At 55.0% G+C, this 57,671-nt stretch carries 49 protein-coding genes (1 of these 49 running past the window's edge); 16 read left to right on the forward strand and 33 right to left on the reverse strand.

Features of this window, described 5'->3' with window-relative positions; translation table 11 throughout:
* Positions 1 to 180: 180 nt before the first annotated feature.
* On the reverse strand, positions 181 to 1,038 hold the full coding sequence (pssA, locus tag ACT3RQ_RS08815) for a CDP-diacylglycerol--serine O-phosphatidyltransferase (protein WP_087107270.1): 858 nt from the start codon (positions 1,036 to 1,038) through the stop codon (positions 181 to 183).
* Between the two features lie 508 nt (positions 1,039 to 1,546).
* Here pssA and ilvY point away from each other — a divergent pair.
* Positions 1,547 to 2,434 carry an HTH-type transcriptional activator IlvY gene (gene ilvY / locus ACT3RQ_RS08820; protein ID WP_444640896.1) on the forward strand — a complete coding sequence of 296 codons (888 nt, stop codon included), beginning with the start codon at positions 1,547 to 1,549 and terminating at the stop codon, positions 2,432 to 2,434.
* Positions 2,435 to 2,518: 84 nt separating this feature from the next.
* On the opposite strand, the gene ilvN is transcribed toward ilvY, so the two are convergent.
* From ilvN to rluD, 5 genes are all read right to left on the reverse strand, one after another.
* On the reverse strand, positions 2,519 to 3,010 hold the full coding sequence (gene ilvN, locus ACT3RQ_RS08825; protein ID WP_172118949.1) for an acetolactate synthase small subunit: 492 nt from the start codon (positions 3,008 to 3,010) through the stop codon (positions 2,519 to 2,521).
* Entirely contained in the window at positions 3,010 to 4,734 is a 1,725-nt protein-coding gene (locus ACT3RQ_RS08830) for an acetolactate synthase 3 large subunit (protein WP_172118948.1), read from the reverse strand. The genes ilvN and ACT3RQ_RS08830 overlap by 1 nt, the downstream gene beginning before the upstream one ends.
* A gap of 472 nt (positions 4,735 to 5,206) precedes the next feature.
* Complete coding sequence (gene clpB / locus ACT3RQ_RS08835) at positions 5,207 to 7,804, reverse strand: ATP-dependent chaperone ClpB (RefSeq protein WP_444680347.1); 2,598 nt, start codon at positions 7,802 to 7,804, stop codon at positions 5,207 to 5,209.
* Between the two features lie 141 nt (positions 7,805 to 7,945).
* Positions 7,946 to 8,704, reverse strand: coding sequence for a peptidoglycan editing factor PgeF (gene pgeF, locus ACT3RQ_RS08840; RefSeq protein ID WP_444622203.1), 759 nt, complete (start codon positions 8,702 to 8,704; stop codon positions 7,946 to 7,948).
* Complete coding sequence (gene rluD / locus ACT3RQ_RS08845; RefSeq protein WP_441679376.1) at positions 8,701 to 9,660, reverse strand: 23S rRNA pseudouridine(1911/1915/1917) synthase RluD; 960 nt, start codon at positions 9,658 to 9,660, stop codon at positions 8,701 to 8,703. Before rluD ends, pgeF begins: the two co-directional genes overlap by 4 nt.
* A 158-nt stretch (positions 9,661 to 9,818) precedes the next feature.
* Here rluD and ACT3RQ_RS08850 point away from each other — a divergent pair, with 158 nt between their 5' ends.
* The gene (locus tag ACT3RQ_RS08850) at positions 9,819 to 10,619 is read left to right on the forward strand and encodes an outer membrane protein assembly factor BamD (RefSeq protein WP_172118945.1); all 801 of its coding nucleotides are present in this window, start codon (positions 9,819 to 9,821) and stop codon (positions 10,617 to 10,619) included.
* A gap of 94 nt (positions 10,620 to 10,713) precedes the next feature.
* Here ACT3RQ_RS08850 and ACT3RQ_RS08855 read toward each other — a convergent pair whose 3' ends face one another.
* Positions 10,714 to 12,348, reverse strand: coding sequence for an NAD+ synthase (locus ACT3RQ_RS08855; RefSeq protein ID WP_444622205.1), 1,635 nt, complete (start codon positions 12,346 to 12,348; stop codon positions 10,714 to 10,716).
* Positions 12,349 to 12,481: 133 nt separating this feature from the next.
* Between ACT3RQ_RS08855 and ACT3RQ_RS08860 the strand changes: the two genes are divergently transcribed.
* On the forward strand, positions 12,482 to 12,754 hold the full coding sequence (locus ACT3RQ_RS08860) for a PP0621 family protein (RefSeq protein WP_444640892.1): 273 nt from the start codon (positions 12,482 to 12,484) through the stop codon (positions 12,752 to 12,754).
* Here ACT3RQ_RS08860 and thiO read toward each other — a convergent pair.
* Positions 12,751 to 13,851 (reverse strand): glycine oxidase ThiO, encoded by a 1,101-nt coding sequence (gene thiO, locus ACT3RQ_RS08865; protein ID WP_444640890.1) that lies wholly within the window; start codon positions 13,849 to 13,851, stop codon positions 12,751 to 12,753. The two genes, ACT3RQ_RS08860 and thiO, sit on opposite strands and share 4 nt — an antisense overlap.
* 101 nt (positions 13,852 to 13,952) lie before the next feature.
* Between thiO and ACT3RQ_RS08870 the strand changes: the two genes are divergently transcribed.
* A complete protein-coding gene (locus ACT3RQ_RS08870) occupies positions 13,953 to 14,483 on the forward strand; it encodes a GspH/FimT family pseudopilin (protein WP_444640888.1) in 531 nt (176 codons plus the stop codon).
* A 33-nt stretch (positions 14,484 to 14,516) separates the two neighbouring features.
* On the opposite strand, the gene trxB is transcribed toward ACT3RQ_RS08870, so the two are convergent.
* Positions 14,517 to 15,467 (reverse strand): thioredoxin-disulfide reductase, encoded by a 951-nt coding sequence (gene trxB, locus ACT3RQ_RS08875; RefSeq protein ID WP_444640886.1) that lies wholly within the window; start codon positions 15,465 to 15,467, stop codon positions 14,517 to 14,519.
* A gap of 225 nt (positions 15,468 to 15,692) precedes the next feature.
* On the opposite strand from trxB, the gene acnA reads away from it, so the two are divergent.
* Entirely contained in the window at positions 15,693 to 18,440 is a 2,748-nt protein-coding gene (acnA, locus tag ACT3RQ_RS08880; protein WP_444622209.1) for an aconitate hydratase AcnA, read from the forward strand.
* A gap of 60 nt (positions 18,441 to 18,500) precedes the next feature.
* Here acnA and ACT3RQ_RS08885 read toward each other — a convergent pair whose 3' ends face one another.
* From ACT3RQ_RS08885 to ACT3RQ_RS08895, 3 genes are all read right to left on the reverse strand, one after another.
* On the reverse strand, positions 18,501 to 20,177 hold the full coding sequence (locus tag ACT3RQ_RS08885) for an NAD-dependent malic enzyme (protein WP_444622210.1): 1,677 nt from the start codon (positions 20,175 to 20,177) through the stop codon (positions 18,501 to 18,503).
* A gap of 168 nt (positions 20,178 to 20,345) precedes the next feature.
* Positions 20,346 to 21,557, reverse strand: coding sequence for a YeeE/YedE family protein (locus ACT3RQ_RS08890; RefSeq protein ID WP_444640884.1), 1,212 nt, complete (start codon positions 21,555 to 21,557; stop codon positions 20,346 to 20,348).
* A gap of 139 nt (positions 21,558 to 21,696) precedes the next feature.
* Positions 21,697 to 22,599: an AI-2E family transporter gene (locus tag ACT3RQ_RS08895; protein ID WP_444680348.1), complete on the reverse strand. Its 903-nt coding sequence runs from the start codon at positions 22,597 to 22,599 to the stop codon at positions 21,697 to 21,699.
* Between the two features lie 625 nt (positions 22,600 to 23,224).
* Here ACT3RQ_RS08895 and ACT3RQ_RS08900 point away from each other — a divergent pair.
* On the forward strand, positions 23,225 to 25,021 hold the full coding sequence (locus ACT3RQ_RS08900) for an NAD-dependent malic enzyme (protein ID WP_444639793.1): 1,797 nt from the start codon (positions 23,225 to 23,227) through the stop codon (positions 25,019 to 25,021).
* A 146-nt stretch (positions 25,022 to 25,167) separates the two neighbouring features.
* Positions 25,168 to 26,625 (forward strand): class II fumarate hydratase, encoded by a 1,458-nt coding sequence (fumC, locus tag ACT3RQ_RS08905; RefSeq protein ID WP_193054720.1) that lies wholly within the window; start codon positions 25,168 to 25,170, stop codon positions 26,623 to 26,625.
* On the opposite strand, the gene ACT3RQ_RS08910 is transcribed toward fumC, so the two are convergent.
* Positions 26,622 to 27,611, reverse strand: a complete 990-nt coding sequence (locus tag ACT3RQ_RS08910) for an IS481 family transposase (protein WP_444639792.1) — start codon at positions 27,609 to 27,611, stop codon at positions 26,622 to 26,624. The genes fumC and ACT3RQ_RS08910 overlap by 4 nt on opposite strands.
* 317 nt (positions 27,612 to 27,928) lie before the next feature.
* Between ACT3RQ_RS08910 and ACT3RQ_RS08915 the strand changes: the two genes are divergently transcribed.
* Positions 27,929 to 29,065 carry a cupin domain-containing protein gene (locus ACT3RQ_RS08915; RefSeq protein ID WP_444622215.1) on the forward strand — a complete coding sequence of 379 codons (1,137 nt, stop codon included), beginning with the start codon at positions 27,929 to 27,931 and terminating at the stop codon, positions 29,063 to 29,065.
* An 85-nt stretch (positions 29,066 to 29,150) separates the two neighbouring features.
* Here the strand turns inward: ACT3RQ_RS08915 and ACT3RQ_RS08920 are convergent, their stop codons facing one another.
* The 12 genes from ACT3RQ_RS08920 to rpsT all read right to left on the reverse strand — a co-directional run bounded on the left by ACT3RQ_RS08920 (position 29,151) and on the right by rpsT (position 40,262).
* Positions 29,151 to 30,173 carry a tryptophan--tRNA ligase gene (locus ACT3RQ_RS08920; protein WP_444639790.1) on the reverse strand — a complete coding sequence of 341 codons (1,023 nt, stop codon included), beginning with the start codon at positions 30,171 to 30,173 and terminating at the stop codon, positions 29,151 to 29,153.
* Between the two features lie 64 nt (positions 30,174 to 30,237).
* Complete coding sequence (locus ACT3RQ_RS08925) at positions 30,238 to 30,747, reverse strand: PilX N-terminal domain-containing pilus assembly protein (protein WP_444639789.1); 510 nt, start codon at positions 30,745 to 30,747, stop codon at positions 30,238 to 30,240.
* On the reverse strand, positions 30,744 to 31,220 hold the full coding sequence (locus ACT3RQ_RS08930; protein ID WP_444639787.1) for a PilW family protein: 477 nt from the start codon (positions 31,218 to 31,220) through the stop codon (positions 30,744 to 30,746). Before ACT3RQ_RS08930 ends, ACT3RQ_RS08925 begins: the two co-directional genes overlap by 4 nt.
* Entirely contained in the window at positions 31,210 to 31,656 is a 447-nt protein-coding gene (locus ACT3RQ_RS08935; RefSeq protein WP_444639786.1) for a type IV pilus modification PilV family protein, read from the reverse strand. The genes ACT3RQ_RS08930 and ACT3RQ_RS08935 overlap by 11 nt, the downstream gene beginning before the upstream one ends.
* Complete coding sequence (locus ACT3RQ_RS08940; RefSeq protein WP_444639784.1) at positions 31,657 to 32,061, reverse strand: type IV pilin protein; 405 nt, start codon at positions 32,059 to 32,061, stop codon at positions 31,657 to 31,659.
* A gap of 37 nt (positions 32,062 to 32,098) precedes the next feature.
* On the reverse strand, positions 32,099 to 33,076 hold the full coding sequence (gene ispH / locus ACT3RQ_RS08945) for a 4-hydroxy-3-methylbut-2-enyl diphosphate reductase (RefSeq protein ID WP_444639782.1): 978 nt from the start codon (positions 33,074 to 33,076) through the stop codon (positions 32,099 to 32,101).
* A 73-nt stretch (positions 33,077 to 33,149) separates the two neighbouring features.
* Entirely contained in the window at positions 33,150 to 33,596 is a 447-nt protein-coding gene (gene fkpB, locus ACT3RQ_RS08950; protein WP_172118959.1) for an FKBP-type peptidyl-prolyl cis-trans isomerase, read from the reverse strand.
* Positions 33,597 to 33,676: 80 nt separating this feature from the next.
* The gene (gene lspA / locus ACT3RQ_RS08955; protein ID WP_172118960.1) at positions 33,677 to 34,207 is read right to left on the reverse strand and encodes a signal peptidase II; all 531 of its coding nucleotides are present in this window, start codon (positions 34,205 to 34,207) and stop codon (positions 33,677 to 33,679) included.
* Positions 34,200 to 37,055: an isoleucine--tRNA ligase gene (ileS, locus tag ACT3RQ_RS08960; protein ID WP_444680349.1), complete on the reverse strand. Its 2,856-nt coding sequence runs from the start codon at positions 37,053 to 37,055 to the stop codon at positions 34,200 to 34,202. Before ileS ends, lspA begins: the two co-directional genes overlap by 8 nt.
* The gene (gene ribF, locus ACT3RQ_RS08965) at positions 37,039 to 38,136 is read right to left on the reverse strand and encodes a bifunctional riboflavin kinase/FAD synthetase (protein WP_444680350.1); all 1,098 of its coding nucleotides are present in this window, start codon (positions 38,134 to 38,136) and stop codon (positions 37,039 to 37,041) included. Before ribF ends, ileS begins: the two co-directional genes overlap by 17 nt.
* 160 nt (positions 38,137 to 38,296) lie before the next feature.
* Positions 38,297 to 39,886, reverse strand: coding sequence for a murein biosynthesis integral membrane protein MurJ (gene murJ, locus ACT3RQ_RS08970; RefSeq protein ID WP_444639779.1), 1,590 nt, complete (start codon positions 39,884 to 39,886; stop codon positions 38,297 to 38,299).
* A gap of 109 nt (positions 39,887 to 39,995) precedes the next feature.
* Positions 39,996 to 40,262: a 30S ribosomal protein S20 gene (gene rpsT / locus ACT3RQ_RS08975; protein ID WP_009097974.1), complete on the reverse strand. Its 267-nt coding sequence runs from the start codon at positions 40,260 to 40,262 to the stop codon at positions 39,996 to 39,998.
* A 517-nt stretch (positions 40,263 to 40,779) separates the two neighbouring features.
* Between rpsT and cls the strand changes: the two genes are divergently transcribed.
* Positions 40,780 to 42,234 (forward strand): cardiolipin synthase, encoded by a 1,455-nt coding sequence (gene cls / locus ACT3RQ_RS08980; RefSeq protein WP_444639777.1) that lies wholly within the window; start codon positions 40,780 to 40,782, stop codon positions 42,232 to 42,234.
* 38 nt (positions 42,235 to 42,272) lie between these two features.
* Here the strand turns inward: cls and ACT3RQ_RS08985 are convergent, their stop codons facing one another.
* The 4 genes from ACT3RQ_RS08985 to ACT3RQ_RS09000 form a co-directional block, all read right to left on the reverse strand.
* Complete coding sequence (locus ACT3RQ_RS08985) at positions 42,273 to 43,028, reverse strand: amino acid ABC transporter ATP-binding protein (protein WP_427389997.1); 756 nt, start codon at positions 43,026 to 43,028, stop codon at positions 42,273 to 42,275.
* Positions 43,025 to 43,693, reverse strand: coding sequence for an amino acid ABC transporter permease (locus tag ACT3RQ_RS08990; RefSeq protein WP_172118967.1), 669 nt, complete (start codon positions 43,691 to 43,693; stop codon positions 43,025 to 43,027). Before ACT3RQ_RS08990 ends, ACT3RQ_RS08985 begins: the two co-directional genes overlap by 4 nt.
* Positions 43,694 to 43,773: 80 nt before the next feature.
* Entirely contained in the window at positions 43,774 to 44,550 is a 777-nt protein-coding gene (locus tag ACT3RQ_RS08995) for an amino acid ABC transporter substrate-binding protein (protein ID WP_444639775.1), read from the reverse strand.
* A 603-nt stretch (positions 44,551 to 45,153) separates the two neighbouring features.
* Positions 45,154 to 46,212 (reverse strand): SDR family oxidoreductase, encoded by a 1,059-nt coding sequence (locus ACT3RQ_RS09000; protein WP_444639773.1) that lies wholly within the window; start codon positions 46,210 to 46,212, stop codon positions 45,154 to 45,156.
* A 173-nt stretch (positions 46,213 to 46,385) separates the two neighbouring features.
* Between ACT3RQ_RS09000 and ACT3RQ_RS09005 the strand changes: the two genes are divergently transcribed.
* Positions 46,386 to 47,336: a LysR substrate-binding domain-containing protein gene (locus ACT3RQ_RS09005; protein WP_444639772.1), complete on the forward strand. Its 951-nt coding sequence runs from the start codon at positions 46,386 to 46,388 to the stop codon at positions 47,334 to 47,336.
* Between the two features lie 148 nt (positions 47,337 to 47,484).
* Positions 47,485 to 48,600 (forward strand): metallophosphoesterase, encoded by a 1,116-nt coding sequence (locus ACT3RQ_RS09010; protein WP_444639771.1) that lies wholly within the window; start codon positions 47,485 to 47,487, stop codon positions 48,598 to 48,600.
* On the opposite strand, the gene ACT3RQ_RS09015 is transcribed toward ACT3RQ_RS09010, so the two are convergent.
* The 4 genes from ACT3RQ_RS09015 to ACT3RQ_RS09030 all read right to left on the reverse strand — a co-directional run bounded on the left by ACT3RQ_RS09015 (position 48,591) and on the right by ACT3RQ_RS09030 (position 52,591).
* Positions 48,591 to 50,585, reverse strand: a complete 1,995-nt coding sequence (locus tag ACT3RQ_RS09015; protein ID WP_444639769.1) for a RecQ family ATP-dependent DNA helicase — start codon at positions 50,583 to 50,585, stop codon at positions 48,591 to 48,593. The genes ACT3RQ_RS09010 and ACT3RQ_RS09015 overlap by 10 nt on opposite strands.
* Positions 50,586 to 50,666: 81 nt before the next feature.
* The gene (locus ACT3RQ_RS09020) at positions 50,667 to 50,885 is read right to left on the reverse strand and encodes a DUF1653 domain-containing protein (RefSeq protein WP_444639767.1); all 219 of its coding nucleotides are present in this window, start codon (positions 50,883 to 50,885) and stop codon (positions 50,667 to 50,669) included.
* The gene (gene tcdA / locus ACT3RQ_RS09025; RefSeq protein ID WP_444621820.1) at positions 50,882 to 51,805 is read right to left on the reverse strand and encodes a tRNA cyclic N6-threonylcarbamoyladenosine(37) synthase TcdA; all 924 of its coding nucleotides are present in this window, start codon (positions 51,803 to 51,805) and stop codon (positions 50,882 to 50,884) included. The genes ACT3RQ_RS09020 and tcdA overlap by 4 nt, the downstream gene beginning before the upstream one ends.
* Positions 51,806 to 51,817: 12 nt before the next feature.
* Entirely contained in the window at positions 51,818 to 52,591 is a 774-nt protein-coding gene (locus ACT3RQ_RS09030) for a pseudouridine synthase (RefSeq protein ID WP_444621819.1), read from the reverse strand.
* 171 nt (positions 52,592 to 52,762) lie between these two features.
* Here ACT3RQ_RS09030 and sodC point away from each other — a divergent pair, with 171 nt between their 5' ends.
* The 5 genes from sodC to ACT3RQ_RS09055 form a co-directional block, all read left to right on the forward strand.
* A complete protein-coding gene (gene sodC, locus ACT3RQ_RS09035) occupies positions 52,763 to 53,311 on the forward strand; it encodes a superoxide dismutase [Cu-Zn] SodC (protein ID WP_444621818.1) in 549 nt (182 codons plus the stop codon).
* A 201-nt stretch (positions 53,312 to 53,512) separates the two neighbouring features.
* Positions 53,513 to 54,976: a carbon starvation CstA family protein gene (locus ACT3RQ_RS09040; protein WP_444621817.1), complete on the forward strand. Its 1,464-nt coding sequence runs from the start codon at positions 53,513 to 53,515 to the stop codon at positions 54,974 to 54,976.
* A 264-nt stretch (positions 54,977 to 55,240) separates the two neighbouring features.
* Positions 55,241 to 56,071, forward strand: coding sequence for an ABC transporter ATP-binding protein (locus tag ACT3RQ_RS09045; protein ID WP_193055423.1), 831 nt, complete (start codon positions 55,241 to 55,243; stop codon positions 56,069 to 56,071).
* On the forward strand, positions 56,071 to 56,946 hold the full coding sequence (locus ACT3RQ_RS09050) for an ABC transporter ATP-binding protein (RefSeq protein ID WP_444621816.1): 876 nt from the start codon (positions 56,071 to 56,073) through the stop codon (positions 56,944 to 56,946). Before ACT3RQ_RS09045 ends, ACT3RQ_RS09050 begins: the two co-directional genes overlap by 1 nt.
* A 127-nt stretch (positions 56,947 to 57,073) precedes the next feature.
* Positions 57,074 to 57,671, forward strand: the 5' portion of a protein-coding gene (locus ACT3RQ_RS09055) for an ABC transporter substrate-binding protein (RefSeq protein ID WP_444621815.1). Its footprint extends 923 nt past the window's final position; 598 of the gene's 1,521 nt are visible here — the first part of the coding sequence; it begins with the start codon at positions 57,074 to 57,076; its stop codon lies beyond the right edge, outside the window.

A 57,671-nucleotide genomic window follows, 5' to 3' on the forward strand; every position in this document is an offset into this window, starting at 1 on the left:
TTTTCAGCGGGTGAAGCAAGCGACTTAAACCTCGCTAACCTCCTGACAAACCGAAGATTTTCACCTTCTTCACCGCTGGTAACGCTGGGCGTCCCCGGCAGCGGATGCGTACTTTACGGATTCGCTGCCGGTTTGGCAAGGCCTTTTTGAAGATAGTTTCAAAAAGCTCAGTTAAAAAGCTCAGCTTTTGGGTTTTGCCTTGCGCATAAGCGCATACGCCGGGCCTGAGAGCACATAGGCACCAAACAGCAAGAGCAGCATTACAGACGGTTCGACCGAAATCATGACAAACCCCAATACAACGGCCAGCAACACTACAAAGGGTACGGGCTTTCTAAAGTCGAGATCTTTGAAGCTGTAATAGCGGATGTTGCTGACCATCAGAATACCGGCGGCCGCCACAACAACCAACATCAGCAGCTTGAAGCCAAACGCATCCGCATCAAAGCTGTGGAAGGTCCAAACACACGCAGCCACCAGTGCTGCCGCTGATGGACTAGGAAGGCCGATAAACCACTTCTTATCAACACTTCCGTTTTGTACATTAAAGCGTGCCAAGCGAAGTGCCGCGCAGGCGACATAGAGAAACGCGACCACCCAGCCGGTCTTCCCGATATCCTGCAAAATCCAGGTGAACGCGACAAGCGCAGGCGCCATACCAAAGGAAATCATATCGGCCAGACTATCGTACTCAGCCCCAAATTCGCTTTGCGTATTGGTCATACGCGCAACGCGGCCATCCAGTCCATCCAGCACCATAGCAATGAAAATAGCGACTGCAGCCGATGTAAAATCACCGTTAATACCGGCGACAACGGCAAAGAAGCCTGAAAACAGAGCGGACGTAGTAAACAGGTTGGGCAGTAAGTAGATTCCCTTGCGGCGAACTTTCTTGCCATCCTCTACCGCATCTTCGACGATCTCTGTGTCGCGTAGAAAGGCGGCAGCTAAATCCTCATTATCGACCTTTTGAGTCTGGTCGTGGTTTTCGGGCTGGGGTGTACTGGCCTGCTCTTGATCGCGAGCGTCCTGAATCATAGGTGTCATCCGTTTAATAAAAAGCCACAAACTAGTGAACACTTTCATTCTACACGGTGAGCTTTAGTCAGCCAGTCAATTACCGCACGTAGACAAAAATGCATGGCGGCTAGCCCTATAAAACAAACGGGGTGCGCCAAAGCGCACCCCGTCACCAAGTTAATAAGCACCTACTGCTTGAAAACACTAGCCCTGAATTTGCCAACCAACTGACCGTGATCCAGAGCATCATGCAGTTTAGGGCTTATCTGGCAATTTCATCTGCAGTGACTGTTGGTCTTAAACCAGGAAAAGGTCACCATTTTTACCGTGACAACCACGTAAGCGAGGTTTCAGAAAACCATTATTAAGTCATTACGTTGTTATAGTAGCGTGTCAGCGCTGATGGCCACCGCGCCGTCTAGTGCAGCGCTGGTAAAGCGTCAAGCAACTTTACGACACACGTATCTTTGCGTAAAACGCTGTATTTGCAACAAACTATTTCACATATTGAAATGACGGTACTGGCATGGATTTTCGCTTACTGAAGCACTTTGTCACGCTTTCTGACACGCTCCATTTTGGCCGCGCCAGCGAGTTGAGCCACATAAGCCCATCGACGCTTAGCCGCTCTATTCAGCAGTTGGAGGAGGAGTTGGCCACTCGGCTATTCGAGCGTGACAACCGCCATGTCGCACTGACTCCCCAAGGGCTCAGTTTTCAGCACTACGCACGCGAAACGTTAGAACAGTGGGAAATGACCAAGCGTCGCCTGGCCAATGAAGCGACCATGCTGAGCGGTGAGATCAGCATCTACTGCTCAGTAACTGCCAGTTACAGCTTTCTGTATGAGCTATTAAGCGATGTACGAACACGTCATCCCGGCATTGAGTTAAAGCTGCATACCGGTGATCCGGCGAATGCAATGAAAAGAGTAATGGAGGGTGACGATGATATGGCGATTACGCCGCGCCCCCGCATTCCCCCTAATGCGCTGGTGTTTAAGTCATTAACACGTTCACCACTGGTATTTATCGCGCCTAACGAACCGTGTGATTGGCTACCCAGCTTCCCTGAAAGCTCAACGGCAGCACAGTGGCAGCAAGTGCCCATGATTCTTTCTGAAGCAGGCTTATCGCGGGAGTACGCCAACACCTGGTTTAAAGCGATGGGTATCACGCCTCGAATCTACGCCCAGGTGGCCGGGCACGAAGCGATTGTTAGTATGGTGGGGCTGGGCTTTGGCGTAGGCGTGGTTCCCAAAATCGTTCTGGATAACAGCCCGCTTGCCAACCGCGTTCGCATGTTAAACGTAAAACCAGAGCTGCCCCACTATGACGTGGGCCTTTGCGTCCTAAATCGGCGTTTAAAAAATCCGCTTATTGAGGCGCTTTGGTCTGCGATTAGCGAACGCTAATCGATTATAAAAAGCACCGCCTCGGCGAGACGGTGCTTTTGGGTCGAGCAATACAGCTTGGCTAAACGTGCAGTGATCAGGTAATTAAATCGATAGCACCTTGTCACCACGCGCAATACCAGAAACGCCAGTACGCGCCACTTCAAGAATCCCTACTGGCGCCATGGCCTGCAGAAAAGCGTCCAACTTGGCGGCATCACCGGTAATCTGCACGGTATATAGATTAGGTGTGACATCGACGATCTGCGCCCGAAAAATATCCACGGTACGCTTCACTTCATCGCGGGCAGCCCCCAATGCCTTTACCTTCACCATCATCAGCTCACGCTCGATATGGTTGCCTTCGGTCAAGTCAACCAGCTTCACCACATCAATCAGCTTGTTGAGGTGCTTGGTGATCTGCTCAATGACACGATCATCGCCAACCGTGGTCACCGTCAACCGCGAAAGCGACGCATCTTCCGTAGGCGCTACGTTAAGCGTTTCAATGTTGAAGTTACGCTGGGAAAACAGGCCGACCACACGTGACAGCGCACCCGGTTCGTTTTCCAACAGAATCGAGATGATATGTCGCATCAGGTACGCTCCGTTTTAGACAGCAGCATGTCGCGCATGGAGCCTAACGGCACCTGCATCGGGTAGACGTGCTCGAAAGGATCCACCTTCACGTCAAGGAACACCAGTTCGTGCTTGTCGGCAAATGCACGCTCAAGCGCCGGTTCAAGCTCATCCTGAGTAGTGACGGTAATCGCGGTAAATCCATAAGCCTCAATCAACAGATGGAAATCAGGCAGTGATTCCATATAAGAGTGCGCATGACGTGACTTGTAGTTCAGGTCCTGCCACTGACGCACCATGCCTAGCGAGGCATTGTTCAGATTGAGAATTTTGACCCCTACGCCGTACTGCTTACAGGTGGAGAGTTCCTGCATCATCATCTGGAAGCTGCCTTCCCCGGTAACACACACGACGTCGTCGTCCGGGTAGTTCTGCTTGATCCCCATGGCGGCCGGGAAGCCAAAGCCCATGGTGCCAAGACCGCCTGAGGTAATCAGCCGGTTGGGCTTATCAAACTTGTAGTACTGAGCCGCAAACATCTGGTGCTGACCTACGTCGGTCGTAACAAATGCTTCACCGCGCGTTATCCGGCACAGCGCTTCAACAACTTCCTGCGACTTTAACGCTTCACCTGGCTTGGACGGTTCGTAAAGCTTGCCTTTACGCTCGGCACGCCAGCCATCGATCTTTTCCCACCACTCAGCAAGTGCTTCAGGATGCGCAATGGGATGGCCCTGAACCAGGCTAATCATCTCATTAATAACGCTAGCGGCAGGCCCTACGATAGGCACATCAGCACGCACGGTTTTAGAGATAGAGCTAGGATCAACATCAACGTGAATAATTTTCGCCGTGGGGCAGAACTTCGACGTGTTGTTGGTAACCCGGTCATCAAAGCGTGCGCCAATAGCGATAATCAAATCAGCGTGGTGCATGGCCATGTTGGACTCATAAGAGCCGTGCATGCCCAGCCAGCCAAGGCTTTGACGATCGCTTTGCGGGTATGCGCCAATGCCCATCAGCGTGGTGGTAATGGGGAAACCCAGCTTTTTGACCAGATCGGTTAAGCCTTCACTGGCTTTACCGGTCACCACACCACCACCGGTATAAAACACCGGGCGCTTGGCTTTAAGCATTAGCTCGATGGCTTTTTTAATCTGCCCTGTATGGCCACGTGTCACCGGGTTATACGAGCGCAGCTTGACCTTTTTCGGGTAGATGTACTCGTAGCGCTCGGTCGGCGCGGTCATATCCTTGGGAATATCGACCACCACAGGGCCGGGGCGCCCGGTAGAAGCCAGATAAAAGGCTTTTTTAAGCACTTCCGGAATTTCAGACGGATGACGAATCGAAAAGCTGTGCTTCACGATAGGCCGGGTGACACCCACGATATCGGTTTCCTGGAAGGCGTCTTCGCCAATCAGATGGCTGGCCACTTGGCCGCACAGCACCACCATCGGAATGGAATCCATATAGGCGGTCGCAATACCGGTGACGGCATTGGTTGCACCAGGCCCTGATGTGACCAGCACCACACCTGGCTTACCCGAGGCGCGAGCGTAACCGTCGGCGGCATGCGTGGCCGCTTGTTCGTGACGCACAAGAATGTGCTTCACATCGTCCTGGCGGAACAGCGCATCATAAATATGCAGCGCCGCGCCGCCGGGATAACCATAAATGTACTCAACGCCCTCATCTTTCAAGAAGCGGGCGATCATATCTGCGCCGGAAAGCAGTTCCACTGTATTTCTCCCCTGGAGGTCTCGAGTGCGATCCGCAGGACATCCTGCGGTGTCGAGTGCGGCGGTATGCCGCTGCCGGCCCATGCCGGCACCTGATGCCAAACCCTGGCATACGGCCCGGTTAGGGCCTGCACTCTCTGAGAGGCACTGATCCATAACAACATACATCAGTGGCTCTCTTTCACGGCTGATTGCCGTGTCGGGGCGTTGGCCAGGCTGAGCGGTTAGCTCAAACCCGGAAGTCCTTCGGCGGGTAAAGGCTTACGCCTACCCTTCGCGCGGTGAAAAGGGGTTACCCGTAGGTCCGCGCCCGCAAATCAGGAACAGATAAGATTCCATTAGGCTCTTGGCATGTCAACCATCAATGCCCGATGAATGTGCAAAGGAGCGATTTGAGACAAAAAAAGCCCCGCCGGCAAGGCCGAGCGGGGCATATGGTTATAACCAAGAACGTCTGATTATCAGTGAGCGGTTAGCTATTAAACGCAAGCTTACCGTCCGAGGCACTCACCCGAATAACATCGCCGGGTGAAAACTTGCCTGCCAGCAAGTCTTGCGCCAGCGGATTCTCGATCCGGCTCTGAATAGCACGCTTGAGTGGCCGCGCGCCATAGACAGGGTCAAACCCAACAACCGCTAGTTGCGCCATGGCGTCATCGCTCACCTCAAGGCCTAAATCGTGCTCAGCCAAGCGGGCTCTCAAGCGCTCCAGTTGAATGCCTGCAATTGCCTGAATTTGCTCCTGACCCAAGGCATGGAAGACGACCACTTCATCAATCCGGTTGATCAACTCAGGGCGGAAGTGATTACCCACCACCTCCATGACCTTGTTTTTCATGTCCTCATAGGCGCTTTCTTTATCAGCGCTGACGTCACCGCCCATGCGCTGAATAATGTCTGAGCCCATGTTGGAGGTCATCACGATCACGGTATTGCGGAAATCCACCGTGCGGCCCTGGCCATCCGTTAACCGACCATCTTCCAATACCTGCAGCAGGATATTGAAAACATCCGGGTGAGCCTTTTCCACCTCATCCAGCAACAGCACGGAGTAAGGTTTACGGCGCACCGCCTCGGTTAAATAGCCGCCCTCTTCGTAACCTACATAGCCGGGAGGCGCACCGATCAACCGCGCCACGGAGTGCTTCTCCATGAATTCCGACATATCAATACGCACCATGGCCTCTTCGGTGTCGAACAGGAAGTTGGCCAATGACTTGCAAAGCTCGGTTTTACCCACCCCGGTAGGCCCAAGGAACAGGAACGAACCGTTCGGCCGGTTAGGGTCGGACAACCCCGCACGTGAGCGCCGCACGGCGTTGGCAACAGCTTCAACTGCCTCATCCTGGCCAATGACCCGCTCATGCAGAGCATCTTCCATCCGCAGCAATTTATCGCGCTCGCCTTCCAGCATTTTGGACACCGGAATGCCGGTCCAGCGCGATACCACCTCTGCTATTTCCTCTTCCGTCACGTTGGAGCGCAGCAGTTGGTGCTTGGTAATATCGGCTTCACTTTCACCGCTTTCGGCAATTTTCTTTTCCAGCTCAGGGATTTGCCCGTACTGAATTTCCGACATGCGCCCTAAATCGCCCTGCCGTCGTGCCTGTTCCAGGTCAAGGCGCGCCTGCTCCAGCTCTGCCTTGAACTGAGCCGAGCCTTGGATACTGGCTTTTTCTGCCTTCCAGACTTCATCCAGGTCGGCATACTCGCGCTCAAACTCATGAATCTGGTTGTTAAGCGCTTCAAGGCGTTTTTTAGTCGCCTCGTCGGTCTCTTTTTTAAGCGCTTCCCGCTCCATCTTGAGCTGGATTAAACGCCGGTCCAGGCGGTCCATTGCTTCGGGCTTGGAATCAAGCTCCATACGAATCCGCGAAGCCGCTTCATCAATCAGATCTATCGCTTTATCGGGCAACTGCCGATCAGTGATATAGCGAGTGGAAAGCTTCGCCGCAGCAATAATCGCCGAGTCGGTAATATCCACGCCGTGGTGCACTTCATAACGCTCTTTTAAGCCGCGCAGAATGGCCACGGTATCTTCTTCCGTCGGCTCATCGACCAACACTTTCTGGAACCGACGCTCAAGTGCCGCGTCCTTTTCAATATATTTGCGATACTCATCCAGCGTGGTCGCGCCCACGCAGTGCAGCTCACCCCGTGCAAGCGCAGGTTTGAGCATATTGCCCGCGTCCATCGCGCCTTCCGCCTTACCGGCACCGACCATGGTGTGCAACTCATCGATAAACAGAATGACCCGCCCCTCTTCCTGGGCAAGCTCTTTAAGAACCGACTTTAAGCGCTCTTCAAACTCACCGCGGAATTTGGCACCTGCTAACAGCGAGCCCATATCCAGCGACAGTACGCGTTTGTCTTTTAAGCCTTCCGGCACTTCACCATTAACGATACGCTGCGCCAGCCCTTCAACAATCGCCGTTTTACCGACGCCAGGCTCGCCAATCAAAACCGGGTTATTTTTGGTACGGCGCTGCAATACCTGAATGGTGCGGCGGATTTCATCATCACGACCAATCACCGGGTCAAGCTTGCCATCCAGCGCGCGCTGAGTAAGGTCAAGGGTATACTTGTTGAGCGATTCCCGCTGATCTTCAGCGTTAGGATCATCAACACTTTCCCCACCGCGCAGGCTATTAATCGCCGCCTCAAGGGACTTCCGGTTAACGCCCGCCTCTTTCATTAACTTGGCAAGCGGGCCATTCATTTCCAGCGCCGCCAGCAGCACGAGTTCGCTGGCAATGAACTGGTCGCCACGCGCTTGTGCTTCACGGTCGGTCAGGTTGAATAATTTAATGAAATCCCGTGATGGCTGCACTTCGCCATCGAACTGGCTTACTTTAGGTAAGTTATCAAGCTGCTGCACTAACCCATCACGCAGACGCGAGCTTGAGCCTCCGGATTTTTCGATCAGGGCTTTAATACCCGTATCCTTGGTATCCAGTAGCGCAAGAAGAAGATGGGAAGGGTCTAACTGGTTATGGCCGCGGCCAACGGCCAAGGATTGCGCTTCAGCAATAGCGGCCTGAAGCTTGGCAGTAAACTTATCAAAACGCATAGTGAGCCTCTTGGATTAGCCCTGCGCCCGAACGCACGGCGTTTCGGAAAAAACTGCTGTCCACTTTCCTAATAAATATTAGCTTTGTAAGTTAAATGGTGCTAGTTCCGCCGTTTTCAAGAGGAGATAATGCCAACCTGGTTATTTTTTGACCCAGATCACACTGGCCATGCGCCCCGTCGTACCGCCATCACGCCGATAAGAGTAAAAACGCGATTCGCAGGCAGTACAGAAGTGCCCACCGCTAATATGTTCAACACCGAGCGCTTCCAAGCGAAACCGCGCCAGCCGGTACAAATCGGCCATGTAGTGCCCCATTCGATAGGGACTATGGTCAAACGCTTCCGCAGTTTCTGGGTGTACGGCAACAAAGGCGCCATACACTTCCGGCCCAACTTCAAACTGAGCATTGGAAATAGCCGGGCCTAGCCATACGAGAATATCCTCGGGCTCGCTATTCATGGCGGCCACTGTCGCCTCTAAAACGCCTCCGGCCAGCCCGCGCCAACCGGCGTGAGCAACCGCCACTTGCGTTCCGGCTTGATTACAAAACATCACCGGCAGGCAGTCTGCGGTCAGCACGACACAGGCGTATTCATTGGAGGTGGCGACGGCAGCATCGGCCTCTGGCACGTCGGCCTGGTAGCCCTGCTGAACGCGCGCGCCATGCGTTTGATTTAGCCATAGCAGCGGGCGCTCATCGCCAATCTCTTTTTGCATCAAGCGGCGGCAAAGCGCCACATGCTCAGGGTTATCACCGACGTGAGAGGCGGGATTGAACGCGGCAAACGCTTCCTGGCTAGGGCCCGTTTCCCGGGTGCTCACAAAGGCCTGCACATTATCAGGCGCAGGCCAATCCGGTATTAGTAGCGTTGGCCGTAAATCGATGGCATCACTCATTGCATGGTCTCACTGTCTTCGCGCAGGTAGTCCAACAACATTAGTAGATCATCGGGCAAATCGGCGTAAAAAGTCAGTGTTTCACCACTCACCGGGTGCACAAAGCTTAGCTCGCGGGCATGCAGCGCCTGGCGCGGGAACTCACGCAGGATCTCCTTAAGCGGTCCGGCAGCACCAGGTGGCAGCTTGGCACGTCCGCTATAGAGCGGGTCGCCAATCAATGGGTAACGGGCATGGGACATATGCACGCGTATCTGATGCGTGCGCCCGGTTTCCAGCTTACAGCGAACGTGCGTATGCGCGCGAAAACGCTCCACAACGCGAAAATGGGTCACGGCAGGTTTACCAGCGTTGGTGACAGCCTGGCGTTTACGGTCTTTAGGATGGCGGCCAATAGGCGCATCAATGGTGCTGCCTGCCACGGGCTTACCGATCACCACCGCGTCATACTGGCGTGATACGCTGCGTGCCTGCAGTTGCTCAACCAGGGCCGTTTGCGCTTGAATAGTTTTAGCCACCATCATCAAGCCAGTAGTATCTTTATCCAAGCGGTGAACAATCCCCGCGCGAGGCACTTCAGCAAGTGCCGGGTGATGATAAAGCAGCGCGTTGAGCAAAGTGCCATCACGATTGCCCGCCGCAGGATGCACCACCATATTGGTGGGTTTGTTGATCACCATCACGGCATCATCTTCATAGACAATGCTCAGCGGTATGTCCTGCGCTTCAAAACGCAGATCTTCTTCAATGGTGGCCTTTAACACTAGCATTTCATCACCGTGCAGCTTCGCTTTCGGCTTGGCCTGGGCGCCATCGATGGTTAGCTCACCCGCGTTGATCCATGCTTTCAGGCGCTCGCGTGAGTAATCGCTGAATAACTCCGCCGCTGCTTGATCCAACCGTGCACCTGCAAGTGTTGCGGGCACGCGCTGCATGGCTTCAACTATCCGGGGCATGACGTTATTTCCTTTGACAACACTCGACAAAACGCCACTAAGCCTGCGTTTTGCGTCGAGGTGATTTATAGTGGGCTTACTGCGACCTATTCTACCATTTCTACTTATGGCCATCGTCGCTTTTCGGTGATTGAGGCTTGTTTGCAACGAGGATGATGATGCGCGTTTTTTCTGCTGCCAACCGCTTTGGTGCCCTTGCTTTAAGTCTTGCCTTATTGGCAGGCTGCGCCAGTAATGACACGACCCCGGAAGAAGAAGATGAGTTTTCCGGAGTGCAAGAGCGTGAGCTCTACGAACTTGCTCGCACCGCGCTGGATAGCAACCGCTACCCCATTGCGATTGAGCGGCTGGAAGCGTTGGATACACGCTACCCTTTCGGCCCCCATGCTGAACAGGCGCAATTAGAGCTGGTGTACGCCTACTATGAAAACGGTGACTGGGAAGAAGCACGCGCCGCCGCCAGTCGGTTTATTCGCCTGCACCCCGACCACCCGCAGGTTGATTATGCCTACTACCTGCGCGGACTTTCTGCCTGGCAGGCGGGTCGTTTCAGCCTTGAGCGCCTTCGCTTAATTGATATTTCCAAGCGCGACATAGGCGCCTCGCGCGATGCGTATAACGACTTCCGTGAACTGATCCAGCGCTACCCGCAAAGTGAATACGCCCCGGATGCGCAGCAGCGCATTATTTATTTGCGCGACTTGCTGGCCCAGCATGAACTGCATGTTGCCGACTATTACCTGCGCCGTGGGGCTTACCTGGCCGCTGTCGAGCGTGGGCGTTGGGTGATCGAAAACTACCCCGAATCCAATGCCACCCGCGACGCACTGGCCGTTATGATCGAGGGTTATCAGGGTTTGGGCATGAACGATCGCGCTCAAGAAGTCATCATCGTACTGCGTGAAAATGCTCCCGACCACGAGCAACTTCAAGGCGACCGCTTTGTACCCAAGCACTAAAATGAATGTAATGGACTGATGACAGTACGGTTTACCCTCCCAAAAAACCACGCCTCGGCGTGGTTTTTTTTAGTTGGCGTTACGCTAATACCTGTTAATCGCCCGGCTGCCAACCGTTAACAATCGGGTAACGGCGATCACGTCCAAAGCCGCGCGATGTGACGCGCACGCCCACCGGGGCCTGGCGACGTTTGTACTCACAACGGTCTACCAGCTTGACCACTTGATAGACATCTTCATGGTCATAACCCGCTGCGATGATCGCTTCAGCACTCATATCACCTTCGATATAGCACATGAGGATAGCGTCCAACACATCGTAATCAGGTAGCGAATCGCTATCCTGCTGGTCAGGCGCAAGCTCTGCGCTGGGCGGACGCTCAATGACGCGCTCAGGAATAGCAGGAGACTGCGTATTACGCCAGCGGGCCAGGCGGTATACCCAGGTTTTATAGACATCCTTGATGGCGTTATAGCCACCCACCATGTCGCCATACAGCGTGGCATAGCCCACCGCCATTTCACTTTTGTTGCCGGTGGTCAGTACCATCAGGCCTTTCTTATTGGAAAGTGCCATCAGCAGTACGCCCCGACAGCGCGACTGGAGGTTCTCTTCGGTGGTATCACGTTCAGTGCCCGTAAAGCTTTCCGAAAGCGTCGCCATAAAGGCATCGACCATGGACTCGATAGGCAAAATGTCGTAATGCACGCCAAGCATTTCTGCCTGAAGGGCAGCATCCTGCCGGGAGATATCCGCAGTGTAGTGGTACGGCATCATCACTGCCTGAACGCGCTGTGGGCCCAGTGCGTCTACCGCAATCGCCAAGGACAGCGCCGAGTCGATTCCGCCGGAAAGACCCAGCACCACGCCTTCAAAGCCACTTTTATTGACGTAATCACGCAGCCCCGTTACCAGCGCACAGTACAGGCTCTCTTCTGGCTCGGCATCCGGCTCAATTTCACCTGACTGCGGCTCCCAGGTAGAGGCGCTGGTTTGCAACAGTTGCACCGGCATTAAGCCTGCCTGCCAATACGGAGCAAGCACTTTTAGCTGGCCCTGTGCATCCACACAACTGGAACCGCCGTCGAACACCAACTCATCCTGGCCACCAATGGTATTCACATACACAATCGGGCGGCTTACATCTTGCGCGCGCAGCTCCAGCAAGCGGAGCCGTTCGTCTGGTTTATCCTGATGATAAGGGGAGGCGTTCAGGCTAATCAGCACTTCCGCCCCGGCGGCGGTGGCAGCCCGTGCAGGCGCGCCTTCCCACAGGTCCTCACAAATTAAAAGACCGAGCTTGGCCCCCTTATGCTCATACACCAACGGCTCTGTGCCTGGAGTAAAGTAGCGCTGCTCATCGAAAACCTGGTAATTGGGTAGCGCTTGCTTGGCGTATTCGGCCTCCCACTGGCCGTTATACAGCACGCCCGCCATGTTATAGCACTTGCCTTCACGGGTCCCCGGATAACCAATAATCACCAGCACGTCGCGGGCGACCTTTTCTGCCATTTTGGCCCGCGCTTCGCGCAACCGTGCTTCCATGGAGGGGCGCAGCAATAAATCTTCCGGTGGGTAACCGGACAAAAACAGCTCAGGGAAGATAACAATATCTGCCCCATGCTCAATGCGCGCTTCGCGCACGGCTTCAATAGCGCGCGCCGCATTACCGGGAATATCCCCGACAAGCGGATCGAGTTGGGCCATTACCAGCGTTAAATCTTGCATGGGCGTTAAAATCTCTTGAGAATCCTTGGAACATTATTACCTGCGTCAATGCATTGTCCCGCAAGGACTGCCTGCTGGCAAAGCCCGCATGCGCATTGATCGTTTTCGGCTCCGTTTAGGAGGACTGGCAAGGATGAACCTTTTGATTATTCGCTTGATAATTTTCGCTGTGCTGTTTTACGCAGGCCTAAAGCTTTACGGCATGTATCGGCAGCACAAACTCGACCGCGACGCGGAGCGCAATGCCTTGAACCGTCACGAAGGCGGCCAAATGGTGCGCTGCCTCTGGTGTGAGGTCCATGTCCCGGAAAGCGAGGCACTGCGCGACCACGAACAGTGGTTCTGCTGCAGCGCCCATCGCGACCGTTATCTTCAAGAACAACAGGATAAAAACGACGGCGCTTAACCCTTTAACCGTGCTTGCGTCGGCAAGTAGGGCGTAGGGTCAATCAACGGCATCCGGTCAAGCAGCTGGTCCACCAGCAAGTGGGTGGAAGCAGGCGCCAGCACGAGCCCATTGCGGTAATGCCCGGCGTTTACGTAGACGTTGGGCTGCTCTGGAAGTGCGCCAATAAACGGGATGCCATCGGGTGAGCCGGGGCGCAGGCCTGCCCAGTGATAAGCAACCGGGCAGTCCGCCAGCGCGGGAACAATACGCTCAGCGCTCTGCTTTAACGAGGCCAGCGCCTCCTCATCGGTAGCTTTATCAAACCCGGTGTCTTCCAGGGTGGAGCCGACGAGCAGCAGACCGTCGCTGCGCGGAATTACATAGCGACCATCTTTCAAGACGACCCGCTGCACAAGCCCGGCAGGCGCCTGGTAGGCGATCATCTGGCCTTTCACTGGGCGTACGGGTAACGCCACGTCAAGCGTAGCCAAAAGCCCTGCACTCCAGGCACCACCGCACACGACCAACCGCCCCGCCTCCACCACGCCTTGCGAGGTGTTAACACCCACCACCTGGCCACCACGGCGTATCACGTCATGCACCTCGCACTGCTCCCGTAGCGTTACATTGGGCATGGCGAGTAGTTTAGCGCGCAGCGCCTGGCCAAGCCGTGGGTTTCGCACACTGCCAAGGGTTGGCATCCACAAGGCATTTTCATGGGCAATGGCAACATCGGGTTCTTTTTGTTGCACGAAATCAGCGTTAACCTGCACCAGCGGTTTGCCTAGCTGACGCGCCCACTGCAGTGCTTTATCGTCATCATCGACATTTAAATAGAGCAACCCCTTTTGACGATACTCAGGGTCAATGCCGGTTTCTTCCAGCAAACGTAGCGCAAGCGTTGGGTAAACTCCTTCCGACCAGCGAGAAAGTTGCGAAATGGGCGGTGCGTAACGCCACGGATAGAGCGGTGATACAATGCCACCACCCGCCCAGGAGGCCTCTTTGCCACACATGCCGCGCTCAACAAGTGTGACGTGTTGACCGGCATCCGCTAACTGCAACGCGGTCAGCATGCCGATCACACCGCCGCCAATAATTAGAAAATCGCTCACAGGCATTGCCTACTCTGGCTTACTTGATGACCGGCCCAGGCCGGATACGGACAGTGAGCATAGCGAGGAGGCCGAGCAGGTCAAGTCACAGGGAAGACTGCATGACGCACAAGCACAGCGAATATCCAACCTACCTTCAAGGGTTTACGCTCATTGAGCTGCTGATTGTGCTGATTCTGGCAGGCATATTGGCGGCTTGGGGCATACCCGGCCTTCAATCACTGAGTGAGCGTACTGCGGTTACCAGCGAAGTGAACCGACTACAAACCGCACTCACGTTAGCTCGCAGTACCGCCATTACTCAGCACCGCGATATTACCTTGTGCCCCGCGACGGCTGACCGCAGCGCTTGTGCGCGTGATTGGGGGAATGAACTGATGGTGGTTAGCGCCGACAAGACCCGTGGCATCCATAAAGACGAGATAATCCGGGTGTTTCCATCAACCAGTGGCGTTCACGTTAGCAAGAACGGTCATGCGCGGATTAAATACACCCCGCTCGGGCATGCCACGGGGTTTAACAGTACGTTCTCCATCTGCCCTGCCAGCACACACAGCAGCACTGAGGGGGCAAGCCTGGTACTCAGTACGCTTGGCCGGGCTCGTATTGCAGAGCCGCCTGCCAGCTGTTAGCGGCAGGCGGCTTTCCCTTCTTGAACAACTTGATTAGGCGATACCGTCCAGATAACGCTCGGCATCCAGCGCGGCCATACAGCCACTGCCCGCCGAAGTAATGGCCTGACGATAGATGTGATCCATCACATCGCCACACGCGAACACACCCGGCACGCTGGTGGCGGTAGCATTTCCTTCAAGCCCTGAATTCACCTTGATATAGCCGCCGTTCATAACCAGCTGGCCTTCAAACATCCCGGTGTTGGGGTGATGGCCGATGGCAATAAAGAGGCCTGGCGCCTGGATTTCTTTTACTGTGCCATCCCGTGTTGATTTCAACCGTACGCCGGTAACGCCAGTGTTGTCGCCCAGTACTTCATCAATTTCCTGGAACCACTCCAGCGCAATAGTGCCTGCTTCGACTTTTTCGAGCAGTTTGTCTTGCAGGATCTTTTCCGCACGAAGGGAGTCGCGGCGGTGTACCAGGGTAACTTTCGACGCAATATTAGAGAGATACAGCGCCTCTTCCACGGCCGTATTGCCGCCGCCCACCACAATGACTTCCTGGTTACGGTAGAAGAACCCGTCGCAGGTGGCACATGCTGAAACACCTTGGCCCATAAACTGCTGCTCAGACGGTAGCCCGATATAGCGAGCACTGGCGCCCGTGGCCACAATCAGCGCGTCACAGGTGTAAATACCGCTGTCGCCCTTGAGGGTGAACGGTTTTTCATCAAGGCTGACTTCATTGATATGATCGAACAGCACCTCGGTGTTAAAGCGCTCGGCGTGCGCTTTCATCCGCTCCATCAGCTCAGGGCCTTGTACCCCTTGGGCATCGCCTGGCCAATTATCAACGTCTGTCGTGGTGGTTAACTGGCCACCCGCTTGCATTCCGGTGATCAGCAAAGGCTTTAAGTTAGCCCGTGCTGCATACACGGCCGCTGTATAACCTGCCGGGCCGGACCCAAGAATAATCAAACGTTCATGACGCGTTTCCATGACACCACCTTGTAAATGTCTAGCTGATAAAGTCGCAAAGAGTTTGCCTGAAATGGTGCCAAGTACAAGCTATTGCAAGGTTAAGTATTGACTATTAGGCGAAGACACCTTGAATCAACCTTTATAAACACCCATGTCCTACTACTATGTAAGCCATACTAAAAAGGAAGACTGTGACCGTTTCGCGGCGTGACATACCGTGCAACGCAATGAGAGGAGAAAGGCATGAGCAATACACCCGATACGCTTCAAACGTTGGAAGTAGGTAGCAAACAGTACCGCTACTACAGCCTTCCCAAGGCGGCCGATGCGCTTGGCAACATTGACCGACTCCCCAAATCGCTCAAAATTTTACTCGAAAACCAACTGCGCTTTGCCGACGATGAAAGCGTTGAAAAAGACGATATGCAAGCCCTTGTCGATTGGCAGAAAGAGGGCAAATCCAGTCGTGAAATCGGCTATCGCCCGGCGCGCGTATTAATGCAGGATTTCACCGGCGTACCCGGTGTGGTCGATTTGGCCTCCATGCGCGCAGCGGTAGAAAAACTGGGTGAAGACCCGGCCCGCATCAATCCTCTTTCTCCGGTTGATCTGGTGATTGACCACTCGGTCATGGTCGACAAGTTTGGTAACGCGACAGCGTTTGAAGAGAACGTCGAAATTGAAATGCAGCGCAACCGTGAGCGTTATGAGTTTCTGCGCTGGGGCCAACAGGCCTTTAATAACTTCAGCGTGGTGCCGCCCGGCACCGGTATTTGCCATCAGGTAAACCTTGAGTACCTGGGCCGAAGCGTGTGGACCAAGGAAGAGGACGGCACCACATTTGCCTACCCGGATACCCTCGTGGGCACCGACTCCCACACCACCATGATCAACGGCCTGGGCGTGCTAGGCTGGGGCGTGGGCGGTATTGAGGCGGAAGCGGCCATGCTCGGCCAGCCAGTCTCCATGCTGATTCCAGAAGTTATCGGCTTCAAACTGACCGGCAAACTGCGAGAAGGCATTACCGCCACCGACCTGGTACTCACCGTGACGGAGATGCTGCGCAAAAAAGGGGTTGTGGGTAAGTTTGTCGAATTCTACGGCGATGGCCTAAAAGACCTGCCGCTTGCTGACCGCGCCACCATTGCCAATATGGCCCCGGAATACGGCGCTACCTGCGGCTTCTTCCCGGTCGATGACGAAACACTGAACTATATGCGCTTAACCGGGCGCGAAGATGACCAGATTGCGCTAGTAGAAGCCTATAGCAAAATGCAGGGCTTATGGCGTGAGCCGGGCGATGAGCCGGTGTTCACCGATGCCCTGCACCTTGATATGACCGAAGTGGAAGCCAGTCTCGCTGGCCCTAAACGCCCGCAGGATCGCGTTGCCTTAAAAGACATGGCCGCCGCCTTTAATAAAGTCATGCAGGAGGATGCCAAGGCACAGCCCAACGCGGAAAAAGGCAAGTTCGACTCCGAAGGCGGCCAGACAGCCGTAGGCATTGAGCGCAGCCTTGAGGGGGACTTCAAGCACGCCTCCAGCCAGAAAGTCACCATTGACGACCAGGATTTCAGCCTGGACCCAGGCGCGGTGGTCATTGCTGCCATCACCTCATGCACCAATACGTCCAACCCCAGTGTGATGATGGCTGCAGGCCTGCTGGCGCGCAAAGCGCGTGAAAAAGGCCTAACCACCAAGCCCTGGGTGAAAACCTCGCTGGCGCCTGGCTCCAAGGTCGTCACCGACTACCTGGCCGCGGCCAACTTGAACGAGGATTTGAATGCGCTGGGCTTTAACCTGGTGGGTTATGGCTGCACGACATGCATCGGCAACTCAGGCCCACTGCCTGAAGCGATTGAGAAAGCGGTAAACCAGGGAGATTTAACCGTTGCCTCGGTCCTTTCAGGCAACCGTAACTTTGAAGGCCGTGTTCATCCGCTGGTCAAAACCAACTGGCTTGCGTCTCCCCCCTTGGTCGTCGCTTATGCGCTGGCGGGCAATGTACAGCGTGATTTAACTCAGGAGCCACTCGGCCAGGACAGTGACGGCAACCCGGTTTATCTAAAGGATATCTGGCCCTCTCAAGCCGAAATTGCCGAGGCCGTCGAGAAAGTAAATACCGATATGTTCCGTAAAGAGTACGGTGAGGTATTTAAAGGCGATGAAACCTGGCAGGCAATTGACGTTCCTGAAAGTCAGGTCTACCAATGGCCCGAATCTACTTACATCCAGCACCCACCCTTCTTTGAAGGCATGGGACGCGAACCAGATGCGATCGAGGACGTCAGCAATGCCCGCGTTCTGGCCATGTTGGGCGACTCGGTGACCACTGACCATATTTCCCCCGCAGGCGCGATCAAACCGGATAGCCCCGCAGGCCGCTACCTGCAAGAACATGGCGTTAAGCCGGTCGACTTTAACTCCTACGGCTCGCGCCGGGGGAATCATGAGGTCATGATGCGCGGCACCTTTGCCAACGTACGTATCAAAAACGAGATGCTGGACGGCGTGGTCGGCGGCGAAACGCGCTATGTTCCCAGTGGGGAGCAAATGGCGATTTACGATGCCGCCATGAAATACCAGGAGGCTGGCACACCGCTGGTCGTTATTGCTGGTAAAGAGTATGGCACCGGCTCTTCGCGTGACTGGGCAGCCAAAGGTACGCGCTTGCTAGGCGTTCGCGCGGTTCTCGCGGAATCCTTTGAGCGTATTCACCGCTCCAACCTGATCGGCATGGGCGTGGTGCCGCTGCAGTTCCCGGAAGGTGAAACCCGCGAAACGCTGGGATTAACCGGCGATGAAGAGATATCCATTGCGGGACTAAGTGATTTAAGCCCCGGCAAAACGGTGCAGGTAGTGATTAAAACCGGTGAAAAAGAGCATACCGTTGATGCCAAGTGTCGAATTGATACGGTCAATGAGCTGGCTTACTACCGTCATGGTGGTATCCTTCACTACGTGCTGCGCAAAATGATCGGCGCCGCATAAGTAATACCTACCAATGCTTGTATGCCCCCACCTCGGTGGGGGTTTTTTATGAGCGCTCGTTTAAACGGCGCGGCGGCGATAGGTACGATACTCAGGTGACCAGCTTGCTTTCTCGATGTCTTCGCGCAGTTTGGTGCCGCTGGTCGTTAGCGCAACGCCGTTATGCTGAGCAGTGGCGGCTACTTCAAAGGCAATCGACTGGCTGATTTCACGAATACGCGAAAGCGGCGGTAACAGCGCACCTTTACCCTCTTTAACGATGGGTGCTTCACGCGCCAGCGCACGAGACGCGCTCATCAACATCTCATCGGTCACCCGATTTGCATTCGAAGCAATGACGCCCAACCCGATGCCCGGGAAGATATACGCGTTGTTGCACTGGGCAATGGGGTATGTGCGCCCGTTATATACCACAGGAGTAAACGGACTACCGGTGGCGACCAGTGCTTGGCCGTCGGTCCAGCGGATCACATCGTCAGGAACAGCTTCTGCCTGAGACGTTGGATTAGAGAGCGGCATAATCACCGGGTGCTCGCAGCCTGCATGCATGGTTTTAACCACTTGCTCGGTGAATATCCCACGCTGACCGCAAACACCGACCAGAATAGTCGGCTTCATCTGGGCAATGGTTTCTTCCAACCCTTGGCCATTCCAATCCGCGACCAGCGCAGGATCGTGGGCCAAACGGCGCTGAAAATCGCGCTGCCACTCTTGATCCGTCGTCATCAAGCCTTCGCGGTCGACAACAAAAATACGCGCACGCGCTTCATGTTCGGAGAGACCTTCGGCCTCCATGGCCACCACGACCTGCTCAGCGATACCACAGCCGGCTGAACCACCGCCAACGAACACCACGCGTTGCTGGGCAATGCTCTCTTCACGCGCCTGACAGGCTGCCATGAGCGTTCCCACGACAACGGATGCCGTACCCTGAACATCATCGTTAAAGCAGCACAACTCGTTGCGATAGCGCTCAAGCAGCGGTACGGCGTTGGCTTGGGCAAAATCTTCAAACTGTAGCAAAACATTCGGCCAGCGGCGCTTCAGCGCTGAGATGAACGCTGCCATAAAGGCGTTGTACTCTTCCTGACCCACGCGTTTATGGCGCCAGCCCATGTACATGGGGTCATCCAGCAGCGCCTGATTATTAGTGCCTACATCAATCACGATGGGTAGCGTATGGGCCGGACTAATACCGCCACAGGCGGTATAAAGCGCCAGCTTACCAATGGGAATCCCCATACCACCGATCCCCTGGTCACCCAGCCCTAAAATACGTTCGCCGTCAGTGACTACGATAACTTTAACGTTATCCTTAGTGGCGCTGCGCAGAATATCGTCCAGATGATCGCGGTCCTGATAGCCGATAAACAAGCCCCGGTGATTGCGATAAATATTGGAAAATTCCTGACATGCCTGGCCAACGGTTGGCGTATAGATGATCGGCAGCATCTCTTCAAGATGCTCAGATACCAAGCGGAAGTAGAGCGTTTCGTTGTCGTCTTGAATGGCGCGCAAATAAATATGGCGCTCAAGATCGCTATTGCACTGCTGGTACTGCCGATAAGCGCGCTCTAGCTGATCATCAATGGTTTCGACATTTTGCGGCAGCAAACCAATCAAGTTAAACGCCAAACGCTCCTCTTGAGTAAACGCGCTGCCTTTGTTCAATAGCGGCATTTCAAGTAAGGAAGGACCGGCGTAAGGAATATATAAGGGGCGCTTACTCGTCGTCATAGGGGCTCTCTTCTTTTCCATTACCGCTGCATCGCAGCAATTTCAAGCGTTTACGGTTTATCGACATAATGTACCATGTCACTACGACAAAGGTGGCACAGTCATACTTCTCTAGCCAAAAAAATGCCCCGACATTTGCCGGGGCAGCTGAAAATCAATACGTTATAATTAGCAGGTTTTTGCCGTTGGCTGGCGCCCTACTTCACCGGTAAAGAACAACGGACGCAGCTTCACACCGACAATATTGCCCGCAAAGGCAGCCACCAACCACACCCAACCGTGCAAGCTACCCGAGGCGATACCACTGAAGTAAGCACCGATGTTGCAACCAAACGCCAGGCGCGCGCCATAACCCAGCATTAAGCCACCAATTACCGCAGCCACCACCGAGCGCAGAGGGATTCTAAAATTAGGCGCAAACCGACCGGCCAAATGTGCAGCCATTAAAGCGCCCAACATAATACCGACGTTCATGACCGTCGTCATATCACTCCACACGCTAGCGTCAAGCGCCGCCGCATTACCTGGCGCCTGCCAATATCCCCAACCCGTTACGCTACCGCCGAACAATTCATATACCTTGGCTCCCCAAAGCGCGAAGGCCGACGTAATGCCCCACGGGCGACCAGCTAGCGCAAGCGTTGCGAAATTCAGCAGCGCCAAGGCCACGGCACCCGCCAATAACGGCCAAGGCCCGCTTAACCAACGCAGAGTAGCGGGTTTCTCAACCATGGGTACCTGTTCAAGTTGACCATGACGACGCTTTTCCATCACGAGCGTAAACACCGCAATCGCCACAAACAGTACCAGGCTGATGGCGATACCGCCCGTCGTACCTGCAATATCAATCAACGATATCGGCTCAAACGCTGGCAAACGCTGCCACCACGCAAAATGCGCCGAGCCAATTACCGAACCGATGATAAAGAAGACAAGCGTAATCAACATACGGGCATTACCGCCACCCGCCGTAAACAGCGTGCCTGAAGCGCACCCGCCGCCTAACTGCATACCAATCCCGAAAAGAAACGCGCCCACCAGCACGGAAATGCCGATAGGGGAGACAAAACCACTCACCGGAGTACCAAACAATGTACCGGCACCCAGCGCTGGGAAAAACAGCACCACGGCAATGGCCAGCATCACCATTTGCGCACGCAGCCCGCGGCCGCGGCGCTCGGTAATAAACACGCGCCAGGCAGAGGTAAACCCAAAGGCAGCGTGATACAACACCATGCCCAGCAGACCGCCTACAATCATTAGCAAACCGGTATTAGCGCCAAATATGACGCCAATCATTAGCGCTCCTAATACAATCGCCGCAGTCGCCAGTAGTGGTACCCGATAACTGGCCGGAGTCGCGGCAGCCGTCGTCGACATAAATTCACCTATAGGTAACGCCAAAAGCGCCCGTGGATAGACAGGCGCTCTGGTCGATGTGGATAATCGTTATAAGCTTACCGCCCAGCCAACAGGGGGTAAATCATTTATGGCTAATCGTTACAGGGCTAACGAAGAATTACGGCTCTTTTTTATCGTCGTCTTCATGCGCCACATAGAGACGATTCACCATTACGAATAAAACAACCGCCAAGGGTGCGGCCAAAATAACGCCAGGTAAGCCAAACAACGTGCTGCTTGCAAGGAGCGCAAACAACAATAGCGCCGGTGGCAGGCTGACGGCACGCTGCTGCACCAAGGGCTGCAAAATATTACCTTCAATCTGCTGAATAATAACGTAAGCCATCAGTACGAAGAGCGCCGTCTCAGGGCTGACCGTATACGCCAACAGCAGGGCAGGAATAGCGGCGGCAATGGGGCCGACCAACGGTACAAAGTCCAGAAGACCGGCAACTAGTCCCAGCCCTAATGGCGCTGGCACGCCCAGCAGCCACATGCTGATACCCACCAGTACGCCCGTTACCGTCATGGCGACTAACTGGCCACCTAGCCAATAGCGCAATGCCTTACCACTCGCATCCAACGCCTCGCCCAAGCGCGGACGGCTTTTAACCGGTGCCAGTAATAAAAGACCACGGCGGTATAAGTCCGGCTGAGCCGCAAAATAGACCATCCCAACAATCAACACGAACAAATTGATAATACTGCCGCCCATTGAAACCACGATCATGCCGACCTGAGACACACCGCCTTGCATGATGCTTCCCGCATTTTCCACGGCATTATCGATCAAAGGCGCCAACTGCGAATCTTCAAGACGTTCTCGTAGTTGTTCCCACGCCTCAGGCAGCATGGTCGTAAGCGACTCCATTTCAGCTGCAATCTGTGCCCCGAACCCCCAGCTCATGAATCCCAATCCACCGCACAACACTACCAACACAATAAGCAACGATAGCCAACGCGGCACGCCGCGGTTTAGTAGTGGCGTCATGCAGCTTTGCAAAACACAGGCGCCCACCACGCATTGTAGCGCTCGCAGGGTTCGCTCAGTTGCGCATTGATATACTCAAACACCTGGTTTTTAGCATCGCCAGCATTCAACCATGTCTTCCCGAGGTGGAAAACACGAATTTCAAGGACGCTGAGAATGCCATCTGATCAAGAGGGCAGTGCGCCAACAGTTTTTCATAAAATTCAACATGCATCCGTGAAGCGGCTTGACTTCCAGTGTTGAGATGATGAGCGAACTGATGGCGAAGCACCACGGGGCTCCGCCACCCACTCCATGATGACTGTTTTGTTGCTCACTTAGAAGCTGCATCCATCACTTTAAAAATAAATAAGCAATATTTTTTATAAAACAATATTAATATTAAAGGCTTATTTGTTTCTCTCATACCTATCCATAAAAAGCGTCAAATCATCCTAACTTTTATATTGTTTTTTTCATAAGCTAATCTACATTGATAAGTATCATTAATGACCTCTTAAGCAGTTTAAAAAGAAGTTATTCATGAGCAACAACCATTACAAGAACTATCACAAGAACTATCAAGATCAGATAATGGGTAACTAATAACGCCTGTACTACAGGCTTTTGGCGAAAAAAGCGACGATGGGTCGCAACGATTAAACGGAGAGTTATAATGTTTAGCAGGCAAGCCAACATATCGAAAGATAGCTCTGGTCGCACGCGCATTACAACAGCAGCACGTGGGTACGCAGTACTTCGCGACCCATCTTTAAATAAGGGAACATCGTTTAGTCAGAGTGAGCGTGACGCACTTGGTCTTAACGGGCTGCTTCCCCCAATTATTACTACTGAACTTGAACCGCAACTCATCCGCGCTTATGCGGCCTATAGCGCGGCACCTACTGATCTCGCAAAACATATATATATGTGGGATCTCCATGATGACAACGTGACAATATTTTATGCTCTCCTTCAACGTCATATGATGGAAATGCTTCCCATCGTCTATGACCCTATCGTTGGTGAGGCAATTGAGAACTTTAGTGAGATCATGCACCGGCCACGTGGGATCTTCCTTTCAATCAATGAGCCAGAAAAAATCGAGGAGAAACTTGCGGCCTTCGGTGCAGGCGCGAATGACATTGATTTGCTTGTGGCATCTGATGCCGAGGAAATCCTTGGTATCGGTGATTGGGGGGCCAACGGCATCGATATTTCTATTGGTAAGTTGGCTGTTTACACTGCAGCTGCTGGCGTAGATCCGCACCGAGTGGTGCCGGTGATACTGGATGTAGGGACTGACAATGAGAAATTGTTGAATGCCCCCCAGTATGTTGGGTACCGCCATGGTCGTATACGAGGCAAGCAGTATGATGATTTTGTGGACGCCTATGCGGCCGCAGCGCATAAGTTGTTCCCTAAAGCAATGTTGCACTGGGAAGACTTCGGTTCCACCAATGCACGCCGCATTCTGGCGCGTCATCGAGATAAGCTGCCAACGTTCAATGATGACATGCAGGGTACGGGCGCAATCGTACTCGCAGGTCTACTAAACGCGGTAGAACGCACAGGAAACCCCTGGAATGAACAACGCGTTGTAGTCGTAGGGTCTGGTACAGCAGGGTGCGGCATTGCAGATCAGATTCGGGACCAAATGGTTCGCCACGGAGTATCTAAAGAAGAGGCGACTCGTAAAATTTGGTTGGTGGACCTTCCTGGCTTGCTTACTGACGACATGACGGACGGCCTACTTGATTTCCAGCGTCCATATGCGCGGCCCCTTGATGAAGTCACTAATTGGAAACGCACACCCTGTGAGCCAATTCCGGCCGACGAAAGTCGCTGGCCTGCAATGGAGGCTCTACGCGCAGCACGCGCTGCCGCTAGCGGAATTATCGACCTTGCGGCGGTAGTCTCCGAAGTGAAGCCAACTATCCTTATTGGAACGTCGACGACCCCAGGCCGATTTACCGAAAGCATCGTCCGTGACATGGCGTCCAATGCTGAGAGGCCCATCATCTTTCCGCTTTCTAATCCCACCTTACTGCATGAAGCAACTCCTGCTCATCTCATAGAGTGGACAGACGGCAAGGTACTTGTCGCCACCGGCGCTCCCTTCGATGACGTGCAGTACAAGGGTGTCAACTATGTCATTGGCCAGGCTAATAATGCAGCTCTCTATCCTGGGTTGGGCTTTGGCGCCATTGTTGGACGCGTGGCCAAGATTACGGATGAAATGATTTTTGCTGCCGCGCAAGCGGTCGCGGGCCAAGGTCCTGAAGATAAGCCCGGCGCTTCGCTTCTACCATCGAATGCAGAGCTGCGCACCACATCCAGTGCAGTCGCTGTGGAAGTAATTCGGGTTGCTCAGAGTCAAGGGCTGGTGCGCGCCAAGGATCTTTCGGACCCTGTGGAAGCCGTACGTGAGGCTCAGTGGTGGCCAGTCTATAACCCTGTGGAAGCTGATTAAAGTAGTGCGAACTGACAGTCTACCTTCACATAGGGGGCAGGCTGTCAGTTCATTGTCGCTGACGATATTTCAATGACGCCATCAGCGTCTCCCCCCATTCCAACGACAGCTACGCTTTTATATCTTTGTATACAGGATAATAAGCTATGACGACGAATAATCAAGCAGATGCCTTACGTGATCTCCCCATTGGCATTGAGGCCGACGGCACACGTTCTGAATTCGATTCTATGGGAAGTGTCGACGTGCCGGCGGATCGTTACTGGGGTGCCCAGACTCAGCGCTCGCTGATTCACTTTAATATTGGTGATGATTTAATGCCAAAAGAGGTATATCACGCCTATGGATACGTGAAAAAGGCATGCGCTATGGTAAATGCGGCGGCTGGTCGATTGTCTGACACTAAGCGCGACGCAATCATTCATGCCGCTGATGAGGCGATCACCGGTAAGCTCGACGCCCACTTCCCGCTGTATGTCTGGCAGACAGGATCTGGTACTCAGTCGAACATGAATGTTAATGAGGTACTTTCGAACCGGGCAATTCAGCTTCTTGGCGGTAGCATCGGTTCTCAGCAACCCGTTGCTCCAAACGACGACGTCAATATGGGCCAGTCGTCAAACGATACATTTCCTACCGCCATGCACATCGCCTCAGTATTCGCGATTGATGAGGTACTGTTGCCCCAAGTAACAAAGCTTGTGGAGACGATTGAGAGCAAAGCCAACCGCTGGATGGACGTAGTAAAAATTGGACGTACGCACCTGGAAGATGCTGTCCCTTTAACGGTTGGCCAGGAATGGCACGGTTGGGCCGGGCAGATTAGAGCAGCAATTGCTGACATTGAGGCCAGCCGCTCGGGGCTCTACGAGCTGGCTGTCGGTGGAACGGCCGTTGGCACTGGCCTGAATGCGCCTAAAGGCTTTGCCGTCGACGTTGCTGCAAAAATCGCCGAACTGACTTTCAAGCCTTTCATTACAGCACCTAACAAGTTCACCGCACAAGGCTCGTTGGATGCAATGGTCCGAGCACATGCAGCACTTCGTGGGCTTGCAGTAGCGTTAATGAAGATTGCCAACGACATGCGCTGGCTGGCTTCTGGACCGCGTTGCGGCTTCGCCGAACTCACCTTGCCGTCCAACGAACCTGGCTCTTCTATCATGCCTGGAAAGGTTAATCCAACCCAGTGCGAAGCAATCGTCATGATTGCTATCCAGGTAATGGGCAACGATACAGCTGTTTCCGTCGCTGGCAGCCAAGGCAACTTCGAACTTAACGCCATGCGGCCTGTGATCATCAATAACTTTTTGCATTCTGCCCGGATTATCGCCGATGGATGCGGTAGATTTTGTGAGTTTTCTGTGGAAGGCACGGAACTGAACGAGAAGAAAATCAAAGAATACGTCGCAGGAAGTGTGATGCTAGTAACGGCTCTATCGCCCGTGATCGGTTATCAAAATGCAGCGCACATAGCCGAAAAGGCAATCGCGGACGGCACAAGCCTGCGTGATGCTGCCTTGGCTTCAGGCAAGGTTAGTGCCGAACTCTTCGACAAGACTATTAAGCCGCTAGATATGGTTGGCAGTGGACTTGCAGGTGCCTAAGTGTCGGGTCCCGCGTGATTGACAACCCGTTTGGTAAATAACTCAGGTCGCTTGGCCTGCCACTCCTTCATCGCCGCGATCGGTGATTGATGATGCAGCGCCTTCTGCGGGATATGGTGATTGTACAGCCAACAGTACCGCTTTAGCGTCTGTTCCAGGTCCTCGCCTGAGGTATACCGTCGAGTGGCCAGCACGTCGCTGATGCGGCCGTTGAACCGTTCTACCACACCGTTCGTCTGCGGCCTTCCCGGCTTGATCAGGCGATGGTCGATACCATGGGCCTGGCACTCCTGGTCGAACGGGTGGCGGCCGCTAGGCTTACGTTCACCGGCCCTTGTGAAGCGATCCGTGAAGGACTTACCGTTGTCGGTCAGCACTGTCTGAATCTTGAAGGGGCTCTTCTCTTCCACTCGCTTCATGAACGCCCGTGCATCCTTCGCGGACTGGCTGTGTCTGACTTCCAGATACACCCAGCGCGTTGCCCGATCGATGGCCACGTACAGGTAGCGTTTCTGCTGCTCGTCAGGCATCTGGGGCAGGTGCTTGATGTCGATATGCACGTACCCGGGCTCGTAGTCCTTGAACGGCTTGTGCCGAGGTCTCGCGTCATCGCCGGCATCCTGCCGTGCCAGGTTCGCCAGCGTTGGCACCTCACGCCGCTTGAGCATGCGGTGCAAGCCGGAGCGTGACAACCGAGGATTCAGGAACTCACGTGCCACGACGAGGAGGTCATCCAGGCCGAGACGAAGGAATTCGCGGGCGGCGATCAGCACGTCTTCCTGCTCGGTAGTGAGCGTGGCCAGCAGGTTGTGGCGTGTATGCGGCCGGTCATGGACATCGTCGCGGTATCGCCAGCGGCGTATGGTCGAGTCGGATACGCCATACTGACGGGCCAACTCGCTATCCGTGATGCTGGCGGGTGCTGCCTGGATCTCGGCACGGATTTTCGGTGTCGTGGTCGCCTGCTTATGCAGCTTGATGTCCATGAACCTGCTCCCGGATGAATTGCTGTAGAAGCTCTCTGGCTGCCAGCAAAGGATAACTCCTATAGCTCATTTGATCATCCGGAACCCAACACCTAAGAAAAATAGCACACCACTTTATCTTTAAAGTTCAATGATAACGTTTCTAAAGCAGACATATCGAACCTGGAGTTTGATGCTCTGGCCGTACGGTTATATAGCGCGAAGGAGAGTGAGGAGTTCGTTTAATTTCTGAATAGCATCACCCGGCTGTTATCCACTTCAACTGTAACAATAACTACATTGACCAATACGTTGTAAGTAAATACAGGAGCAAAGCCATGACTGATAAAGACGTACCTCAGCCCATTCGCGGAACCCAGGGCGCTGACGACCCAGGCCCACGTAATGTTGTTCTGGATAAAATGAACCCAGATATCTTCCTGCCTCCAGAAACCGACAATGCCGGGATCCCGAACCTGAAGTTTCCGTTCGCCATGGCTCATAACCGTCTTGAAGACGGCGGCTGGGCGCGGGAAGTGACGCTGCGCGAGTGCCCGGCTTTGGAAGAACTCGCTATCGTTAATATGCGCCTTGGCCCTGGTGTTATTCGTGAGCTCCATTGGCATAAAGAAGCCGAATGGGCCTATGTAACGGAAGGCCGCGTGCGTTTCTACCTGGTTGACGAAAACCGTCAAACGCTGGTTGAAGATCTCGGGCCAGGTGATCTCTGGTTTGCCCCCGCAGGCGTTCCACATGCCATTCAGGGTCTTGAAGAAGGTACCGAATTCGTGCTGATCTTCAATGACGGTAACTTCTCCGAAAACGAGACACTGCTCGTCACAGAGCTCTTCGCACATATGCCGAAAGAGGTGCTGGCCAAGAACTTCGGTGTTCCGGAAAGTGCCTTCGACAACATCCCGCCGTCTGAAAAGTATATTTTCCGTCAGCCACAGCCAGCGCCCATTGAGCAGGTTCGCGAAGAGCTCGGCGCTGGTAACATGACAGGCAAATATGTGTTCCGGGGAGGCGATATTCCTGAAAACACATGGCAAGGCGGCGCGACCAAAATCATCGATTCGAAAAGTTTCGACGTCACGACCATGGCGATGTTGATGATTAAGCTTGAGCCCGGCGGCATGCGAGAAATTCACTGGCACCCGGATGCTGATGAAATTCAGTACTACCTGTCTGGCCAGGCGCGCATGACCGTGTTCAATGCTGTCAGCAATGCGCGTACTTTTAACTACGGCCCCGGCGACGTCGGCTATGTGCCGAAGAACCTGGCGCACTACATTGAGAATATCGGTGACGAGCCAGTGTATGTTCTCAACGTATTCAACAAGGGCGACTACCGCGATGTCTCACTGAATCAATGGCTGGCGCTGACACCCGCCAGCATTGTTCAAGGCCACCTGGACGTCGATGACACACTAATGAAGTCACTGCGCCGCGAGCGTTGCCCGGTAGTGAAGTAATACGGTTGGGCAGTCATTGAAAACCGCTAGCCAGCCTCTTTGAGGCTGGCTTTTCTCACACTCAAAAGTGTGCGTTAATCATCCATCAGATAAAACGCCCAAGGCCGACCGCTGAGCGCAGTTTATCCATGGTTATCGCGGCCTCCTCCCGAGCACGCTGAGCACCTTTTTGCAGCACCGCTTCAATATGGGCAGGGTCATCCATTAGCGCATTGTAGCGCTCGCGGGGTTCGCTCAGGTGCGCATTGATATACTCAAATACCTGATTTTTAGCATCGCCCCAGCCAATACCGGCGGCGTACTGTTCACGCAGAGCAGACGTTTCGCTTTCGGTCGCAAAGGCCGAGTATATCTGGAACAGAGTGCAGGTATCCGGGTCTTTCGGCTCGCCGGGCTCAAGCGAGTTGGTCTTGATTTTACGCACCAGCTTTTGAAGCTTTTTCTCGGGTGAGAACAGCGGAATCGTATTGTTATAGCTTTTGGACATTTTGCGCCCGTCCAGCCCTTTCAACACTTCCACCTTCTCATTCACCACCGCTTCGGGCAGCGTAAAGTACTGCCCTTTATAGAGGTGGTTGAACCGCCCGGCCATATCACGTGCCATTTCGATATGCTGAATCTGGTCGCGCCCTACCGGCACCTTTTTGGCGTTGAACATCAGGATATCGGCAGCCATCAATACCGGGTAGCCAAAAAGCCCCATGGTGATGCCCTTGTCCGCGTCCTGGTCGCCTGCTTCTTCGTTCTCAGCCACGGCGGCTTTGTAGGCGTGGGCGCGGTTCATCAGGCCCTTGGCACACACGCAGGAAAGCATCCACGAGAGTTCTTGAACTTCAATCAAATCAGACTGGCGGTAAAAAATGGCGTTGTCGGTATCCAGCCCAAGCGCCAGCCAGGTAGCGGCAATTTCCAGGCGCGACGCTTGCACGCGCTTTGGATCCTGACAGCTAATTAGCGCGTGGTAATCCGCCAAAAAATAGAACGACTGCACATTGGGGTCCTGACTTGCTTCAATCGCCGGTTTAATGGCCCCAATATAGTTGCCTAAGTGCGGGGTGCCTGTAGTTTTAATGCCGGTTAAGACACGGGTTTTAGCAGTTTGACTCATTGTGTTTAGGCTCTTGGGCAAATAGCTCTATCATAACGCGCGAATTTACGCGTGGCGAATGCCATCAGCGCAATCCTGCCAGCCGCCACGTTGCTTCTTCCGGGCTTTGCCTCACAAAAACAGCGTGCGTACTGGCAGACGCACCACCGCTTCTGGCCGTGATGGCAACGCGCTGATCCGCCAGCCGCTCAATATCAATGATGAGATCATCAAATAATCGCCTTTGGCCCTCGGCTTGCGCTATTGGCAATGCCTCAAGCAGTGCGTTGAGCGCTTGGCGTGGCAACAACGCCTGACTGTCATCGCTCTGCAACTGTCGCTTATCGCCGATATCGAAGCCTGGTGGGTACGTTAGTAAACGATTCAAGAAGGCATCCCGCGATGCTGCATACTGGCGGTCCGACAAGACAGCCAGCAGGCTCTCGTCCAGCATTTGGGCCTGAACGGCAACCCGAAAATTACCCGCCAAGCGCTCATCGACTAACGCCGTTCGCATACTCGCTACGCCCAGCAACAGCGCGGCAGAAAGAAGTGCCATAACGATCACCAGCGCTGCACCCTGCTGATGCTTCATGGGCTGCCCTCCGTGGCGGGAAGGGACGTGAGACGCGTGATAACGTGATCACGCTGCATTACATGCCATACAAACGGCGCTTGGCGTTCGCCCGCAAATTGGAGCGTTATCCGATAAAGCCCTGTTATACCATCGGCGTCTTTCTCAAACAGCCTAAGCGAGTCGCATGCGTGATTGCCTTTATAAAGTCCTTCTATCAAGGGCTGGCTGTTATGACGTAACGCACAGGTGGTCGCATCGACCAGCGAGTCATTGACCTCATACTGGCCTGCTTCGCCTTTACGAATGTCGCGGGTGAGCGATTGAACGGCAAACACAAGCGCTTCCTGCTCGCGACTGATGGCCTCGACGCGCTGAAAGGTCGTCACAGTAGTTAACAAAAGCTGGCCTGCACCCAAAATAATAATGGCGCCGATCACCATCGCGACCATCATTTCAACCAGCGTAAATCCTCCTTGGCGCTTATTGAGCATTAGGCGCCTCGCCAGCATAGCGCGCTTCAATAAAGGGCAAGGTAAACACGTAGTCAAAATGGTCAGCCGCTTGATTGGAAGGCCGTGCACGCATCGTAATGGAGACGGTCAATTGGCAGCCTCCGGATACAAAAGCGCTATCAACCGTGCCCGTTGCACCGTTAAGCGGTGCTTGTGAAGGCGTAAACCACTCGGCCTGCCAGTCACTCTCCAGCCCCGCCAGCGCGAGGTGTCGGCAGTTTTGTTTCGCCGCCAACTGCGCCCAGGCGCGCTCCTGTGCATCCAGAGCTGCCACACTTGCCACGGAGTATTGGTAGCCCGAAGCGGCACTTTGCAGCGACGTTAGCTGAATGGCGGCGATGCCGATCAGCCCAAACGCCAGCAAGGCCAAGGCAATTAACACCTCAACCAGAGTAACCCCCTCTTGGCGCCGCACTTACCAGCACGTCTCGGGCAAGCGTTCACCTTGACTACTGAGCGTTATGGCCTGGCCACAGCCATCTTTTCGCTCAGTCGACGCGCTTAGCACATAGCGACCGTCCTGGCGTTCAGAATAGGCAAGGCGATAATGCCCGCTTGGTGACAGGCGGGACATCTCACACTCCTGGTAGGTGTAGGTTCGGGCGTGACAGCGCTCTAGTTCAGCCGCCGCCTGCCTTAACCCCGCATGCGCATCCGTGCGCAGGGATGTTTGCAGGTAGCGGGTGTAGGCAGGGTAAGCCATGCCAGCGATAAGACCGAGAATGCCCATCACCACCACAAGCTCAAGAAGCGTAAAACCGCGCTGACGCTCTATCGAGTCGCCAGCGCGAAAAGGATAAGGATAAAGCGAAAACCTCACGTGATGCTCCTGCGTCAGCCACCGCATACGCAGTGCATCAACTGCTGACGATTACCTGCTCGCGCAGCTCTTTGGGCATGGAGAACGTAATGCTCTCTTCGCGGCCTTTTAGCTCTTCTGGCATGGAAGCACCCAATGACTGAAGCTTGCCAATTACGCCTTTCACCAGCACTTCCGGGGCACTGGCACCCGCCGTTACGCCGATGCGGCCGACGTTTTCAAGCCACGTTGACTCAATCTGGTCGGCATTATCTATCAGGTACGCCGGTGTTCCCATACGCTCGGAAAGCTCGCGCAGGCGGTTAGAGTTGGAACTATTGGGGCTGCCCACTACAAGCACTAAGTCACTGTCCGCGGCCAGTTCACGCACCGCATCCTGGCGGTTTTGTGTGGCGTAACAAATATCATCTTTACGCGGCCCACTGATCTCGGGAAACCTCTCGCGCAGTGCGTCAATCACTTTGGCCGTGTCATCCATCGACAGCGTTGTTTGGGTCACAAAGGCAAGGCTGGAAGGATCCTTGACCTCCAGGCTGGCAACGTCCTGCTCATCTTCGACTAGATAGATGCGACCGCCATGCGCCGTGTCATAGCGCCCCATGGTGCCTTCTACTTCGGGATGGCCTGCATGCCCAATCAGCACGCACTCGTGCCCCCGCTTGGCGTAGCGCAAGACTTCCAAATGCACCTTGGTGACCAGCGGGCAAGTGGCATCAAACACTTTCAGCCCACGCCGGTCAGCATCGGACTGTACGGCTTGAGACACGCCATGCGCAGAGAAAATGACGATCACGTCATCCGGCACTTCGTCGAGCTCTTCCACGAAGACAGCCCCACGCTCGCGCAGCGTTTCCACCACAAAGCGGTTGTGGACAACTTCATGGCGCACATAGATAGGCGGCCCGAACACATCCAGTGCACGGTTGACGATGTCTATAGCGCGATCCACGCCGGCACAAAAACCACGCGGATTGGCCAATTTGATCTGTATGGGCTGTGCTTGCGTCGATTGCATAGTAGTGCCTTGATGCGTTACCGCACCGTTTAGTGAATAAGAACCCGGCTAATGCTAAAGCCAATGCTAAAGACTAGTGCGTTGTAACCGGTTTTACATCCAGTACGTCAACCTCAAAGGTTAACGTGCGTCCCGCCAGCGGATGATTAAAATCCACCTCGACGCGGTCGCCTTCAATGGTTTTGACCACACCAGGCAATTCCGTTCCCGCTTTATCGGCAAACGACATCACCATACCAATTTCAGGCGTTTCATCGCCAAAATCAGCGCGCTTTAACGTCTGGATATTTTGCGGATTGTGCTGCCCAAAGGCATGCTCGGGAGAGACCTGAAAAGTACCTGTCTCGCCCGTTGTCATGCCTTTAATCGGGTGCTCAAAGCCGGGTGGCAAATTGCCGTCACCGTACTGAAAGGTGGCCGGTGCCTTCTCTTTGGTAGAGTCCACTACCGTGCCATCTTCAAGTTTCAGGGTGAAGTGCAGGGTCACTTCCATCCCCTCATCAATCAGGTAATCACTCATTACACTGCTCGCTATGTGGTAAGGCCCTGGCATACTGCCACCAGGGCCTGATTAATGCTAACCGAGTTAGAGGTCGCGGGTTACTTCGTTGAGTGGGCTTTTTTGCGCCGCCGGTCACCCATCACTGACTCCCAAATCAACCCAATGGCCCCCAGAGTAATCCCGATGTCTGCCACGTTAAAGGCGGGATAGTACCAACCGGCCACATGAAACGATAAAAAATCGACCACGTAGCCATGCACCAGGCGGTCATAGAGGTTCCCAAGCGCCCCACCGATAATCAGCGGAAGCGAAATGGCCAGCAGCTTTTCATCGGCTCTAACACGGGAAAGCCAGATGGTTAAGCCCACGCTTGCGCCAATCGCGATGACCGCAAAAAACCAGCGCTGCCAACCAGGGTGAGAAGCCAAAAAGCTAAAGGCCGCCCCCGTGTTATGCATTAAGGTGAAGTTAAAAAACGGCAGCACTTCTACCGGCTGCAGATACCCCAGCTGGCTGCTGGCAATCGCCTTGGTGGCCAAATCCAGCACAATCACGGCAACGGCCAACCACAGCCAGCGCAGCGGCTGGCGCATGGGCGGCCGCGCGTTGGACGAGACCGACTCAGGCATAGTGACGCACCTCACCCGGGCCATCCGGCAGGTTAAGAATCGAACGCTTGCACAGCGTGGGATGCTCAGGATGCGTGCCTACGTCAGGGCGGCGCTCCCAGCTACGTTCGCACTTCTCAAACGCACTGACGACCACCGCTACTTTGAGCCCTTCTAGCTCGCTATAGGCAGATGCCTCGGCATCCGCTAGCGGCTTGAGGGTCGCTTCCGAGGTAATCAGCACAAAGCGTAACTCGTCGCCCAGTTGTGACAGCAACACATTGAGTTCGTCGCTGACGTAAAGGGTGACTTCGCTGTCCAGCGAGCCTTTGATGGCTCCTTCGCTACGCGCTTCTTCCAAGCGCTTATTCACCGCCTGCTTGACCTCTAGCACTGCTTCCCAGTATTCACGCCCCATCTCGGCGTCAGCATCAAGGGGCTTCAGGTCGGTATAGTAGGTTTCCAGCAGCACGCTGTCGCCACGTTTGCCCGGGATATGCTCGTAAATCTCCTCAGCGGTGAAGGAGAGAATCGGAGCGACCCAACGCGAAAGCGCCTCGATAACATGATAGAGCGCGCTCTGACAGCTGCGGCGTGCCAGCGAATCAGCCTGCGTGGTGTACTGGCGATCCTTGATGATATCCAGATAGAAACCACCCAGGTCGCGCGCGCAGAACGTATGCACCTGCTGATACACATCCAGGAAGCGGTACTCTTCATACGCTTTCTGAATGCGCTCCTGGAGCTGCAGTGCGCGGTCAACGACCCAACGATCCAGAGCGATCATATCCTCAAAAGCCACCATATCGCGCGCCGGGTCAAAGCCGGTCAGGTTGGCCAAAAGAAAGCGCGACGTGTTGCGAATACGCCGATACACGTCCGCTGTACGCTTGAGGATCTCATCCGACACGGCCATTTCATTGGAGTAATCCGTCGAGGCCACCCAGAGACGTAGAATGTCGGCACCTAGCTTGTCCATCACCGACTGCGGCGCGATGACATTACCCAACGACTTGGACTGCTTACGGCCTTGCGAATCGACGGTAAAGCCGTGGGTCAATAGCTGACGATACGGCGCGTGACCGTCAATTGCTGAACCGGTCAGTAGCGACGAGTGGAACCAGCCGCGGTGCTGGTCAGAGCCTTCCAGATACAAATCAGCTCGCGGGCCGCTTTCATGGCCATGTGGATGCGAACCACGCAGCACATGGCGGTGCGTGGTGCCGGAGTCAAACCAGACATCCAGCGTATCAGTCGTCTTGTCGTATTCGGCGGCTTCCGCGCCCAGCAGCTCAGCAGCGTCGAGGCTAAACCAGGCATCAATGCCTTGCTCCTGCACGCGTTTAGCGACTTCTTCCATCAGCTCAATGGTGCGCGGATGCAGCTCGCCGGTTTGCTTATGCAGGAAGAACGGAATCGGCACACCCCAGTTACGCTGACGCGAGATGCACCAATCCGGGCGGTTAGCGATCATGCTGTGCAGACGCGCCTGCCCCCAGGCGGGCGTGAACTGGGTCGCCTCGATGCCTTCCAGCGCACGTTCACGCAGGGTTTTACCGTCTTTCCCCTGAATATCCATGCCCACAAACCACTGGGCTGTCGCGCGGTAGATGACCGGCGTTTTATGGCGCCAGCAGTGCATGTAGCTGTGCACGATGGGCTTATGCGCCATCAGCGCACCCACTTCGTCAAGCTTGGCGACGATGTTGGGGTTGGCTTTCCAGATCATCTGGCCGCCAAAGAACGGCAGGTCATCAACGTACACGCCGTTGCCCTGTACCGGGTTCAGCATGTCGTCAAAGCTCATGTCGTGGGCGCGGCAGGTATTAAAGTCATCCAGGCCGTAAGAAGGCGCGGAGTGAACGATACCGGTGCTGCCCACTTCTGACTCGACGTAATCGGCCAGGTAAACTGGCGACAGGCGATCATAGAACGGGTGGCGGAAGTTGATCAGGTCTAGCTTTTCACCGCGAGTGGTAGCGATGACCTCGCCTTGTAAACCAAAGCGTTCAAGGCAGCTTTCGACCAGTTCTTCGGCTAGCAGCAGCAGGCGCTCGCCGGTATCGACCAACGCGTAGGTAAATTCGGGGTGAACGTTCAGCGCCTGGTTGGCAGGGATCGTCCAGGGCGTGGTGGTCCAGATCACCACCGCCGCCGGTTTGGGCAGCTCGCTCAGGCCAAACGCAGCGGCCAGCTTATCGGCATCTTCCACCGGGAAGGCGACATCAATCGCGTCGGACTTTTTGTCTTGATACTCGACTTCCGCTTCAGCCAAAGCTGAACCGCAGTCAAAGCACCAGTTAACCGGCTTCAGGCCCTTAAAGACGTAGCCCGCTTCGACCATATCGGCCAGTGCGCGAATCTCGCCTGCTTCATTGGCGTAGTCCATGGTGCGGTAGGGATGATTCCAATCGCCGATAATTCCCAAGCGCACAAAATCAGCCAGCTGTGTTTCAACCTGAGCGCCCGCGTACTCACGGCATAGCTCACGCGCTTTTGCAGGCGCCAGGTGCTTACCGTGCGTGGTTTCTACCTTGTGCTCAATGGGCAGGCCATGGCAGTCCCAGCCCGGCACGTAAGGCGCATCAAAGCCCGCCAGGTATTTCGATTTAACGATAATATCTTTTAAAATTTTATTAACGGCGTGACCAATATGGATACTGCCGTTGGCGTAGGGAGGGCCATCATGCAGTACAAACAGCGGTGCGCCAGCACGCGCTTCGCGCAGGCGCTGGTACAGGTTCATATCTTGCCAGCGTGAAACGCGTCCCGGCTCCTGCTTGGGCAACATACCACGCATAGGAAAGTCGGTTTCAGGCAAGTTTAGCGTGTGCTTATAGTCCATGGTTCGGTCAGCCGTTGTTAGCATCGGCAGCGTCATCCGCCGAAGAAGGATCAGAAGAAATTGTCTTGGAAACCTGAGTCTTGGAAACCTGGGGCTTGGAAGCCTGAGCCTTGGAGGCCATAGCCTCACGCCCAAGCGGGGCCGAGGCTAGCGGCAGCGCGTTATGACAGTCAGTGACGGCCGTCGCAAAGTAGCGATGTGCCTGGCTCTGATCGCGCTCAATTTGCGCTTTTAGCGCATCAAAGTTGTCGAATTTCACTTCCCCACGAAGCCGCGCACAGGGAAATACCGTCATGCGTTTGTCGTAGAGGTCACCGTCAAAGTCAAACAGGTTGACTTCCAGTGTGGGCCGCCTGGAGCCAACCGTCGGCCGAAAGCCAACGTTAGCAATTCCGTGGTAGCGTTGGCCGTTTTCAAGCGTCACCCCAACGGCATAGACACCGCGCAACGTTAAGGGCTGAGGCAGCAGGGGCAGGTTCGCCGTGGGCACACCAATGGTGCGGCCAAGCTGCTGGTCACGTACCACACGCCCATCCAGCGAATACGCCCGCCCTAACAGATTGGCCGCTGCGGCAAAGTTACCGCTGGCAAGCAAGGTACGCACACGTGAGCTTGAAACCCGCTCGTTCTCAACCGTAAAGGTGCGGGTATGTTCAACCCCAAAGCCCTGCTCTTCGCCCACCGCTGCCAGCAGCGTAAAGTCACCCTGGCGGTCACAGCCAAAACGGAAGTCATCACCAACGACCAGATGTTTAACACCCAGCCCTTCGATCAGCACCTGATCAATAAATTCGCGCCCGGTCAGGCTTCTAAGGGCATTATTAAACGGCAGGCACAGCACCTGTTCAGCGCCGTACTGACCCAACAGACGCACCTTTTCACGCAAGCGCGTTAGCCGTGGGGGTGCCTGGTCACCGGCAAAATACTCACGCGGCTGGGGCTCAAACACGACCACGGTTAGCGGCACGTTTAGGCGCGCAGCGTGCTCGCGGCACTGCTGCAAAATTGCCTGATGGCCACGATGCACACCGTCAAAATTTCCAATGGTAGCGACGCAGCCACGCTGTGCCGCTACCAGATTGTGCAGTCCTCGAATGACGCGCATGGCACCTCAGCCGTTAATAATTTGCCGCTCCCAAACCTTGTTGGGTTTGGGTGAAGCTTAAAAAGCTCTGATTATAGCGAACCTGCCGTGATATATGTCTAACTCTCTGCCGATTCAACGTGACTTTTAAGCGTTCGGCCACGCATTGCCGCTGTAGGGTTTAGCTCTGCATTTTAAAATGCCGTGGCCGCAGGCCCAGCGCGGTAAGCCAGACAACATAAATCCCGCCCCCTAAACCTACCAGCCCGGCCACCCAGGCAACACGCTGCCACAGGCTAAACGCAAGCCACGCGTGCCACTCTGGCGACACCATATAAAGCGCAGTACACATCAAACCGCTACCGCCCAATAGTTGCACCGCGTACCGACCCCAGCCCGGCTGGAAAACCAGCACGCCCTGCCTGTACAGCAATACTCCCAGCATACCCGCGTTCATAAATGCCGACAGCGCCGTGGCGAGCGCCAACCCGGCATGGGCAAGCGGCCAAACCAACATCAGGTTGAACACCATATTAGCGACCATGGCGATAATACCCACCTTCACTGGCGTTTTGGTGTCCTGGCGGGCAAAAAAACCAGGCGCCAATACCTTAATCAGCATAAAGGCGACCAGGCCAAAGGCATAGGCACGCAGGCTCATCGCGGCCATCTGAATATCGTGGTCGGTCATTGCGCCATAGTGAAATAGCGTGATCAATAGCGGCTCGGCCAATACCGCCAACGCCAGTGCGGCAGGCAGGCCCACCAAAAGCACTAACCGGATCGCCCAGTCGAGCATGGCGGCAAAATGCGCCTTTGACTGTTCAGCGTGGCGCTTGGAAAGTGCGGGTAATATCACCGTTGCTATCGCCACACCAAAGACGCCGAGCGGCAGCTCTACCAAGCGGTCAGAGTAGTAAAGCCAGGAGACACTGCCCGCCACCAGCAGTGACGCCAACACCGTATCCAGCAGCAGGTTAATTTGCGAGACCGAGACCCCAAACAGCGCCGGGCCCATCAGCTTTAAAATGCGCTTAACGCCTTCATGAGCGAAGTTCGGCCAAGGCGTGGGCATCAGGCCCAAACGCATTAAAAACGGCACCTGAAAAATCAGCTGGGCAGCACCTGCAATCAGCACGCCCCAGGCCAGCGCCATGGCGGGCTCATCCATTAACGGCATTAAAAAGAGCGCGGCGCCAATGAGTGACAGGTTGAGCAAAACCGGCGTAAAGGCGGGCACTGCAAAACGGTTCCAGGTATTTAGCACGCTGCCAGAAAAAGCCGTGAGAGAGATCAGCAGCAAATACGGAAACGTGAGGCGCAGCATATCGGCGGTCAAGGCATGCTTGGCGGGGTCACTGCCAAAACCGGGCGCAAACACCCAGATAAGCCAGGGCGCGCACAGCATCGCAAGCGCGGTAATCAAAGCCAGCAACGCGGTTAAACTACCGGCTACGGCGTTGAGTAGCTCGCGAATTTCCTGCTTACTGCGCTGGGTCGAGTACTCGGAAAGCACCGGCACAAAGGCCTGGTTAAAGGCACCTTCAGCAAACAGGCGCCGCAAAAAATTAGGGATTTTAAAAGCGACAAAAAAGGCATCCGCACCATTCCCGGCGCCCAAAAGCGTCGCCACCACCACATCACGGATCAGGCCCATCACGCGAGAAAGCATGGTCATGGAGCTAACCACCAGCCCCGAGCGCATTAGCCCACGGCGTGGCGGCGCGCCAGGCGCGGCGGAAGTTTCATTCGGCGGCGTGTTTGAGGTCATTTTTGGATCCATAGGCGCGGATGGCCAATACCCATCATAGAGTCATTAGATAAAACCATCAGACACAAAAAAACCGGCCGTAGCCGGTTTTTTTATGGCGCCTGCCGGCTTACGCCGCCAGTGCCTTAATACGCTTGTTCAAACGGCTTTTCAGGCGCGCTGCTTTCTTCTTGGACAGCACGTCTTTATCAGCAATACGGTCAACGACCGGCTGCATTACCTTGAACTCTTCCATCGCCTTGCCGTGGTCGCCGGTGTTGATCGCTTTGATCACACGCTTGATATAGGTGCGGACCATGCTGCGCTGGCTGGCTTTCAGGACGCGACGAGTCTCGGCCTGGCGGGCGCGCTTGCGTGCTTGCTTGCTGTTCGCCACAGGTATCTCCTTGGAGAATAAAGGTTGCCGCAAATTCGGCAACGGATTAACTATGTGTTCGCCACGCTCATGTTCACTCTAAAAGCTGCCCATAACGCGACTTTCCTTAACAACCAATTGATTCGACAAGCCTTTAAGCTCTGTCAAATAGTGTGACCGGCAGTCAAATTGCCTGCCCGCCCACGGGTCTTGTCTGAGAGGATGGCGTAGTCTATCACGCACTATTCTTGCTTGCCACACGTTGTCAATGTTTTATTGCATCAGCCGGCCAACCGAATGGTTTACAAGGCGCTCTCAAAAGAAGCGACATGGACTTTGCCCAGCATCTTCTACATTATTGCTATTAAATATAAAAAACCGGTGTTTGCAGCGGCGTTCTTTGGCGGCCGATCCGCTAGCTTGTTTATCTCTGAGGCCTGCGTTAGCCGCACGGCCCCCGTGGCTACTAATGGAGGCCCTATGGCGTTCAGGGATAGTCAGACTCTCGAACAACTTCACTATTAAAGACGGACTCACTATGTCGGATTTTTCTCTTTGGTTTGCCGCTCATATGCTGGCCTACGTCGCCCTGGTGATCCGCGTGCTGACGGTAGAGGGCAAAGAGCCCGCCTCCCGAGCCGCATGGATATTGATTCTCTCGTTTCTACCTGGTTTAGGCATCATAGCTTACCTGCTACTTGGCGAACCCTGGATATCGCGCCGGTCACGACGCAAAGCAATTGGCACCGTCACACGGTTGGTAAAAGCCTATAACATAGGGAAAACATCGGCTCTGGAGCATGTACCAGACCGTTTTCGGCCCGCCTTTCGCGCCTGTGAGCATCTGGCGCATAGCGGCGTCACTAACCACAACACCGCCATGTTAACCGCCGACTCCAATGCAGCGATCGACGCGATGGTGGAAGATTTCGATGCCGCCAAGGAGAGCATTCATATCTCCTTTTATATTTGGCTTACTGACAACAACGGGCTCAAGATTGTAGAGGCCGTTAAGCGCGCGGCTGAACGTGGCGTGACATGCCGCATCATTGTGGACGGTATTGGTTCGCGAGCACTTACCCGTTCAGAGCACTGGGCCGCAATGAAAGCCGCCGGTGTTCAACTGTGCGTATCGCTGAAGGTCTCTTTTGGGCTTGACGCACTGCTTGGAAACCGCGCAGACCTTAGAAACCATCGCAAGATCGTCGTGGTGGATAACCGCCTAACCTACTGCGGAAGCCAGAACTGCGCCGACCCCGAGTTTCGTGTCAAGGCGAAGTATGCGCCGTGGGTAGATATCATGCTGCGTTTCGAGGGGCCAGTAGTGATGCAAAACCAGTTGCTGTTTGCGGCCAACTGGTTGATCGAATCCAACGAGCACCTTGATGTTGCCTGGGAAGTACCGCCATCCTGCACAGAAACCAGCACGGAAGCCATGAACAGCGCCAGCGCGGCTATTGCCTTTGGCACCGGGCCGCTGTCACCTAAAGGCGCCATGTCGGATGTGTTCGCCAGCCTTCTACACTGCGCCCAGCATGAAGTCGTGATTTCGAACCCCTACTTTGTTCCGGACGCCTCGTTGCTTTCGGCGCTGATTGGCTGCGCCAGGCGCGGCGTTCAAACCACGCTCATCCTGCCCCAGCGCAACGACTCCTTTGTGGTAGGCGCCATCAGCAAAGCCTATTACGCGCAGCTTGTTGCCGCTGGCGTGAAGATATTCGAATTTCGTGGTGGCCTTTTACATGCAAAAACACTGGTGGTGGATGAAGCAGTGGCGCTAGTCGGCTCGGCGAACATGGACCGGCGCAGCCTTGAACTTAATTTCGAGAATAATATTCTACTGCACTCCCCCGACGTAGCGAAAAGCATTAGAGAACGCCAAAACGCGTGGCTTTCCGATGCCAATGAAGTGGTCCCCGACCAGGTCATTCATCGCTCGTTGTTACGCCGCATCGGCGATAACGTTGCCACCATTTTCAGCCCAGTGATGTAATCATGAAAGATAGCGGCTACCACTAATAGCAGCACGCTTTAAGGCAGCGGCTGGCCTGTTGGGGCAAGGATTTTGCGCAGAAAATGCTGCGTGCGCGGGTCCTTGGGGGCGGTGAACAGCTCCTCGGGCGGTGCTTGTTCAATAATTTGCCCTTCATCCATAAATATCACGCGATCCGCTACGTCACGCGCAAACTGCATCTCGTGGGTAACGATAATCATGGTTTGCTGCTCGGCGGCAAGTTGCTTCATCAGGCTCAGCACTTCCTCCACCCATTGCGGGTCCAGCGATGACGTGGGCTCATCAAACAGAATGACATCGGCGTTCGCGGCCATGGCGCGGCCAATGCCGATACGCTGCTGCTGCCCGCCAGAAAGCGCTGCCGGGTAAGCATCGGCTTTATCTGAAAGCCCGATCCGCTCAAGAATTTCTCGGGCGCGGGCATGGGCCTTTTCCCTGGGAATTTTATCAACGACGATCATGCCCTCGCTGATGTTCTCAAGCGCCGTTTTGTTGGCAAACAAACCATAGTTTTGAAAGACAAATGCGGTACGCCGACGCAGCTTTAAAATATCGGCACGGCTCGCCTGCTGCGCATCCACGCGCACATCGCCGACGGTAATACGCCCAGACTCAGGTCGCTCTAAAAAGTTAATGCAGCGTAATAGCGTTGACTTACCCGTGCCTGAAGGGCCAATGATGACAATAATCTCGCCCCGCTCAAGCGACAAATCAATGTCGGTGAATACATCTTGTTTACCAAAGCGCTTGGTAACGGCCTCAAGCGAGATCATCGTTGGTACGCCTTATTCAGGTAAATTTCCAGGCGACGCTGCCCCCAGGAGAGAATTTCCACTATGACCCAGTAAATCATCGCCGCGAGTAAAAAAGCCTCCAGATAGAGAAAGCTACTGGCGGCCTCTTTTTGTGTGGCCCCCATCAGCTCCGTAACACCTAGCGTAAAGGCCAGCGACGTCGCCTTGATGATATCAATGAAGTAGTTCATCAACGTGGGCGTCGCCACACGGGTCGCCTGAGGGAGAATAATACGCCGCATTAGCTGCGACTGCGTCATGCCGATAGAGAGCGCTGCTTCTGTCTGGCTGCGGTCAATCCCCACAATGGCCGCCCGAATAGACTCAGCCATATAAGCGGAAAAGTGCAGCGTCAGGCCCATTACAGCAGCGGTTATGCCGTTAATCGACACCAACGCCTCCACCAGTTGGGGCAGTCCGTAATAGAACAGAAAAAGCTGAACCAACAGCGGTGTGCCGCGGAAAAACGAGATAAACAGCAGCGAAAAGCCGTTCAACACCGGCACACGGGTCACGCGAATCACGGCCAGAAGACAGGCAAGCACCAGCGCCAGCAGCATGGCGAGGGTCGCCATTTCAAGCGTGAGCGGCACATAGCTTAAAAGGACCGGTAACAGCCCCCACATATAATCCAGGTTTAGCATGTCAGCATCGCTTATAAGCAAAACGGCCGTGGATTACCCACGGCCGCGTTCAATACAGGCTTCCGTTTACAGCGTAGCGGTTATTCCGGCTGCTGCGTGATATCGGTATCAAACCATTTTTCGGAAATTTCACGCAGCGTGCCGTTATCGCGAAGCTCAGTTAACGCTTCATCCACACGGTCGCGCTGGGCATTGCCTGCCTCGTTGTCACGAAACGGCAGCGCATTCTCGATAACGGTGAAGGGTTGGCCCGCCAGTTCCAACGGCAAACCGCGCTCCTTAATCACCTGAGTCGCACTAACGCGGTCCATGATAAAGGCATTGGTGCGCCCCAATGCTACGTCCTGCTCTACGTTGGATTCGTAGGTGCGGATATCAATGTCGTCGGCGTTCGGCAGCTCGCGTAACAACTGCTCGTAGTTGGAACCCAGGTTAACCGCAACCGATTTACCGGAAAGATCCTCAACGCCGTTAATAGCATCATTACCCTTCCGGACAACGACCTGCGCACCGTCATACACATAGGGCGCCGTAAACACATATTTAGCTTCACGCTCCGGCGTTATCGTTATCTGGTTGGCAATAGTGTCGATGCGCCCAGAATCCAACATGCCTGCTAGTCCCGAAAAACTCGCCGTTACAAACTCGACATCATCACCGGTGACCTCCCCCACCGCGTTCATGACATCGACCTCAAAGCCCTTGAGTTCGTCGCGCTCCACAAAGGTAAACGGGAAATAGCCGCCCGACATGCCCACTCGCAGCGTATCTGCCTGGGCCTGAACCGCAGCAAAACCACCTGCCACACTGAAGGTAAGCGCGGCGACTAACGTGTTTAAACGACGTGATCGAGTCATCAGAAGCATCCTCATCGGCAAAGATCATTTGCCTGTTGCAGAGTGTAGGCGTGGCAGGCGTAAAGACAGCGTAGCCGTTACATGCACATCATAAACACAAAAAAGAATATTAAAAATAGTTTTTATTCATTAAGGTTATTAGAGTCCAGCAAGCGAAACCACTCTGCGCTACGTGTTTGATAGCAGGCACTAATAGAAAGGTAGCTACAAATTACCACCACGCTTAATAGTGCAGTCATAACGGGCATTAACCGCCAGTAATATCCCTGAAGGTTTTACGCGAAGCTGGCTGGCGCCACTCACGATATGATCAGCGTCGAAAAACGCCTCTTCGGCGGGCATGCTGCCCGGCGGATAAGCGCACGGGATCAGGCCGGTCAAAGCAACTCGGGCCCACGCACGTGGCTAACTTCATCCCCATGATCTAGCTGATTAGCAGCCCGGTGGGCCGCCTGTTAGATCAGGCCAAATCCACATGAAGACGAAGAAACTTTATCATCACCGCACTTGATCTAGTACACCCAAGAATGTGCTTAGGGGTAGCAATGCAAAACGGGGTGCCATTAGGCACCCCGGTGGCGATTTTTCTGAAAGCGGTATGACTCAAGGAATAATACGTTCTGCGCGCAGGCGGGTGAACAGATCAAAAAACGCGCCACGGGTTTCGCGGAAGTGGTCAAAGCCGAAATCGCGTGACTTGGTCACATCGTTAACGCACTCAAGCTCACGACCAAGGTCGGCATCAGAGTGCCACCAGGAAGCTAGCTTGGTCACATCGGCTTCAACAAGGTCATGCTTTTCAGCAATGTCGGCCCAGATTGGCGCGCTATCGGCCATTTGTGTTTCCAGCGGCAGCGGCGTTTCCGAGCAATCGGTCACCTCCAGTTCGAAGAACTCGCCTATTTCACGCCACATCCGGCGCCAGCGGAAAACGTCACCGTTAACGGTGTTGAACGCTTCGTTGTGCGCCCCCGGGGTAGTGGCCGCCCACTCCAGTTGACGCGCTAGCACCAGCGCATCGGTCAGGTCGGTCAGTGAATTCCACTGAGTCTGCGAGCCTGGAAAGGTAAACGGCTTGCCGGTTGCTTTGCAGATAGACGCGTAAACCGCCAGCGTCACGCCCATGTTCATGGCGTTACCCAAGGCATAGCCGATCACGGTATGTGGGCGGTGCACGTTCCAGTTGAAGCCGTCACGTTCGGCGGTGGCGAACAGGGTGTCTTCAAGGGCGTAGTAGAAGTTCTCACCCGGTACGCGCGGCGCGGATTCGCGAAATGGCGTTTCGGTCTTGCCGCTGCCGTAGCTCTCAAAAGACCCCAGGTACTGCTTGGTGCCAGTTACCAGCGAGACATGCTTAATTTTCGCGCCCTGCAAGGCATCCAGCAGGTTCTGCATCATCGCGCTGTTGGCCTCGACATTGGCCTTTTCGCTATCGCGCTTGATCCAGGTGCAGTAGAACACGTGCGTGATGGGTAAATCGGCCAGAGCTTTCTCGGTCGCTTCGCGATCCAACAGATCAACGGCAACAGGGATAACACCGGTCTGGGTAGTGGCGCGGCGTGATAAACCATAAACAGTCCAGCCGCTGGCATTAAGATAGCTTGCCAGGTTACCGCCAGTGATTCCTGTCGCGCCTACGACAAGCGCGTTGCCTTTACGCATTATTGACTCCTTATCCAAATGAGATAACTCGCATCAATCCAGCAAGTGTTGACAAAGTGAGTTCTAAAATCGACGAACGCTGGGCTCGTATCGGTTGAGGCTTATTCTGGACAGCAGCCAAAGTTGCTACAATTGGAAAAACCGCAAATCTTTATTGCTGTAGGCGCAACTCAATGGATCTCAATGCATTACGCGTTTTCGAGCGCGTTGCCGCGACCGGCAGCTTTACCGCCACGGCTCGTCATTTTCATCGCGCGGTGTCGTCTATCTCGCGCCAAATTGCGTCCCTGGAAGAAGCGTTGGGTCAGCAACTGCTCTATCGGCACACGCGGGCAGTGACGCTGACCGAAGCCGGTGAGCGCTACTATCAAGACGTGCGAGGCATCCTTGAACAGCTCGACCTGGCGACCGAAGCGCTGACAGCGCCAAATGCTGAGCCTTCCGGTGTGCTGCGCTTAAACGCGCCGGTCGCCTTTGGTCAGCGTCAAATCATGCCTATTCTGCATCGCTTTCAGCGGCGCTACCCGGCGGTCAACGTCGAGTTAATGCTGACCGATCAACTCACTGACCCAGTACGCGAGGGCATTGATATCACCTTTCGCGTAGGTGAGCTTGCTGACACTACGCTGGTGGCACGCCGCTTGGCCCCGATGAATTACGTGGTGGCCGCCGCGCCGAGCTATTTGCACAATGCAGGCACGCCGAATACGCCTGATGACCTGGCTCAGCACAGCTGCCTACTTTACCAGGGTGAAATGGGTCGCCAGCGCTGGTACTTCCACCACCCCGAACAGCGCCAACCGCTGACCTGCAAGGTGGATGGCCCGCTTTGTAGCAATGATGCCGAAAGCCTGGTACAAGCAGCGCTCATGGGGCACGGGCTTGTCATGTTTCCGACTTGGCTAATCGCCGATGAATTGGCCTCGGGAAAACTGCTACCCGTGCTTGAAGCGTGGCGCTGCGAGGTGGCCCCCGGCAGGCGCGATATTCATGTACTGTACGCACAGCGTCGCCTGCATACGCGAAAGGTAAGCGCCTTTTTGGATCATCTGTTTGACATGGTGGGTCCAGCTCCCGCGTGGGATAACTGGCGCGAAAGACGCCTGCCCGATGAACGTACTTAGTGGCAACACTTAGCGAACGTACGTATCGAAAGCGCTTAGCGAATGCACGTAGCGTTGAACCACGCGATTTTCACACCTTCTTGATGAATAGCTAATTTAGTCGTTTATCTATATAACTACGCCCACTCTCTTATACGAGTTCCTTTTGATGTTTCACTTCATCGTTGCCATACCCTGCCTGATGGTTATTGTCCGTTTTCTGGCACCGCTGCGTTGGCCGTTATGGGTCAAGATTGCCCTTAGCGCGTTACTGCTGCTCGTGTCACAGCATCACCTGCTGACGTTTTTGGCCTTTGGCAGCATGTTTTCCCCCGAGGTACCCAGAAGTATGGTGCTGATGATCAACTGGCTGTTCGGCACCGTTCTTTTCCTGGCGCTGTTACAACTCATCGTTGATGCGGTAACACTTCTTTTAATGGCAGCAAAAAGGCGGCGACTTAAAATCCCAGCCTCGTTACGTTATGCGATCGGGATCATCGCGCTGGCAATCGCAGCCTTTGGGGTCAACCAGGCAGTACGCGTACCGCCCATGAAGGAGGTTGAAGTAACCATTACAGGGCTGCCCACGCAGTTTGACGGGTATCAAATTATTCATTTAACCGACCTGCATATCAGCCGGTTATTTGAGGCGCCATGGGTTAAAGCAGTGGTCACCAAAACCAACGCCTTGGCACCTGATTTAATCGTGATTACCGGCGACCTGATCGACGGCGACCTTGAAACCCGACGGATGGATGTAGCACCGCTTCAAGCGCTTTCGGCGCCGGATGGCGTTTATGCAAGCCCCGGCAACCATGAATATTACTTTGGGTACGAGCAGTGGATGGCACATTACCAATCACTTGGTATGCAGACGCTGGCCAATCAACATGCTGTGATCACACGAGACGACGCCCACCTGGTACTTGCTGGCATCACCGATTTAAGGGCGCCGCGCACCGGCTGGCCTGCACCGGATGTAGACGAAGCAATCGCAGGCGCCCCCGCTAGCGCGCCGATTATCCTGCTCGACCACCAGCCTTTTGATGCCGCCAGGGCAGCTGCCGCTGGGGTTGATGTGCAGCTTTCCGGCCACACCCACGGCGGCATGATTTGGGGGTTTGATCGTATTGTGGCCTTGGCCAATAACGGCTTTGTCTCGGGCTTTTACGATGTTGACGGAATGACGCTTTACGTCAATAACGGTACCGGCCTCTGGCCTGGCTTTGCACTGCGCTTAGGCAAGCCTTCAGAACTCACCCGCATTACGCTGCGTCAGGGGTAAGCGCCAAGGGTAAGGGCCCACTGCCGTATTTCAGGGTAGGCGCGCTGTTCGAATACGCCAAAGCCATCAAGGCTTCGCGCCTTGAGCGGTGTAAACACCGGCATACTCAGGCCGCACAAAAAATGGGCTAGCCGCTGGCTGTTGGGAGGCTGGCCCGTTTGCGCCGTATGGCGCTCAATAAAGGGCGCGGTGTAACGGCTGAAATCGGCGTCTGCCAGTGCCGGTAAAGACGGCGCGGCGGGCAGTTGAACGCGATGCCCATAGCAGACCGAGCAGTGCCCGCACCGGCTGTCGTCGTTTGCGCTTAACGTGGTATCGCCAAAGTGCTCGGTTAAACGCCGAGTCAGGCATGTATCGGACTCAAAGAGCGCCAGCATCGCTTGTAGCCGCTCAATCTCGCTTTGCTCGCGCACTAAACACTCGTCATATAGCTGGCTCGCCAGCCTCTCAAGGCTGAATGCCGGCTGGCGAACGTCATACACATCGGTCATTCGTTTGCCTTCCAGCGTCAGCCAGCCTTTGTCCTGAAAGTACTCAAGAGCGGTGATCACGCGGGCGCGGGAGGCATCAATCTGCTGCGCCTGCCCAGCCGCATGTAGCCGTTCAAAATCCACGCTCCCCCAAGTGCGAGCGATGGGGATGTTGTCGACCAGCAGGCGGACAAAGATCGCCCGTTCGCCTTGAAAGCGCGCGACCAGCGCCTCGGGCTCAGTGTGATAACGCAGCCGGTATTCCGCCAGAAAGGCAAAGCGCGGTGCAATAATGCCGTGCATTTCCAGCCGTACGAGCAGGGTTTTCAGCGGCAGCAGGCGAATATTGGTATCGCGTGACAACACATTGAGCAGCACTTCCCATTGGCGCTCGGGCGTCGCACCGGCGGCGGCGATCTCCTCAAGCAAGCGCACAATGCCCACGTATTCCGGCGTATCGCCATACACAAAGTTTTCCAGCACGCGCAGGCCATCGCGCCCTGCCATGGTCAGGCAAGTGGAAGGTAAGCCATCGCGCCCTGCCCGGCCGATCTCCTGGCTATAGTTCTCGATGGATTTGGGCAGGTCAAAGTGCACGACGTTGCGAATATTGCCTTTGTCGATGCCCATGCCAAACGCAATGGTAGCCACGATGCACGGCGACTCCCCGCTCATAAACTGGCGCTGAATCTCATCCCGGCGCGATGAATCCAGCCCCGCGTGATACGCCTGAGCGTTGATTCCCTGGGCAACCAAGGCGCTGGCTACCTGTTCAGCAGTTTGCTGCAAGGTGACATAAATGATGCTGGGCGCTTCATTGCCCGGCTGCATTTGGGGTTTTAGCCAATCAACCAGATGCTGCTGGCGGCTACCCGCCACTGGGTGCACCAGTAATTCAAGATTGGGCCGGTAGAAGCCGGAGGTAATCACATTGTTTGGATCAATGGCGAATTTCTCGCCCATGTCGGCGATCACCGCAGGCGTGGCCGTGGCGGTCAGCAGCAACACTTGAGGGATTGCGAACTCGCGCTGGTACTCGGGTAACTTGAGATAGTCCGGGCGAAAGTTATGCCCCCATTCAGACAGGCAGTGGGCTTCATCGACCACTAACAGCGAAATATTTACCTGGCGCAGAAAATTCCGGAAACGCTCGTTCTTGAGCCGCTCCACCGACACCATGAGAATCTTCAACTCGCCGCTTCTGGCGCGCTCCATCACATCACGCACGGTGTCGCGGCTCTGGGTAGAATCAATAGTGGCCGCCGCCACGCCATGCCGGGTTAAAAAGGCCAGCTGGTCCTGCATCAGCGCTAAAAGCGGCGACACCACCAGCGTTAAATGGGGTAGATGCAGCGCGGGCAGCTGGTAACACAGTGACTTCCCCGCACCGGTGGCGAAGATAGCCGCCGTGGAGTGGCCCTTTAACACCCGGGAGACCACGGCCTGCTGGCCGCCGCGAAAGTCATCAAAACCGAATACGTCTTTCAGCGTTTGTTGCGGCGTCGGTGAGGACATATAGCTTCCTGATGGTGACGTACTGGAATAAGCGGCGGCTTTTCAGCCTGAATTAGCCATCTGCTCTGCTCAAAGAGTGCTCTAAAACGCCTTTTCAAGCGCAAAGCGTGGTTGGGTCTGGCCCTCTTTAGTAACGGTCTCGGCAAACATTTCAAGCGGGCGCACCCACAGCCCGTACTCACCATAAAGGGCGCGGTAGATCACCAGTGGCTCTTCGGTTTCGCTGTGGTGGGCAGTGCCAACCACTTCATAAAGTGCGCCTTTATAGTGGCGGTAAATACCGGGAACGGGGGCGGTCATTGGATTTCCTTCTGAGTGGCTGGCTGGTTGGCTTTTTTAGCCAGGCGTTCGAGCACTTTGGAGGCTGCGACAAAGCCGAACGTGCCGGTGACGAACGTGGCCGCGCCGAAGCCCGAGGCGCAGTCCAATCGAGTGGCATCGCCACTGCCGGGCTTTTGTAGGCACACTTCACCGTCGCTACCGGGATACACCAGCTGCTCGTCGGAGTAAACACACTCGACCGAGAAGCGCCGCTTGGGGTTGCGCGAGAAGTTGTAATCCCGACGCAGGCGCGAGCGCACTTTGGATAACAGCGGGTCGTGCTCGGTACGGGTTAAGTCGGCCACTTGAATACGTGTGGGGTCGGTTTGCCCACCGGCGGCACCGGTCACGGTAATCGGGATTTTACGCCGCTTGCACCAGGCAATCAGCGCGGCCTTGGCGATAACGCTGTCGATGGCATCCACTACATGGTCGGCGTCCTCGGGAATGCGCTCGGCCAGGTTCGTGGGGGTGACAAATGCCGTGTCAGCGACGATGTCGATGTCAGGCGCAATCAGGCGACAGCGTTCCGCCAGCACATCCACTTTAGGTTTACCGATAGTGCCATCCAACGCGTGCAACTGACGGTTGACGTTGGAGACACACACATCGTCCAGGTCGATCAAGGTAAGCTTACCAATACCTGAGCGCGCTAGCGCCTCCACTGTCCAGCTACCTACGCCACCTACGCCCACCACCACCACATGCGCATGGCGAAACGCGGTAGCCGCGCGCTGCCCGTAAAGGCGCCGAATACCGCCAAACCGTAACTCATAGTCGTTAGGAGCAGAGTCGTTAGAAACATAGTCGTTAGAAACATGGTCGTTAGAAGCCGTGCCAGCAGAGGCTGGCACAGCACTTGCCGGGGCAACCGGTGGATGTGAAGGCGTAGTAGACATGGCAAGCTCTTTTTAAAGCGTTTGAAGGGCAGAAGGCGCTGTCAGCGGCGGTGTCCGCACGCTGTCCAACGGCAGGTGGCCTGCCCAGCCTAAATGATGGAATAAGGCGGTCATGGTGTCATCCAGGGCACAGGTTAGCGCAACCCGTTTAGCCCGCACGGGATGATCAAAGGCTAAATGGGTAGCCGCCAGCAACAAGCGTGGCGCATTCAGTTGGTCGGCAAAAAAGCGATTGTGGACGCTTTTACCGTGCTTAGCATCACCAATGATGGGGTAACCGCGCCGGGATAAATGGCGGCGAATTTGATGGCGGCGCCCGGTAAGCGGGCGCGCCTCCATAAGCGAATAACGGGCTACTGGGTAGCGGTCGACCTGAACGGGAAGCTCAACACTGTCCAGGCGGCGTATATCGGTCATGGCGGGCATCGCAGGCATTTCTGCTTTAGGCCGCGAGCCATCCTCTTCACGTAGCGGATAGTCCAGACGCGCCTCATCAGGTGCTTTGCCACGCACCACCGCCAGGTAGCGCTTTTCGACCTGGCGTTCACTAAACGCTTCGCTTAAAAGCCCGGCGACAGTCGAGGAGAGGGCAAACACAATAACGCCCGACGTCGGCCGGTCCAGCCGGTGCACAGGATAAACGCGTTTGCCTATCTGATCACGCAGCTGCTGCAACAAAAACTGCGTTTCACCCCGTGCCAGCGCCGAGCGGTGTACTAAAAGCCCGGCGGGCTTATGCACGGCGACAAGGTGCTCATCCTGATAGAGGATTCTAAGCGGCAACATAGCACTTCCTGGGTAAAAACGAGGCGCTATTGTCGCGGCTGGGCAGGCTGATGTCATCCGTAACGTTAGGTTAAAGCTAGCCAACCAGCGTTGGCAACATGGGGACTCGGCAACTACCTTGTAAAGGCACCCCTTCGGGGGCTTCCACGGAACAGGAAAGGAGAACGAACCATGCGTTATTCAGCTCCGCTCACCGGTATCGCCGCAGCCCTGCTACTGGCCACTACCGCTAGTGCTCAAACCAATGAGAGCGAATCGCTTGAAGTGAATATGCACGAGGTAACGTCCGAAGGTGTAAACGATGCGCTCGGTACCGTGACGATTGAAAGCTCCGAACTCGGAGGTGTGTTACTGACGCCCTCCATCACCAGTCTAGAGCCAGGTATTTATGGTTTCCACCTGCACCAGAACCCCAGCTGCGAACCGGCCGAAAACGATGACGGCGAAATGACCGCTGCCCAGGCCGCCGGCGGCCACTACGACCCGGACAATACCGATACTCATCAGGGTCCTTATGGCGAAGGCCATTTGGGTGACCTGCCGGTACTGACCGTCAACGACGATGGGGAAGCGAACCTGCCCGTGCTGGCACCTCGGCTGAGCATGGACGACATAACAGACCGCGCCCTGATTATTCATGAGGGCGGCGACACGTATGAAGACGAGCCACACTTGGGTGGCGGTGGTGCGCGCATGCTCTGCGGTGTGACACCTTCATAACGCGCTTACGTTTTGCAAGAAGATGACCGGGCAGCCTAAGGCTGCCCGTTTTCATATTGATGTGTGTCATTACGCTCAGTGGGCCACTAAAGTCTTAAAGCGGTTTGCTTAACGACACTGTACATTCTGCCAACTAATCAGCGCCCTAGCTGATTTTTCATCTGTCGTCTTTCATTATCCCCTGACCACTGAGTGCCCAACATGATTACCTTTATCGTCTCGATACTGCTGTTAATCGTGGGTTATTTTACCTACGGTAAATTCGTTGAACGGGTCTTTGTCACTGATCGCAAGCGTCAAACGCCTGCCTATAGTATGCGTGACAACATCGACTACGTACCGATGAACACAACGCGTAACTCGCTTATCCAACTACTTAATATTGCCGGTGTCGGGCCCATTTTTGGCCCTATTCTTGGCGCACTTTACGGTCCGGTCGCCTTCGTCTGGATCGTAGTTGGGTGTATTTTTGCCGGTGCGGTGCATGATTATCTAACGGGCATGATCTCGATTCGCAACCACGGCGCTCACCTGCCTCAACTGGCGGGCAAGTTCCTGGGTAAAGTCATGAAGCACGTGGTTAATGGCTTTGCGATTTTACTACTGCTGCTGGTGGGTACCGTATTTGTCACCTCCCCCGCCGCGCTGCTGGACAATATGACGCCGATATCACTTACCCTGATTATTATGGCGATTTTTGTCTACTACCTGATTGCGACACTACTACCGATTGATAAGGTGATCGGCCGCATCTACCCCTACTTTGGTGCGCTGTTATTGTTCAGCGCAGCGGGTATCGGCATTGGCATGATCGTGACGGGCGCGCCGATTCCTGAGCTTTCGTTCCAAAATATGCATCCCGAAGGCGCACCTATCTTCCCGCTACTGTTCTTAACGATTTCTTGCGGCGCGCTTTCGGGTTTTCATGCCACGCAAACGCCCATTATTTCTCGCACCACTCAGAACGAAACTAACGGGCGCAAAATCTTTTACGGCATGATGATCACCGAAGGCATTATCGCCATGATCTGGGCAGCAGCAGCCATGAGCCTGTTCCACGGTGACCAAAGCCTTTCTAACGTGTTGGCAGCGGGCGGTCCTGCGGCCGTGGTAAGCGAAGTATCCACCACCATGCTTGGCGCCGTCGGCGGCACGCTGGCGGTACTGGGCGTTATCGTTCTTCCGATCACTTCTGGCGACACCGCGTTTCGTAGCGCACGCATGATCATTGCCGACTACCTGAAAATTGATCAGCGCCCGATCGTTAAGCGTCTGCTAATCGCCGTACCTCTGTTTGTTGTGTCGTACGCACTCACCCACATGGACTTCACGCTACTGTGGCGTTACTTCTCTTGGGCAAACCAGACCACCGCCGTGATCGCGCTATGGGTCGCCACGATGTATCTGGTGCTATCGCGCAAACCGTACCTGATTACGTCAATTCCGGCGGTCTTCATGACCATGGCTACCTTTACCTATATCGCCTATGCGCCGATTGGTTTTGGCCTGCCACTGCAGGTGAGCTATGTGGTGGCGGCACTGGGTACGCTGGTGTGCATCGCCCTGTTTATGAAGCGTGTACGTCGTTTAAGCCGCGCGACCTTTACGGTCGATGAGCCTGCCACGAACTTTAGCGAAGACGTTCTCGCGGCCTCCTCCAAATAAATCCATCCCCCGGGCAGCCTGCTGCCCGGTATGCATTAAGCGCTGCACCGTCAGCGCTTTTTTTGTGTCTATCCTTTTGTCATCTCTGCTACATTTTTCATCACTCCCGCACCTGCTCTTTCTATTACTCTCTTTCTATTACTCTCTTTCTATTACTCTCTTCCTCTGCCCCCGGATTTTATTACGGCATATTGTCGACCTCATAGAAAACGTTATATCATAACCATTAATAGCGATTTAATGGCCTGATTTGAGATGTTGGCAATGTGCAGCGACCCCGTTTTATCCGTGCGTAATCTGCGCATTCAAATTGACCAACAGCCGGTGGTTGATGGCCTCTCCTTTGACGTGATGGCCGATGAGCGCGTATGCCTATTGGGCGCATCGGGGTCGGGAAAATCATTTACCGCGAAAGCGGTGTTAGGGCTTTTACCGCCTAATGCTCAGGTACAGGGAAGCATTCGCCTTCTTGGCCAGGACGTTATTCACACCCCTGCTGCACAGCGGCGCAATGAAACCCGCGTATCCATGGTGTTTCAGGATTCGCTTTCGGCGCTCAACCCGCTGGTGACTATCGGCTCCCAGCTGCGCGAGCCCTTCACGCGCCACCACGGCTTATCGCGTAAAGCGGCCATGCAGGCCGTTATTGCGTTACTGGAAGCGATGGGGCTTCCTGACCCTCAGCGGTTGATTAAACGCACGCCTGCCGAGCTTTCCGGTGGTCAACGCCAGCGCGTGTGTATCGCGCTTGCCATGGCCTGTAAAACCTCGTTGCTCGTTGCTGATGAGCCTACGACCGCACTGGATGTCGTCACCCAGGCGCAGGTACTCCGCGCCCTGCGCGAACATACCGGCAAAACGGCCACGTCTCTGCTGTTTATCACTCACGACCTTCACGCCGCCGCTCAGCTGTGCCAACGCGCGGTGGTTATCGAGCGCGGCGTCATGATTGAAAGCGGTGAGCTGGATACGCTGATTACTGCCCCACAACACCGCTTTACTCAAGAGTTAGTGGCCGCGGCACACAGCGTACAGCCAGCCGAGTTCACGAGCGTGGCCGAACCTCTATCCGTTGATTACTTAAAGAGCGCCTGATGCAAAGCCCCCTACCGTTTAGTCGTCAGGAAGCACTCGTGGGTAGAGAAGCATTTATATCGGCACGCGGGCTTAATAAAAGCGTCACGCTGCCACGTGAGGTGTTTTGGCGAGCAGGTGAGCGTAAGCACATCATCAACAATGTTGACCTTACACTTTACCCCGGCGAACGTGTGGGGCTGGTGGGCTTGTCCGGCTCGGGTAAAACCACCCTACTACGCTCGCTTCTAGCCATTGAAGCGCCTGATAGTGGGTCAATTACCTGCCAACATAAAGTAGTGCGCCCCGCGTCCACGGCCCGCCTGCGCTGGTACCGCCAAGCGGTTCAGTATATTCCCCAGGATCCGGCTTCTTCGCTTGACCCGCGAATGAGCGTGCGCGCACTGGTTGCTGAGCCGCTGATTCGCCTTCAGGTGAAGTGCGACCCGATTGAGCGCGCCCAGGAAGCGCTTGAGCACGTGGGGTTGGGCACTTCATTCCTGGACCGCAAACCCCATGAGCTTTCTGGCGGCCAGGCGCAGCGGGTAGCCATTGCCCGAGCCATCGCTACCCGCCCGCGCTTTTTACTGGCCGACGAGCCGCTTAGCGGGCTTGACCTGCCGGTGCGCGCCCAGGTGATTAACGTGCTGAAGCGGCTTTGCGATGAGAACGGCACAGGCCTGCTGATGGTGTCCCACGATTTATCCGTGGTCGCCAACCTTTGCAAGCGCACCCTGGTAATGGACGACGGCAGGATTGTTGAAGACCGCCCTACCACAGAGCTTTGGCGCACACCTCGCCATCCCATCACGCTTGATTTGATCAAGGCCGTCTCTCAACTGCCTACCTGCGCTTACCCGCACTGTCGTCCGACGGACGTGGGGGCGCTTGTATAGCGGGCTTATAAACAACCTATCCGCGACGAATAATCCGTTTCGCCAACATGGCGTCCAAGCGTTTGCTTACGAACGTTTGGCGGCTGTTGTTAACGTCTACTTCTGTTCCTGACATGGAGACTCCCCAATGCTACGCCACAAGTTTCGCCTATCGTTACCCGCTGTCCTGGCCGCGCCTTTTCTACTCGCTGGCTGCTTTGATAATCAGCGTGATGAAACCTCTGCCTCACCAGACGCCGACGAGCGAATTAGCGTCGCGATGCTTCAGCCGCCGCGTTCAGGGTTGAGTCCGTTATCCGACGACGCGTTTAAACTATCGCGCTGGAGTAACGCTGAAACTCTGGTTCGTCTGGATACCAACAGTGACCCGCAGCCGTTCCTGGCGACCGAGTGGGAGCAAGTGGACGATCAAACGTGGCGCTTTGTGATTCGTGACGGTGTGGTTTTCCACGACGGCACCGAGCTGACCGCCAACGACGTCGTGAACTCCCTGACAGCCGCCACTCAAGCAGCCCCCAAGCCGCGTATTCTGGACGGCGTCAACATGACCATTGAAGCCGATGGCGACAATGCCGTGCTGGTGCGTACCGAGAAAGCCGACCCACTAATTGCCAACCGGCTTTCCAGCCCGCAGCTGGCGATTCTAGCCGCTAGCGCCTATGGCGACGATGGCCGAGTAAATCCCATCGAAGCAGGCACCGGCCCTTTTGTTTTGAAAGAGATCA

The organism is Halomonas sp. AOP43-D1-4, from assembly GCF_052446175.1.
Classification (GTDB): Bacteria; Pseudomonadota; Gammaproteobacteria; order Pseudomonadales; family Halomonadaceae; genus Vreelandella; species Vreelandella citrativorans.

Excerpts from the sequence above, each read along its gene's own strand:
- pssA (WP_087107270.1), bottom strand. The coding sequence starts at position 1,038 with ATGATTCAGGACGCTCGCGATCAAGAGCAGGCCAGTACACCCCAGCCC.
- ilvY (WP_444640896.1), top strand. The coding sequence starts at position 1,547 with ATGGATTTTCGCTTACTGAAGCACTTTGTCACGCTTTCTGACACGCTC.
- ilvN (WP_172118949.1), bottom strand. The coding sequence starts at position 3,010 with ATGCGACATATCATCTCGATTCTGTTGGAAAACGAACCGGGTGCGCTG.
- clpB (WP_444680347.1), bottom strand. The coding sequence starts at position 7,804 with ATGCGTTTTGATAAGTTTACTGCCAAGCTTCAGGCCGCTATTGCTGAA.
- pgeF (WP_444622203.1), bottom strand. The coding sequence starts at position 8,704 with ATGAGTGATGCCATCGATTTACGGCCAACGCTACTAATACCGGATTGG.
- rluD (WP_441679376.1), bottom strand. The coding sequence starts at position 9,660 with ATGCCCCGGATAGTTGAAGCCATGCAGCGCGTGCCCGCAACACTTGCA.
- ACT3RQ_RS08850 (WP_172118945.1), top strand. The coding sequence starts at position 9,819 with ATGCGCGTTTTTTCTGCTGCCAACCGCTTTGGTGCCCTTGCTTTAAGT.
- ACT3RQ_RS08855 (WP_444622205.1), bottom strand. The coding sequence starts at position 12,348 with ATGCAAGATTTAACGCTGGTAATGGCCCAACTCGATCCGCTTGTCGGG.
- ACT3RQ_RS08860 (WP_444640892.1), top strand. The coding sequence starts at position 12,482 with ATGAACCTTTTGATTATTCGCTTGATAATTTTCGCTGTGCTGTTTTAC.
- ACT3RQ_RS08870 (WP_444640888.1), top strand. The coding sequence starts at position 13,953 with ATGACGCACAAGCACAGCGAATATCCAACCTACCTTCAAGGGTTTACG.
- trxB (WP_444640886.1), bottom strand. The coding sequence starts at position 15,467 with ATGGAAACGCGTCATGAACGTTTGATTATTCTTGGGTCCGGCCCGGCA.
- acnA (WP_444622209.1), top strand. The coding sequence starts at position 15,693 with ATGAGCAATACACCCGATACGCTTCAAACGTTGGAAGTAGGTAGCAAA.
- ACT3RQ_RS08885 (WP_444622210.1), bottom strand. The coding sequence starts at position 20,177 with ATGACGACGAGTAAGCGCCCCTTATATATTCCTTACGCCGGTCCTTCC.
- ACT3RQ_RS08890 (WP_444640884.1), bottom strand. The coding sequence starts at position 21,557 with ATGTCGACGACGGCTGCCGCGACTCCGGCCAGTTATCGGGTACCACTA.
- ACT3RQ_RS08900 (WP_444639793.1), top strand. The coding sequence starts at position 23,225 with ATGTTTAGCAGGCAAGCCAACATATCGAAAGATAGCTCTGGTCGCACG.
- fumC (WP_193054720.1), top strand. The coding sequence starts at position 25,168 with ATGACGACGAATAATCAAGCAGATGCCTTACGTGATCTCCCCATTGGC.
- ACT3RQ_RS08910 (WP_444639792.1), bottom strand. The coding sequence starts at position 27,611 with ATGGACATCAAGCTGCATAAGCAGGCGACCACGACACCGAAAATCCGT.
- ACT3RQ_RS08915 (WP_444622215.1), top strand. The coding sequence starts at position 27,929 with ATGACTGATAAAGACGTACCTCAGCCCATTCGCGGAACCCAGGGCGCT.
- ACT3RQ_RS08920 (WP_444639790.1), bottom strand. The coding sequence starts at position 30,173 with ATGAGTCAAACTGCTAAAACCCGTGTCTTAACCGGCATTAAAACTACA.
- ACT3RQ_RS08925 (WP_444639789.1), bottom strand. The coding sequence starts at position 30,747 with ATGAAGCATCAGCAGGGTGCAGCGCTGGTGATCGTTATGGCACTTCTT.
- ACT3RQ_RS08930 (WP_444639787.1), bottom strand. The coding sequence starts at position 31,220 with ATGCTCAATAAGCGCCAAGGAGGATTTACGCTGGTTGAAATGATGGTC.
- ispH (WP_444639782.1), bottom strand. The coding sequence starts at position 33,076 with ATGCAATCGACGCAAGCACAGCCCATACAGATCAAATTGGCCAATCCG.
- fkpB (WP_172118959.1), bottom strand. The coding sequence starts at position 33,596 with ATGAGTGATTACCTGATTGATGAGGGGATGGAAGTGACCCTGCACTTC.
- lspA (WP_172118960.1), bottom strand. The coding sequence starts at position 34,207 with ATGCCTGAGTCGGTCTCGTCCAACGCGCGGCCGCCCATGCGCCAGCCG.
- ileS (WP_444680349.1), bottom strand. The coding sequence starts at position 37,055 with ATGCTAACAACGGCTGACCGAACCATGGACTATAAGCACACGCTAAAC.
- ribF (WP_444680350.1), bottom strand. The coding sequence starts at position 38,136 with ATGCGCGTCATTCGAGGACTGCACAATCTGGTAGCGGCACAGCGTGGC.
- murJ (WP_444639779.1), bottom strand. The coding sequence starts at position 39,886 with ATGACCTCAAACACGCCGCCGAATGAAACTTCCGCCGCGCCTGGCGCG.
- cls (WP_444639777.1), top strand. The coding sequence starts at position 40,780 with ATGTCGGATTTTTCTCTTTGGTTTGCCGCTCATATGCTGGCCTACGTC.
- ACT3RQ_RS08985 (WP_427389997.1), bottom strand. The coding sequence starts at position 43,028 with ATGATCTCGCTTGAGGCCGTTACCAAGCGCTTTGGTAAACAAGATGTA.
- ACT3RQ_RS08990 (WP_172118967.1), bottom strand. The coding sequence starts at position 43,693 with ATGCTAAACCTGGATTATATGTGGGGGCTGTTACCGGTCCTTTTAAGC.
- ACT3RQ_RS08995 (WP_444639775.1), bottom strand. The coding sequence starts at position 44,550 with ATGACTCGATCACGTCGTTTAAACACGTTAGTCGCCGCGCTTACCTTC.
- ACT3RQ_RS09000 (WP_444639773.1), bottom strand. The coding sequence starts at position 46,212 with ATGCGTAAAGGCAACGCGCTTGTCGTAGGCGCGACAGGAATCACTGGC.
- ACT3RQ_RS09005 (WP_444639772.1), top strand. The coding sequence starts at position 46,386 with ATGGATCTCAATGCATTACGCGTTTTCGAGCGCGTTGCCGCGACCGGC.
- ACT3RQ_RS09010 (WP_444639771.1), top strand. The coding sequence starts at position 47,485 with ATGTTTCACTTCATCGTTGCCATACCCTGCCTGATGGTTATTGTCCGT.
- ACT3RQ_RS09015 (WP_444639769.1), bottom strand. The coding sequence starts at position 50,585 with ATGTCCTCACCGACGCCGCAACAAACGCTGAAAGACGTATTCGGTTTT.
- ACT3RQ_RS09020 (WP_444639767.1), bottom strand. The coding sequence starts at position 50,885 with ATGACCGCCCCCGTTCCCGGTATTTACCGCCACTATAAAGGCGCACTT.
- tcdA (WP_444621820.1), bottom strand. The coding sequence starts at position 51,805 with ATGTCTACTACGCCTTCACATCCACCGGTTGCCCCGGCAAGTGCTGTG.
- ACT3RQ_RS09030 (WP_444621819.1), bottom strand. The coding sequence starts at position 52,591 with ATGTTGCCGCTTAGAATCCTCTATCAGGATGAGCACCTTGTCGCCGTG.
- sodC (WP_444621818.1), top strand. The coding sequence starts at position 52,763 with ATGCGTTATTCAGCTCCGCTCACCGGTATCGCCGCAGCCCTGCTACTG.
- ACT3RQ_RS09040 (WP_444621817.1), top strand. The coding sequence starts at position 53,513 with ATGATTACCTTTATCGTCTCGATACTGCTGTTAATCGTGGGTTATTTT.
- ACT3RQ_RS09045 (WP_193055423.1), top strand. The coding sequence starts at position 55,241 with ATGTGCAGCGACCCCGTTTTATCCGTGCGTAATCTGCGCATTCAAATT.
- ACT3RQ_RS09050 (WP_444621816.1), top strand. The coding sequence starts at position 56,071 with ATGCAAAGCCCCCTACCGTTTAGTCGTCAGGAAGCACTCGTGGGTAGA.